The sequence below is a fragment of the Leptospira fluminis genome, from assembly GCF_004771275.1.
GTDB classification, from domain to species: domain Bacteria; phylum Spirochaetota; class Leptospiria; order Leptospirales; family Leptospiraceae; genus Leptospira_B; species Leptospira_B fluminis.
Map to the genome: position 1 here is coordinate 170565 of NZ_RQEV01000001.1, position 56362 is coordinate 226926.

Annotated in this window: 59 protein-coding genes (1 of these 59 running past the window's edge); 35 read left to right on the forward strand and 24 right to left on the reverse strand. The window is 47.8% G+C overall.

Annotated elements, in window-relative coordinates; all coding sequences use genetic code 11:
- The 5 genes from fliD to EHO61_RS00905 form a co-directional block, all read right to left on the reverse strand.
- On the reverse strand, positions 1–805 hold the beginning of the coding sequence (gene fliD, locus EHO61_RS00885) for a flagellar filament capping protein FliD (protein ID WP_135811754.1). Its footprint begins 1136 nt before the window's first position; the window shows 805 of its 1941 coding nt (coding positions 1–805); its start codon is at positions 803–805; its stop codon lies off the left edge, out of view.
- A gap of 137 nt (positions 806–942) precedes the next feature.
- Positions 943–1476: a hypothetical protein gene (locus tag EHO61_RS00890; RefSeq protein ID WP_135811755.1), complete on the reverse strand. Its 534-nt coding sequence runs from the start codon at positions 1474–1476 to the stop codon at positions 943–945.
- A gap of 179 nt (positions 1477–1655) precedes the next feature.
- Positions 1656–2300: a hypothetical protein gene (locus EHO61_RS00895; RefSeq protein WP_246031933.1), complete on the reverse strand. Its 645-nt coding sequence runs from the start codon at positions 2298–2300 to the stop codon at positions 1656–1658.
- On the reverse strand, positions 2300–4060 hold the full coding sequence (locus tag EHO61_RS00900) for an acyl-CoA dehydrogenase family protein (protein WP_135811757.1): 1761 nt from the start codon (positions 4058–4060) through the stop codon (positions 2300–2302). Before EHO61_RS00900 ends, EHO61_RS00895 begins: the two co-directional genes overlap by 1 nt.
- A gap of 177 nt (positions 4061–4237) precedes the next feature.
- Positions 4238–5035: a rhomboid family protein gene (locus EHO61_RS00905; protein ID WP_246031934.1), complete on the reverse strand. Its 798-nt coding sequence runs from the start codon at positions 5033–5035 to the stop codon at positions 4238–4240.
- Positions 5036–5323: 288 nt separating this feature from the next.
- Between EHO61_RS00905 and EHO61_RS17150 the strand changes: the two genes are divergently transcribed.
- The 6 genes from EHO61_RS17150 (at position 5324) to EHO61_RS00930 (ending at position 10919) form a co-directional block, all read left to right on the forward strand.
- On the forward strand, positions 5324–5626 hold the full coding sequence (locus EHO61_RS17150; RefSeq protein WP_167884772.1) for a hypothetical protein: 303 nt from the start codon (positions 5324–5326) through the stop codon (positions 5624–5626).
- Between the two features lie 57 nt (positions 5627–5683).
- On the forward strand, positions 5684–6124 hold the full coding sequence (locus EHO61_RS00910) for an LIC13259/LIC11441 family protein (RefSeq protein WP_135811759.1): 441 nt from the start codon (positions 5684–5686) through the stop codon (positions 6122–6124).
- Positions 6125–6280: 156 nt separating this feature from the next.
- Positions 6281–8407: a polyphosphate kinase 1 gene (ppk1, locus tag EHO61_RS00915; RefSeq protein ID WP_135811760.1), complete on the forward strand. Its 2127-nt coding sequence runs from the start codon at positions 6281–6283 to the stop codon at positions 8405–8407.
- A gap of 3 nt (positions 8408–8410) precedes the next feature.
- Positions 8411–9832: an FAD-binding oxidoreductase gene (locus EHO61_RS00920; protein WP_135811761.1), complete on the forward strand. Its 1422-nt coding sequence runs from the start codon at positions 8411–8413 to the stop codon at positions 9830–9832.
- Positions 9829–10200 (forward strand): transmembrane 220 family protein, encoded by a 372-nt coding sequence (locus tag EHO61_RS00925; RefSeq protein WP_210415280.1) that lies wholly within the window; start codon positions 9829–9831, stop codon positions 10198–10200. The genes EHO61_RS00920 and EHO61_RS00925 overlap by 4 nt, the downstream gene beginning before the upstream one ends.
- Positions 10197–10919 carry a lysophospholipid acyltransferase family protein gene (locus EHO61_RS00930; protein ID WP_135811762.1) on the forward strand — a complete coding sequence of 241 codons (723 nt, stop codon included), beginning with the start codon at positions 10197–10199 and terminating at the stop codon, positions 10917–10919. Before EHO61_RS00925 ends, EHO61_RS00930 begins: the two co-directional genes overlap by 4 nt.
- Before the next feature lie 33 nt (positions 10920–10952).
- Here EHO61_RS00930 and EHO61_RS00935 read toward each other — a convergent pair whose 3' ends face one another.
- Complete coding sequence (locus EHO61_RS00935; protein ID WP_135811763.1) at positions 10953–11609, reverse strand: hypothetical protein; 657 nt, start codon at positions 11607–11609, stop codon at positions 10953–10955.
- A 183-nt stretch (positions 11610–11792) separates the two neighbouring features.
- On the reverse strand, positions 11793–12665 hold the full coding sequence (locus tag EHO61_RS00940; protein WP_135811764.1) for an alpha/beta fold hydrolase: 873 nt from the start codon (positions 12663–12665) through the stop codon (positions 11793–11795).
- A gap of 116 nt (positions 12666–12781) precedes the next feature.
- Between EHO61_RS00940 and EHO61_RS00945 the strand changes: the two genes are divergently transcribed.
- Genes EHO61_RS00945 through EHO61_RS00960 form a run of 4 tightly spaced genes read left to right on the forward strand, consistent with a single transcriptional unit; the run spans position 12782 to position 18399 of the window.
- Positions 12782–15124, forward strand: coding sequence for an ATP-binding protein (locus tag EHO61_RS00945; RefSeq protein ID WP_135811765.1), 2343 nt, complete (start codon positions 12782–12784; stop codon positions 15122–15124).
- Positions 15125–15144: 20 nt separating this feature from the next.
- Positions 15145–16659: a hybrid sensor histidine kinase/response regulator gene (locus EHO61_RS00950; protein WP_135811766.1), complete on the forward strand. Its 1515-nt coding sequence runs from the start codon at positions 15145–15147 to the stop codon at positions 16657–16659.
- A gap of 14 nt (positions 16660–16673) precedes the next feature.
- Positions 16674–17681 (forward strand): phosphotransferase, encoded by a 1008-nt coding sequence (locus EHO61_RS00955; RefSeq protein ID WP_135811767.1) that lies wholly within the window; start codon positions 16674–16676, stop codon positions 17679–17681.
- Positions 17671–18399: a sugar phosphate nucleotidyltransferase gene (locus EHO61_RS00960; RefSeq protein WP_135811768.1), complete on the forward strand. Its 729-nt coding sequence runs from the start codon at positions 17671–17673 to the stop codon at positions 18397–18399. Before EHO61_RS00955 ends, EHO61_RS00960 begins: the two co-directional genes overlap by 11 nt.
- A 74-nt stretch (positions 18400–18473) precedes the next feature.
- On the opposite strand, the gene EHO61_RS00965 is transcribed toward EHO61_RS00960, so the two are convergent.
- Entirely contained in the window at positions 18474–18875 is a 402-nt protein-coding gene (locus tag EHO61_RS00965; RefSeq protein WP_135811769.1) for a helix-turn-helix domain-containing protein, read from the reverse strand.
- Between the two features lie 3 nt (positions 18876–18878).
- Positions 18879–19169, reverse strand: a complete 291-nt coding sequence (locus EHO61_RS00970; RefSeq protein WP_210415281.1) for a type II toxin-antitoxin system HigB family toxin — start codon at positions 19167–19169, stop codon at positions 18879–18881.
- 214 nt (positions 19170–19383) lie between these two features.
- Here EHO61_RS00970 and EHO61_RS00975 point away from each other — a divergent pair, with 214 nt between their 5' ends.
- The gene (locus EHO61_RS00975) at positions 19384–19956 is read left to right on the forward strand and encodes an RNA polymerase sigma factor (RefSeq protein ID WP_135811770.1); all 573 of its coding nucleotides are present in this window, start codon (positions 19384–19386) and stop codon (positions 19954–19956) included.
- Between the two features lie 8 nt (positions 19957–19964).
- Complete coding sequence (locus tag EHO61_RS00980; protein ID WP_135811771.1) at positions 19965–20564, forward strand: ClpP family protease; 600 nt, start codon at positions 19965–19967, stop codon at positions 20562–20564.
- 1 nt (position 20565) lies between these two features.
- Here the strand turns inward: EHO61_RS00980 and EHO61_RS00985 are convergent, their stop codons facing one another.
- The 3 genes from EHO61_RS00985 to EHO61_RS00995 form a co-directional block, all read right to left on the reverse strand.
- On the reverse strand, positions 20566–21459 hold the full coding sequence (locus tag EHO61_RS00985; protein WP_135811772.1) for a hypothetical protein: 894 nt from the start codon (positions 21457–21459) through the stop codon (positions 20566–20568).
- 234 nt (positions 21460–21693) lie between these two features.
- Positions 21694–22038, reverse strand: a complete 345-nt coding sequence (locus EHO61_RS00990) for a hypothetical protein (RefSeq protein ID WP_246031935.1) — start codon at positions 22036–22038, stop codon at positions 21694–21696.
- A gap of 45 nt (positions 22039–22083) precedes the next feature.
- Positions 22084–23424 (reverse strand): glucose-6-phosphate isomerase, encoded by a 1341-nt coding sequence (locus EHO61_RS00995; protein WP_135811773.1) that lies wholly within the window; start codon positions 23422–23424, stop codon positions 22084–22086.
- Positions 23425–23654: 230 nt separating this feature from the next.
- Here EHO61_RS00995 and galK point away from each other — a divergent pair, with 230 nt between their 5' ends.
- The 3 genes from galK (at position 23655) to EHO61_RS01010 (ending at position 25897) form a co-directional block, all read left to right on the forward strand.
- The gene (galK, locus tag EHO61_RS01000; RefSeq protein WP_246031944.1) at positions 23655–24758 is read left to right on the forward strand and encodes a galactokinase; all 1104 of its coding nucleotides are present in this window, start codon (positions 23655–23657) and stop codon (positions 24756–24758) included.
- 99 nt (positions 24759–24857) lie between these two features.
- A complete protein-coding gene (locus EHO61_RS01005; protein WP_135811775.1) occupies positions 24858–25277 on the forward strand; it encodes an STAS domain-containing protein in 420 nt (139 codons plus the stop codon).
- A gap of 2 nt (positions 25278–25279) precedes the next feature.
- Positions 25280–25897 carry a uracil-DNA glycosylase family protein gene (locus tag EHO61_RS01010; protein WP_135811776.1) on the forward strand — a complete coding sequence of 206 codons (618 nt, stop codon included), beginning with the start codon at positions 25280–25282 and terminating at the stop codon, positions 25895–25897.
- 14 nt (positions 25898–25911) lie between these two features.
- Here the strand turns inward: EHO61_RS01010 and EHO61_RS01015 are convergent, their stop codons facing one another.
- Complete coding sequence (locus EHO61_RS01015; RefSeq protein ID WP_135811777.1) at positions 25912–26175, reverse strand: helix-hairpin-helix domain-containing protein; 264 nt, start codon at positions 26173–26175, stop codon at positions 25912–25914.
- Between the two features lie 258 nt (positions 26176–26433).
- On the opposite strand from EHO61_RS01015, the gene EHO61_RS01020 reads away from it, so the two are divergent.
- Positions 26434–28380: a serine hydrolase domain-containing protein gene (locus tag EHO61_RS01020; protein ID WP_246031936.1), complete on the forward strand. Its 1947-nt coding sequence runs from the start codon at positions 26434–26436 to the stop codon at positions 28378–28380.
- Positions 28381–28382: 2 nt separating this feature from the next.
- On the opposite strand, the gene EHO61_RS01025 is transcribed toward EHO61_RS01020, so the two are convergent.
- The 3 genes from EHO61_RS01025 to EHO61_RS01035 form a co-directional block, all read right to left on the reverse strand.
- Positions 28383–30296 (reverse strand): B12-binding domain-containing radical SAM protein, encoded by a 1914-nt coding sequence (locus EHO61_RS01025; protein WP_135811779.1) that lies wholly within the window; start codon positions 30294–30296, stop codon positions 28383–28385.
- A gap of 93 nt (positions 30297–30389) precedes the next feature.
- Complete coding sequence (gene lep / locus EHO61_RS01030) at positions 30390–30785, reverse strand: LipL41-expression chaperone Lep (RefSeq protein WP_135811780.1); 396 nt, start codon at positions 30783–30785, stop codon at positions 30390–30392.
- Positions 30766–31836, reverse strand: a complete 1071-nt coding sequence (locus tag EHO61_RS01035; protein ID WP_135767578.1) for a lipoprotein LipL41 — start codon at positions 31834–31836, stop codon at positions 30766–30768. The genes lep and EHO61_RS01035 overlap by 20 nt, the downstream gene beginning before the upstream one ends.
- A gap of 254 nt (positions 31837–32090) precedes the next feature.
- Here EHO61_RS01035 and nadA point away from each other — a divergent pair, with 254 nt between their 5' ends.
- Together nadA and ispF are read left to right on the forward strand one after the other, a co-directional pair.
- Positions 32091–33062, forward strand: a complete 972-nt coding sequence (gene nadA, locus EHO61_RS01040; RefSeq protein WP_135811781.1) for a quinolinate synthase NadA — start codon at positions 32091–32093, stop codon at positions 33060–33062.
- Positions 33059–33544: a 2-C-methyl-D-erythritol 2,4-cyclodiphosphate synthase gene (gene ispF / locus EHO61_RS01045; protein ID WP_135811782.1), complete on the forward strand. Its 486-nt coding sequence runs from the start codon at positions 33059–33061 to the stop codon at positions 33542–33544. The genes nadA and ispF overlap by 4 nt, the downstream gene beginning before the upstream one ends.
- Here ispF and EHO61_RS01050 read toward each other — a convergent pair.
- Positions 33541–33918: a GNAT family protein gene (locus EHO61_RS01050; RefSeq protein ID WP_342776027.1), complete on the reverse strand. Its 378-nt coding sequence runs from the start codon at positions 33916–33918 to the stop codon at positions 33541–33543. The two genes, ispF and EHO61_RS01050, sit on opposite strands and share 4 nt — an antisense overlap.
- A gap of 206 nt (positions 33919–34124) precedes the next feature.
- On the opposite strand from EHO61_RS01050, the gene EHO61_RS01055 reads away from it, so the two are divergent.
- From EHO61_RS01055 to EHO61_RS01075, 5 genes are all read left to right on the forward strand, one after another.
- Positions 34125–34478 (forward strand): DoxX family protein, encoded by a 354-nt coding sequence (locus EHO61_RS01055; RefSeq protein ID WP_135811784.1) that lies wholly within the window; start codon positions 34125–34127, stop codon positions 34476–34478.
- Positions 34479–34795: 317 nt separating this feature from the next.
- Positions 34796–35671, forward strand: coding sequence for a tetratricopeptide repeat protein (locus tag EHO61_RS01060; protein ID WP_135811785.1), 876 nt, complete (start codon positions 34796–34798; stop codon positions 35669–35671).
- 4 nt (positions 35672–35675) lie between these two features.
- The gene (locus tag EHO61_RS01065) at positions 35676–36659 is read left to right on the forward strand and encodes a DNA-processing protein DprA (RefSeq protein ID WP_246031937.1); all 984 of its coding nucleotides are present in this window, start codon (positions 35676–35678) and stop codon (positions 36657–36659) included.
- A 12-nt stretch (positions 36660–36671) separates the two neighbouring features.
- On the forward strand, positions 36672–38174 hold the full coding sequence (locus EHO61_RS01070) for an HTTM domain-containing protein (RefSeq protein WP_135811786.1): 1503 nt from the start codon (positions 36672–36674) through the stop codon (positions 38172–38174).
- 50 nt (positions 38175–38224) lie between these two features.
- On the forward strand, positions 38225–38812 hold the full coding sequence (locus EHO61_RS01075) for a DUF2179 domain-containing protein (protein WP_135811787.1): 588 nt from the start codon (positions 38225–38227) through the stop codon (positions 38810–38812).
- Positions 38813–38839: 27 nt separating this feature from the next.
- Here the strand turns inward: EHO61_RS01075 and EHO61_RS01080 are convergent, their stop codons facing one another.
- Entirely contained in the window at positions 38840–39370 is a 531-nt protein-coding gene (locus tag EHO61_RS01080) for an SET domain-containing protein (protein WP_135811788.1), read from the reverse strand.
- Between the two features lie 171 nt (positions 39371–39541).
- Complete coding sequence (locus tag EHO61_RS01085) at positions 39542–40114, reverse strand: hypothetical protein (protein ID WP_135811789.1); 573 nt, start codon at positions 40112–40114, stop codon at positions 39542–39544.
- A gap of 292 nt (positions 40115–40406) precedes the next feature.
- Here EHO61_RS01085 and EHO61_RS01090 point away from each other — a divergent pair, with 292 nt between their 5' ends.
- A complete protein-coding gene (locus tag EHO61_RS01090) occupies positions 40407–40805 on the forward strand; it encodes a GreA/GreB family elongation factor (protein ID WP_135811790.1) in 399 nt (132 codons plus the stop codon).
- A gap of 116 nt (positions 40806–40921) precedes the next feature.
- Positions 40922–41542, forward strand: a complete 621-nt coding sequence (gene msrA, locus EHO61_RS01095; RefSeq protein ID WP_135811791.1) for a peptide-methionine (S)-S-oxide reductase MsrA — start codon at positions 40922–40924, stop codon at positions 41540–41542.
- 32 nt (positions 41543–41574) lie between these two features.
- On the opposite strand, the gene EHO61_RS01100 is transcribed toward msrA, so the two are convergent.
- The gene (locus EHO61_RS01100; RefSeq protein WP_135811792.1) at positions 41575–42633 is read right to left on the reverse strand and encodes a PAS domain-containing protein; all 1059 of its coding nucleotides are present in this window, start codon (positions 42631–42633) and stop codon (positions 41575–41577) included.
- A 255-nt stretch (positions 42634–42888) separates the two neighbouring features.
- On the opposite strand from EHO61_RS01100, the gene EHO61_RS01105 reads away from it, so the two are divergent.
- Complete coding sequence (locus EHO61_RS01105; RefSeq protein ID WP_135811793.1) at positions 42889–43518, forward strand: glutathione S-transferase family protein; 630 nt, start codon at positions 42889–42891, stop codon at positions 43516–43518.
- 79 nt (positions 43519–43597) lie between these two features.
- Complete coding sequence (locus EHO61_RS01110; protein ID WP_135811794.1) at positions 43598–44680, forward strand: PA0069 family radical SAM protein; 1083 nt, start codon at positions 43598–43600, stop codon at positions 44678–44680.
- Positions 44681–44720: 40 nt separating this feature from the next.
- Here the strand turns inward: EHO61_RS01110 and EHO61_RS01115 are convergent, their stop codons facing one another.
- The gene (locus EHO61_RS01115) at positions 44721–45920 is read right to left on the reverse strand and encodes a hypothetical protein (protein WP_135811795.1); all 1200 of its coding nucleotides are present in this window, start codon (positions 45918–45920) and stop codon (positions 44721–44723) included.
- Between the two features lie 409 nt (positions 45921–46329).
- On the opposite strand from EHO61_RS01115, the gene EHO61_RS01120 reads away from it, so the two are divergent.
- The 3 genes from EHO61_RS01120 (at position 46330) to EHO61_RS01130 (ending at position 49319) form a co-directional block, all read left to right on the forward strand.
- Entirely contained in the window at positions 46330–47160 is an 831-nt protein-coding gene (locus tag EHO61_RS01120) for a hypothetical protein (RefSeq protein ID WP_135811796.1), read from the forward strand.
- Between the two features lie 102 nt (positions 47161–47262).
- Positions 47263–48198 (forward strand): hypothetical protein, encoded by a 936-nt coding sequence (locus EHO61_RS01125; protein ID WP_246031938.1) that lies wholly within the window; start codon positions 47263–47265, stop codon positions 48196–48198.
- Positions 48199–48254: 56 nt separating this feature from the next.
- Entirely contained in the window at positions 48255–49319 is a 1065-nt protein-coding gene (locus tag EHO61_RS01130; RefSeq protein ID WP_246031939.1) for a sensor histidine kinase, read from the forward strand.
- Here the strand turns inward: EHO61_RS01130 and EHO61_RS01135 are convergent.
- Positions 49316–49963 carry a DedA family protein gene (locus tag EHO61_RS01135; protein WP_135811798.1) on the reverse strand — a complete coding sequence of 216 codons (648 nt, stop codon included), beginning with the start codon at positions 49961–49963 and terminating at the stop codon, positions 49316–49318. The two genes, EHO61_RS01130 and EHO61_RS01135, sit on opposite strands and share 4 nt — an antisense overlap.
- A gap of 265 nt (positions 49964–50228) precedes the next feature.
- On the opposite strand from EHO61_RS01135, the gene EHO61_RS01140 reads away from it, so the two are divergent.
- The 4 genes from EHO61_RS01140 to EHO61_RS17155 all read left to right on the forward strand — a co-directional run bounded on the left by EHO61_RS01140 (position 50229) and on the right by EHO61_RS17155 (position 52902).
- Positions 50229–51086 carry a prohibitin family protein gene (locus EHO61_RS01140; protein WP_135811799.1) on the forward strand — a complete coding sequence of 286 codons (858 nt, stop codon included), beginning with the start codon at positions 50229–50231 and terminating at the stop codon, positions 51084–51086.
- 34 nt (positions 51087–51120) lie between these two features.
- Entirely contained in the window at positions 51121–52218 is a 1098-nt protein-coding gene (locus EHO61_RS01145; RefSeq protein ID WP_246031940.1) for a serine hydrolase domain-containing protein, read from the forward strand.
- The gene (locus EHO61_RS01150) at positions 52215–52580 is read left to right on the forward strand and encodes a hypothetical protein (protein WP_135811801.1); all 366 of its coding nucleotides are present in this window, start codon (positions 52215–52217) and stop codon (positions 52578–52580) included. Before EHO61_RS01145 ends, EHO61_RS01150 begins: the two co-directional genes overlap by 4 nt.
- Before the next feature lie 184 nt (positions 52581–52764).
- Complete coding sequence (locus EHO61_RS17155) at positions 52765–52902, forward strand: hypothetical protein (RefSeq protein WP_167884773.1); 138 nt, start codon at positions 52765–52767, stop codon at positions 52900–52902.
- Between the two features lie 52 nt (positions 52903–52954).
- On the opposite strand, the gene EHO61_RS01155 is transcribed toward EHO61_RS17155, so the two are convergent.
- Together EHO61_RS01155 and EHO61_RS01160 are read right to left on the reverse strand one after the other, a co-directional pair.
- Positions 52955–53404 carry a hypothetical protein gene (locus EHO61_RS01155; protein ID WP_135811802.1) on the reverse strand — a complete coding sequence of 150 codons (450 nt, stop codon included), beginning with the start codon at positions 53402–53404 and terminating at the stop codon, positions 52955–52957.
- 345 nt (positions 53405–53749) lie between these two features.
- On the reverse strand, positions 53750–55507 hold the full coding sequence (locus EHO61_RS01160) for an FG-GAP-like repeat-containing protein (protein WP_246031941.1): 1758 nt from the start codon (positions 55505–55507) through the stop codon (positions 53750–53752).
- A gap of 361 nt (positions 55508–55868) precedes the next feature.
- On the opposite strand from EHO61_RS01160, the gene EHO61_RS01165 reads away from it, so the two are divergent.
- A partial coding sequence (locus EHO61_RS01165; protein ID WP_135811804.1) for a helix-turn-helix domain-containing protein occupies positions 55869–56362 on the forward strand: 494 nt, incomplete at its 3' end.

Genomic DNA, 56362 nt, shown 5'->3' on the forward strand with positions numbered 1-56362 from the left:
CTTCCTGCGATTCCGTATGAAATTGAAACGCCTGTTTGGAGGGGATTTTTAGTTTAGTAGGTTCTTTGCCGTTCGGGTCCGCAATGAGAATCGGCTTCGCATCCTTTTCCATGGAATACTTTTCGGGCTGAAACGCTTTCGCCTGCGTGGCTTCCAATACGATCGGAAACGTTTTAGGAGGATCTTGAGGATACATTTCCCCCACCAATCCTGCCGCCTTCAGGACTCCGTTAGGATCGTCGAATTTGAGAAGGTTCTCTTTTCCGGATTGGGACGCGGTCAGAGTCAGGACCGTTTTGTTCTGATCCACTTTAACTAAGGAAGGCTGGGCCAATCCTGCGGCCGCAGTCCGGATCATAAGGGAAAGTTCCCGAACCGTTCCCCCCGTAAAATCGATTTCCTTTTCGTTTTCTCCTGAAAGAATTTTAAACGAACCCGCCGGAATCTTTCGCTCAGTATCGATAGGATCGCTGGAAACCTGGTGGAAGGTGGCCAACTCCTTGATTTCGATTTTTCTTTTGGCGCTCGTAGCGGAGCGGGAAGCGTCTCCGGAGATCGTACCCTCCGGTTCGGAAACCACGGACTTCGTGGCAAAGGGAGCGGTAAAGGATGTGATTTCCCTGGTTTTATTTTGTAGTTCGGTGGTTAAGATTTTCAGATCGTTCCAGGCTTTTACCTGAGCTTTATTATAATTATTTTGCCTCTCCAAACGACGGATCGGCTTGGCTTCCAATTCCACCAGCTTCTTTACGATCTGATTCGTGTCCTGTCCGGAGCTGAGTCCAGGAATGGTAAACGCAGGCATGGTCCCCTCCCAGTATACCCATCGGCCGTTTCGGAAAAAGCATAAGTCTTAAGAAGGGGATTTTTCGGATCCGTTCTAAGTTTCGCCGTTTCTAAACTTCGTCCAAGGATAGAGACATAAGGAAGGACCTCGTCCGGTTAAAGGATCGAAATCGTATACGTGATCGTCGTTGCAGCCGGGACGATGACCTGATAACACCTATAGTTTCCCGAAGCTGTCATCACCGAGGAATTGGAATACGGTGCTTGCGAATGATATACGTCGAAATTCGACATCATGCCCAAGTTCGCAGGTTGGATAGAAACTCCTTGTTTTCCTATATTCAACTCTCCACCGGAACTCCCGGAAGGATTCGAACTGAAACTGACGGAATCCGAACTTCCTCCGCCTTGGTACAGGAAGTACAGCACCAAGGAACTTGCCATGCCGTAATATCCTCCCGAAGGACCGGAAACCGTCGCAGTTACGGGGGAACCTTTTACCAGATTGGTTTGGGAATCGCAAGGTCCTGACGAAAACGGAGATTGCCCCGCGGATAAGGCGACCGCAATCAAAGAACCTGGATCGGTTTTTTGGCTACCGGAATTGGAACAGCCCAAAGCGGGAAAAAACACGGCAAACAGAAGAAGAAAAAGAGGGAACGTTATGGTTGGAAAAATCCGAGTTTTCATACGGTTCAGCTCCTGGTCAGAAAGCCTCTCCGATTTTCCCGCCTAAGCGTGGATAGGAGAACCTTCTCAGACCGAACCTGAATCTTAGACGTTTTTAGGAAAGAAATCCGAGAAACGTCCGTTCCCCTTTTCGTATCCTTGGTTCCTACTCTCTAGGATTCCAAAATCGAATTTCCTTCTTACGGTTTTATACTTACGTTCTCGAATCGAATTTGGAACGTTCCTCCGGGACCCTTTCTCTGCAAAGAGAGAGGGATCCCCGAAAAGACGGAATATCCTTCCCAAGTCGTCCCGCGGGTCGGTTCCTCCGATGCGGATTTATGATAGGTCCAATAACGAATTTTGTATTCCGAATCGTAATACACTTTGTACATATCGCCAGGAGTAAAACCGCCTTCGGCAGGGTACTTCACTGACAATCTCCGCAACGGACCGGATCCGTCCGGTCTGGGTTGGGCGCCGTCATAAGATAGCAAAACGCCTTTGTCCCAGAGCAAATGGAACGGAAACAATAACCAGTAACTGTCGTTGATGAACTTGGCTTCCGTTTCCTGATCCGATTCCTGCAAGCGGCTTCTATCGTACTTGATTTCCTTTTCCCCTTCCGTAAATTTCACTTCCGCGGTTTTGGGAAACCAGATCCAACTCCTTCGCACCAATTCCTTTTCGGGAGTCGAAACGACGAAAGTAAATCCGATCTCCTGGACTTTTTCGAAATTAGCTCCTCCGTGCGCCGCGAAAATTTTCTTGGCTACGCTCTCGGGAGGAACCGAGCAGGTCCAAAAGAAAAAGCAGATGGATGCCAAAATCGCCGAGAATTTCATCATGCTACCCTAGCCGAGGAAACCTTGGCGTGCAGCTTAGCTTTTAGACCTTCCACGAAGGCGAGACTGTCCAACAAGTATTCCTCCACATGAGCGATCCTCTCGGACCGCAATTCGTCCGGAGTACGAAGAACGGATTTATAAAAGAGAATTCCCGAAAGCAATCGCGCCGTAGCCCAGACGGTTTCGTCGGCGATCTCCTCCCGATCTTCGGAAGAGGGAAGTTCTTTATACAAACCTAATATTTCCTTGTAGGATTCCCAAACGTTTTCCAAAGTTCCGGGTTCTTCTCCGGCGAAATGGTTCCATTCGTTCTCGATATATTCCCTTAAGAAACCGTGAGGAGCCATTCCCGTGACGATCCCGCCGATGGCGGCGTTGACCTGGATCTGGGAAGTTCCGTCGTAGATGGTCGTTATCCTGGAATCCCGATAAATCCTGGACACGTCGTAATCCTCGGTAAACCCTGCCCCTCCGTGAAGTTGCACCGCATCTCCTGCGATTTTTACGCAAGTTTCCGAACAATAGAATTTGGAAATCGGAGTCAGCAGTCCCGCCAAACGCTCCCAATATTTTAACACCACGTCCGATTTCAGATCCCGGTCTGTGGCACCTTTTTCCCTAAGATGGTCCCCCCGGAAATAATAGAGATCCATACTCCTCGCGCATTCCATCACCAGGCAACGCATCGCCATGGTTTCCCTTTCCATTCTCCGGAGAATCTTGCGCACGGCGGGAATTTCCGCGATCGGTTTGCCGAATTGTATCCTTTCGGACGCGTATTTTTGCGTTTCGGATAACGCGGCCTGGGCGATTCCGACTCCTTGTTGGGCGATTCCGACGCGTGCCCCGTTCAACATACCCATCGTATGCTTGATCAGTCCGTGCCCTTCTTCTCCGATCAGAATCCCGGGTGTATTCTCAAGGACGATTTCGCAGGTCGGCGAACAATGGAGTCCCATTTTCTTTTCGATTCCGGCTACCTGCACGTCCTTGGACTGGACGAGAAAAAAGGAAAGACCTCTCGCTCCGCTTCCGGGATTTCCGGTCCGAGCCAATAATAATAGAATCGCGGGGATTTCTCCCGTTCCGCAACCGTGGGTGATGAAACGTTTCGTTCCGTTCAATAGATATCGGTTCCCTTCCTGGCGTACAGCTTTGGTTCTTAAGCCCGGAAGATCGGAGCCGTGGTCCGGTTCGGTTAATCCCATCGCACAAGCGAATTCTCCCGCAGCCAAACGAGGGAGCCATTCCTCTTTCAGTTCTTCGCTACCGTTCTTCTCTATGATCTCCGCAAGATTCACGCATCCGATAGCAACGCAAACGGAAGCGTCCACCCTATACAGTATCTCTCCGAAAAACGCGCGCACCGTCCATGGAATCCCCAAACCGCCGTATTTACGGGAGAAACCGGTGGGCTGCAGTCCCGCGTCGCGAGCTTTGCGAACGATTTCCAACATCTTTTCCGGAAAGACTACCTTACCTTTATCGAATTTCAATCCGATCTTGTCCAGATCGGCCACATACGGTGCGATTTCCTTACCTGCGAATTCCCCGACCGAATCCAATAGAGTTTCATAATATTCTATCGTTTCTTCATAAGACGAAGGTGCCGTGGAATAGCGTTCGTCTCCCGACTTATATTTTTCCGCATCCGCAAAGCCGTTTTCGTATGCGTCGACGATTTCCTTCCAGGAGATGATATGATCGAAATGTAATCTAAGATCGGGAACGTCGTTGAAATAGTTGTTTTGGAGCATAGTAAGGTCCTTGGATAAATGAGTATGCTTCGTTTTTGGAAGCGGTCAATCCGTTTTCCGAAAACCGAAAATACCGACCTTCTCGAACGAATTTTAACGAGCGTTCGAGCAAACCGAAAAATGCTTTGAATCTCCAACTAACGAAAGGAAGGAATCTTCTTTCGATCGCAAAAGGTACTATTTTACGTGCTGGTGGTCGTGCAAATGCCTTTCGCAATACTCCTGATCCGTACAATCCACGCAATATCTGAAATCCATTTGAGGATCGTCCTTTTCGGTAATTCCGCAGATATGGCATTTATGCACCGTCGGAGAGGAATCCTTTGTCGAGGGGGACTTGATTTGGGTTCGTACGTTTCCTCTTAAGTCCTTCCAGATATCCTTTCCGTAAAATAGGAAAAGATTGGATAAACCCACCAATATGCCTAGGAGCGGAAACACGGAACCCGCCGCCATCGAATAGGAAATCCTGGTGTAGAGCATGATCCCTGCCACGAAAAACCCGAGCCATTTGATACGCACAGGAACCACGAAAAAAAGAAAGATCTGCATGTCGGGAAAGCGGTATGCGACCGCCAAAAAAAGACATTCGTAAAATAGGCTCGAGTCCACTGCCAAAGGCACATACAGGGAAAAGATCGCTCCGGCGGTAATTTGAACCGCCCCTAACCATAGATACATATTGAATTTGGGAACGCCCAAATCCTCTTCCAGAATCCTTCCCATAAAAAAGAAAACATACACGTAAAACAAAAGGCCGATCCAGGGATTTCCGAAAAAACTCGAATGCACTTTGAACACATAGAGTGCGATGCTGGCCCAGTCCCTTTCCTTTAAGGTTGCAGGAGTGATATCCCCGAATGCGGGATCAAAAAGAAGGGAATAAGCGCTGACGATTGCGGTAACGGCGGCAAAATAACCGGATAAGTTTTCGATATGGAAATTCTGGGAAAAGTTATTCAAAAAACGTTTCAAGGGAAAACGGAAGTCCTTTGGTAGAATGTTCTGGTATAAAAGAAAGGGATCTCGCGATCTTACGTTTCATCTTTTCGAACGCCTCGCACGGATAGTCAACCAATTAAACCGTAAATCAGAAGACGGGAACATTCCCGAGACGGAGGCTTCGAGCATGAGTTTGCGTACGTTTTACGCAGTAAATAAATTCCTAAATTCGAAATTTTTTGACCTCCCAGGGAACGATCCGGGGTCTAAGTTCAAATGTTCCCCAGGATCATAATAGCGACCTTTATCCTGAGCTTGGCAATGCAACCAGGCCCTGTCGCCGCGTCCACGGGAACCGACACGACTTTCCAATCCTTCAAAAACAAAAAGGAGACTTCCGAAACCTCACCTCTAGCGCATATAGAAAATATCATAAAGTTAGACCTACCGGCGATCTCGGCTTCAGAGCCGAATTTCCGTCTTTCCGAAATTTCTCTCCAAACGATTCGAAATCATTATACCCACCTTCGATCGATCAAGAAAACCTTCGAAAAGTCCGTCCTATCTCCGACGCTTTATTCCAACTTCTTTTTTCCTTTAAGTACGATTCGACTACTCAATTAGAGCGCTTTTCCCCTATTTCCCTTTCGATCATCGAAGACCCTTTAGGAGGAATCATATATGCGCAACGTATTCGCTTATTTAGCCGCAGCATCCATAGTAGCCGCTTCCGCCGTACCGGTAGTGGAGGAAAATTTTGAAGAGAAGCTTTTCGAAAGATTGAGCCGATTTCATGAGGAACTTCTTTCCAGCGAGGAAAGAAAAGGCAACGCAAGAGGTCTGGCGTCGTTGGTCCGCGAATCGAAGAGAACCTTCCCGGAAACGAGGGTATTATATGCGAAAGCTCTTACCTTCGCGGAACTCTTGGAAAAAGCGATCACGAGAAAGGACCAGGAATTTTTATACGGCGAACTTACGTTCGCGTTACAAAGCCTGGCTCCGAAATACGGTCTGCACGCTTTTTACTGCCCGTTGACCCAAAAAACCTGGATCGCAAAAACCGAGACAGTCCGCAATCCGTATCTTCCCGAAATGAGAGAATCGGGAAAGAGAGTCAACTGATTCGGACCGTTCGCGCGACCTTGCCTGGCTCGCGCCTTTCTCTTTCTAAGTCGACGCCGGTCTTTAGTCTCATTTAAGGAGCCAAAGACCGGTTGCGGAAGGCGACTTGACGCCCAAACAGGTACTTCTAAACCAAGAAGAAAGAAGGAACCCGTCGTGGCCCAAAAGATAAAATCCGCCGAACCATCCATCGACAACGGAGCCCACGGATCGAAAAATCCGATCTACCTCGGCAATCCGGACATTTTCTTCGACCGGGAATTATCCTGGATCGATTTCAATAGAAGAGTGCTAGAGGAGGCGAACGATCCGGAAAATCCCCTGTTGGAAAGGCTCAAGTTTCTCTGTATCACGGAATCGAATCTGGACGAATTCTATATGGTTCGTGTCGCGGGAATCCGGAATATTCTAGCGGAAGGAAACGACGAAAACAGTCTGAATGGATTAAGAGCTTCGGAAGTATTGATGGAGCTGTCCAAAAAGGTTCAAGTTTTCGTAAAGGACCAATACGAATCTTTCGCATTGAGCATAAAACGCCTATCGGAGAACGGAATCCACCTAGTGATGGATCCCGCAGAATTAAGCGAGTCGGAAATCGAGCAAGTACGTCAATATTACAAGGACGACGTATCTCCCATCCTGACTCCTTTATCCATAGACCCTTCCCACCCTTTTCCCCACATCTTAAACCGTTCGTTGAACTTGGCCATCGTTCTTAGTACGGACGACGAAAAGACCGGAACTAAAAAGGACTTGTTTGCCGTAGTCCAAGTTCCCTCCGTTCTTCCCCGGTTCTTCCAATTGAAAAGTCACGGAAAAGGAAGAAGGTTTTTTCCTCTGGAAGCGATCATCACGCTACATGTGAACGATCTGTTTTACGGGATGGAAGTGAAGGAAATCTATCCTTTCCGGATCATTCGGGATGCGGACATTTCGATAGATGAGGAAGCTTCGGTAAAGGATCTCCTGATAACGATGAAGAAGGAGATCCGAAATCGGATCTGGGGCGATGCCGTTCGGATGGACATTTACGAAGGCACTTCCCATTTCGTGAAGAACACTTTAAAGGAATTATTGGAGCTTCGGGACAACGAAATTTTCGACGTTCCATCTATCCTAAACCTAAGCGACACGATGTATTTTTACGGCTTGGAACATACGTCGAAATTCAAATATCCTTTCTTCCAGCAGAAAACCACCCTCAAATTCGATTCGCCGGAAAAGATTTTCGAAGCCATTCAGAAAAAGGACAGACTCTTACACCATCCGTACCAGTCCTTCGCCGCGATCGAGGAACTTCTCAGGATCTCTAGCGAGGACCCGAAAGTTCTCGGAATCAAGATGACTCTTTACCGTACCAGTGGGGATTCCCCTTTGATACAGTATCTCGGACAGGCTGCGGAGAACGGCAAACAGGTCACCGTTCTCGTGGAACTTAAGGCCCGCTTCGACGAGGAAAGAAACATAAAATGGGCGCAAAAGCTGGAAGAGAGAGGCGTTCACGTCGTCTACGGAGTCGTCGGACTGAAAATACATTGTAAAATGCTTTTGATCGTCCGCAGGGAGGAGGAACATCTGGTCCGCTACGTGCATCTCGGTACCGGAAATTACAACTCCACCACCAGCAGATATTACACGGACTTGAGCTTCTTTACCGTAAACAAACAGATCACGGAAGACGTGGCCACGATCTTCAACACGATCACTAGCTACGCAAAGATGCCTCACCTGAATAAGCTCGCGGCCTCGCCTCACAATCTTAAGGCGACCTTTTTGGAGCTGATCGAAAAGGAAACGGAAAACGCAAAGGCCGGAAAGCCTGCGAGAATCGTCTTTAAGATGAACAGCCTAGTCGATCCTCATATCATCTTGGCCATGTACAAGGCGAGTCAGGCGGGAGTGGTCATCGAACTCATCATCCGCGGGATCTGCTGTTTAAAACCGGGTTTGCCCGGGATATCCGAGAATATAACCGTAATTTCCATCGTAGGACGCTTCTTGGAACATACTAGAATTTATTACTTCCTCGCGGGGGGAGAAGAGAGTATCTTTCTAGCGTCCGCCGATTGTATGCCGCGCAACTTCGAACGACGAATAGAAGTGCTCTTTCCGATTTTGGACGCCAAAAACAAGGATCGAATCAAGAAGATTCTGGACGTACAATTGAAAGACAACGTAAAAGCCCGCTTCCTTCATTCCGACGGAGTCTATCGGAAGCGGGAACGCTCCCAGGGAGAGAAGGCGGTGGATAGCCAGATCGAACGTATGAAATTTGCGGAATAAAGAATGACTACTCTTACACAGGAAAAACGCGCCGAACTAAGGACTCTTATCGGAGAGGAAAAGGTATTTTTTCGGGACGAGAACAAAATGGATACCGCGACGTTCCTGTCCTACGGCACGGATCGGACGAAAGTATATCGACCCGACTTCGAGATTCTGGTATTTCCGAAAAACACGCAAGAAGTTTCAAAAATCGTAAAATTCGCTTATCAAAACGACCTAAAGATCGTCCCCTCGGGAGGTCGTACCGGCTATGCCGGAGGAGCCGTCGCGAAAAGCGGAGAGATCGTACTCTCTTTGGCCAAAATGGACCAGGTTCTGGATTTCGATCCTTTCTTCGGTTCCTTGAAAGTCCAAGCGGGAATGATTACGAAAAACCTCCATAAGGAAGCCGAAGAAAGAGGATTTTATTTTCCCGTGGATTTCTCCTCCACCGGATCCTCTCATATCGGGGGGAATATCGCGACGAATGCCGGAGGAGTCAGGGTCGTCCATTACGGCCTGATTCGTCAGTGGGTCCTCGGTCTTACCGTTGTCACCGGTACCGGTGACGTTCTGGAATTCAACGGGGAAATCCTGAAGAATAACACCGGTTACGACCTAAAACATCTTTTCATCGGTTCGGAAGGGACCCTCGGCATCATCACGGAGTGTGTCCTGAAACTCACCGGAAAACCTTCGGATCATAGGGTATTATTCTGCGCGGTTCCCGACTTCGCCTCCATATTGGAATTGTTCAAGGAAACCCACAGGATAGACGTCCCCGTATTGGCTTTCGAATTTCTGACCCGATACTGTTTGGATAAGGTAATAGATCACCTTCACGTTCCCGATCCGTTTCCGGAAAGTAGTCCATATTATGTTTTAATGGAATTCGAAATCACCGACGAAAGGGAAGAGGAAAAACTGTTCTCCTTTTTGGAAACGGTCATGGAAAAGGGATTCGTCACCGACGGTAGCCTTGCTTCCAATTCACGCCAAGCGGAGACTTTTTGGAAATACCGGGAGGGAATCAGCGAATCCATTTCCATAGATTTCACCGTACACAAAAACGACATTTCTCTGCCTCTCCGGAATATGAACCCTTTCCTCGCGGAGATGGAATCCTTGTTAAAGAACGAATATCCCGGTTTCGAAATCGCATTGTTCGGACATATCGGAGACGGAAATCTGCATTTGAATATAGTCAAACCCAAGGATCTTACAGATTCGGACTTTTTTTCCCAATGCAAGAACGTGGACCCTGCAATGTTCGAATTGCTCAAAAAATACCACGGTTCCATCAGCGCTGAACACGGAATCGGGCTCTTAAAAAAAGATTTCCTACATTTCTCTAGGAGCAAAGTGGAAATGGAAATCATGGGACAGATCAAAAAGACCCTCGATCCGAAAAATATACTGAACCCGGGAAAAGTACTGCCTTGAGCGGAACGTCCGTCGCATCGATCTCGAACGGAATCTTTAGAACGTTCACCGTACTGACCTGGATCGTATTCGCGGCGTTGCAATACAACGATCCGGATCCGGAAGTTTGGGTCTCGACCTATCTGTCTGTGGTCCTACTCTATGCCGCGGAATGGTTGCCTTCGCTTCGGACTGCGGAACGAAGACGTTCACTCGCGGGGGTTTCCAGAGCCTTAGGTGTCGGCTATTTCGTTTGGGCGCTTCTCGCCTTTCGAGAGGACCCCAGAGTCGACTTCGATTCCGAAATATTTAGGGAAAGCATGGGGCTTGTTCTTTCTTCGATATGGCTACTCATCCTGCCGCTATTCCAAGGTAGATCCCAAGAATGATCCTCCGATTGTCGGTCTGGATCTCCATTCTGGTCCTACGACTGACATACGGAACCGTGCGCTGGACGGAGATTCGCATCCCGGACGCAACCCGGGAATGTTTCCGAAAAAAGAGCGGACTCTTGCTGGCTCTCTGGCACAACCAAATCCCTTTTTTAATCGACTTCACCTCCTCGTATCTGGTCAAGCGGATGGGATTGAGAATCGTACCTTTGGCGTCGCGATCCAAAGACGGAGAACTAATCGCAAGAGTACTGCATCATTTCGGAATCAGATCCAAACGAGGATCCAGTAGACGGGGCGGAGCTTCCGGCTTAAAAGCGTTGGTGGGAGAGGCGATGCACGGGGGAGTCTCCCTAATCACTCCCGACGGTCCCACCGGTCCCGTTTACGAACTCAAAGCGGGTATCGTTCAACTCGCCTCCATTACCGGATATCCTATCATCGCCTATTCGGCGCAATACGACCGCTATTGGACTACGAATAGCTGGGACAGGATCAAGGTCCCGAAACCTTTTTCTCGGGCCGTGATCACTTGTAGCGAGCCCTTCCTTGTCCCGAAGTTGAAAGGGGCAGAGCAATTGGAGGAATGGAGACGTAAATTAGAGCGGTTCCTTTTGGAAAATTGCGGAGTCACCGAAGTTGAGGCCGAGGCGTTACGACAAGAAGTACTCGCCGCAAAGAAAGTGAACGAAGAAATAATGCAGGCAATGAGATAAGGATTCCGCGAATCCGACGAACTTCGAATTCGCTTAAGCGACGGGAGGAATCTCCTCTTCCTTGATTCTATAAAAACTCCAGTGCACGATGAATAATCTGGACAAGAGCAGATAAAGCGATTCTCCGTAGGTTCTTCCGGTAGTTTCAGCCATGGCTTCGAAGGCTCCGATCAATTCTCTTAATATTTCCCTATCTCCGGGATCGGCTACCAAATCCAAATCCACTTGGGAAAGATCTTCGTCCGGCGGAAAGGCCAGATCGTTTGATTCCAGGAGAATCTCCAGAAGTTTTTCCCCCTCGATTACCACTGACTCGGCGGTCTTTTCGGCGGGTTCCGGTCCGTGTAACAAGGAAAAAACTCCGTCCGCCAACTCAAGAATCAATCCGCCGAGAACCATGTCGTTTCCGGATTCGAACGTATCCGAAATCGTTTCGAACTTCTGTTTTAATAACGTGCGTACTTTGACGAAAGATTCCGCCGCGTAATCCATCTCTCCTTCGTCCATCGCCTCTTCGAATCCCTGTAGCCAATCCGGGCCGGTCGGATCGAAGCTGTCCCAATCCGCCCATAAGGATTCGCAGGCCAAAAAAACCTGGTCCGCCGTGGTGCCGACGTGTTTGTACGTCGTAACTACGACCGCCAGCTGCGCGACCGCATCGGCCCACTCGGTTCCTTTTACGTTATTCATGGGAAGATATACTAACCGAAATAAAGTTTCGGAAAAGCAAGATTCCTCCGCAGAGAAAAGAAACCTTCGCATTACCCCGAAAGGCGTAGCAAAAGCGCCTACAATTTAGGCAAAAAGAATCATAACCTTAAGCGTTTCGGAGGATAAAGGAACTTTAATAATCGATTGGACCGAACGCCTTGTTCAAATCCAGTCGTTGATCGTAGAAGCAACTTCCTGAGCTTTTTCTATATGCAAAGCGTGTTTTGCGGAAGGAATCCAAACCAAGTCGCTCCCTTTTAGATAACTATGAATCTTCTTTACCATACTCGGATACGTAATCGGATCCTCTTTACCGGATATTATTATGGATCTCAGTTTGATTTCCGAGATCCGTTTTCCTAGAAAAATTTCCGCCTCTCGATCGAGAGTGTTTCGGGTAAGAAAACGGTACGGTTCGTCGTTCCAACTGGATAAAAGGATTTTTTTGGTAAAGGAACCTAGACTGGGAGGAGATTCATGATATAGAGAAGCGAAAAGCCTCTCGATCTCTTCGGAGTTTTTCGGAAACAACAGCTCCCTCATTTCGTCCCGCTTCGGATGAGGGATTCCTCCCGGAGCGAGAAGCACCAATTTTTTGATCCGCTTTTCCCGCTTGGCATCGAGAAGAGCGATGTACATCGCGATCAGACTTCCCATAGAATGCCCGCCTAGCACCAGATCCCTCAAGTCCATCTCTCTAATGGACTCGTAGATCAAAGCCGCAAAAACGTCGACTTGATAGAGATATCGGATCGGAGGCATGCGACTCCAACCGAAACCGGGAATGTCGGGTAAAAGAATCGTGTAATCCTTGCGCAAAAGAGGAGCTAATTTGCGGAATCCGGAAGAGCTATCCAGAAGTCCGTGCACTAGCAAAAGGTTTTTTTTACCTCCCGAATCCCCTTCTCTCTTCAGATAGAAAAGCTTGTGCCCTCCTACATCCGAGTATACTTTTCGAAAGCCCAATTCGGACTCCATATACCGGATCTTGTTTCGAACGTAGTTTCGAAGAAAAAAACGATAAATGAAATCCATAATTTTACGCTATGATTTATCCTGCGTTTCTATTATCAAGGATTCCTGCGTTTTTCGAAACGACACAACTTGGATTAAAATCTGACCGATTATTTTCCGATACTTAAGCATCTATCATGCGAACCCAGGAACTCCTTCCCATTTTGGAAAACGCCTTCTTCCCCGCACAAGAAGGAATCCTGATCCTGGAACCTAAAACCTACAGTATACTTAGTGCGAATCCCAAAGCGACGGAAATTCTGGGCTATACCAGAGACGAACTACAGACACTTTCTCTTAGCAAACTCCTGTCCCGACCGGAACGAATCGGAAATCACATTTTAGGTGCCGAAGAATTAGGCATTTCTCTGCTATGGAACCTGAGAAAAAAAGACGGCTCCATGACTCTTGTTGAGTTCACGATCAACGCCCTTCTTCCCGACCCCAAAGCGCCGTTGGTCTTTCATATTTATAAAAGATCCGAAGTCCGGGAGACAGAACTGCGACTCTATTATCTGCAGAGTATTTTGAGAAGCCTACGCCTACTCAAACTCAACCTGAGATCCTTGAGATTGAGTTCCGCTTCTACGCTTTTCCAAAAAGTCTGCGATACTCTGCGGGAAAATCCTCATTACAGTTTGATCTGGGGATTTTATCGAAGAGAAGACGGAACGGACCAAGTGATCGTCCAATCCGACTCGGAGGAGGAATGGAAGGAGCGCTTGGAAAACTCCTGGTTAAAGGAGGAACTTCCCTCCCCCATGCGCAGCCTCATAGAAAGCAATGAACTTTTCGTGATACACGAGTTCGGAGCAGGCTCCTTCCCCGAATGGGAGCGAAACCTGGGAACGTCCGATTTCAGAAGATCCTTAAGTCTCGTAGTCAAGGAAGAGGATAAAATCGTCGGCGGAATAGAGATCCTTTCCAAGGAAAATATGGCCTTCGATTCCGGTGAAAATTATCTTTACTTGGAAGTCATAGAAGATCTGCTTTCTTCCCTACAGTTTATCCGGATAGAAAGACAAAGAAGGGAAACCGCAAAATTACTCCAATTCCAAGGAGCTCTGTTAAATTCCATAGAAGTCCCTTTATTGTCCACGGACGAGGAAGGTTTTATCACATATGCAAATTCGAATATAGCGAATTTATTGAATATTCCCAAGGAGGAGACCCTCGGCAAACAGATCCGAGACCTTCTCAGGCTTGACGCCGAATCTGCGGACCGGGTATTTCTCGGATCCAAGGCGGAAATATTGCTCGGGAATTCCGTCGACGGGGAAATCCCTTTCCTCTTAGTCTCTTCCTCCTTAAAGGACGATTACGGCAACCGGATAGGTACGATCGTATTACTGCTCGACGTCACCGAACAGAAGAAAAACGAGGAATTGATACGCGCCTCGGAGCTAAAACTCCGAAACTTATTCGCATCCATGAATAATGGAATCGTAATATTAAATCCGCAGGGAACGGTGATGGAAGTCGCTCCGATCCTGAAATTCTTCCTTTTCCAATTCCTGAACGTGGCTCCAGGGGACAACTTTCCGGAACTTTTCGCGGACGAGATCCGGAACGAAATCATCGAAAAACTCGAAGATTGCGTAAAGATCCAGAGACCCGTATATTACGATTTCTCGATGGCATTGTTGGGAGAGGAGGAAAATTTCTTTTCCGTGAAGTTTATCCCTCTGAAAAAATACCAGGACCTTCCCATAACGGCCATGCTGATCTTTTCGGACGTGACCCAAACCAAACTCCTGGACAGACAACTGTACGAGACGGCAAAGTTCGCGTCTATCGGCGAGATCGCCGCCGGGATCGCGCACGAAGTGAACAACCCTCTCCAATCCAGCCTTCTTTATCTGGAGGATCTATTGGAGCACGAGGATCCGGATCCCGACGAACGAAAAAAAGTATACAGAAGAATAGAGGGAGCAGCCATCAGGATCCGCGATCTGATCAAAGGACTCCTGGATCTGGGAAGAAGAGCCCCCAGAAAAAAGGAACTCGTCTCCCCCTATTTCATCCTTCTCCGAGCCTGCGAGTTGATCGAGGTCAGTTGCAGAAAAAGCGGAATCGAATTAAAACGGATTACCAGTCCGGAACTTCCGCAAATTCACGTAGCTTGGCAGGAAATCGAACAGGTATTGATAAACTGTCTCGTTAACGCGGTAAACGCCATCTCCGAGATGGAACATAAACCCGAATCCCCTTCCATACAAGTTTCCGCCCGAAAAGAAATGTATTTGAACACAGAGACGGTCGGTTTTACCATTCAAGATAACGGTCCGGGAATGAGTCCCGAAGTTGCAGAAAAGGCCTTTCTTCCCTTGTACACGACACGTAGAACGAAACAGGGAACCGGATTGGGCCTTACGATCTCTCAAAGGATCGTGGCGGATCACGGCGGGTCCATTCAGCTGGAATCGAATCGGGGGCAAGGCACCAAGGTTACGATCCGGATCCCGGTGGGAAAGACATGAAGGATCTATAGAAAGGCGACATGACCGAAAATCACCCGAATGTACTCGTAGTCGACGATGAATCGGATATCCGAACGGCTTTGGAAAGGGTCATTTCTCGGGAAGGATATAACGTATTCGTCGCCGAAGACTTCGCTTCGGCAATGCAGATCGTCCGCGAAAATCCGATAGATATAGTGATCTCCGACATCATGATGAGCGGAAAGGACGGTTTGGAAGTCGCCAAGGAAATTAAAAAATACAATTCGAATATACCTGTGATACTGATCACGGGAAATCCCCAACTCCATACCGCGGAGGAAGCGCTTAGAAATAAGGCCTTTGATTATATTTCCAAACCGGTTACCCGACAGAGCCTCCTGGCGGTTTTGGAAAACGCGAAAAAGGAAAAGCAGGAAAAGGATAGAAAGTCCCGAAAAATCCTCAAGACCGTCAGGGAAAAAACCCATCTCGCGCAGCAATTCAAGGATTTAAATTATAGAAACAGTCTGATTTTGGAAACTACAGGGGATTGCGTAATCACTTTGGACGAGTCTCTTGTGATCCGGGCGGTAAACGAAGCCGCCCTCCGACAGTTTCAGTACGGCGAGGAAGAATTGGTCGGACAACAAGTCGAACTACTGATCCGACCGACAAATCGCGACTCCTACCTCGAGCGCATCGAAAAGCTCACTCACCGAAAGTCCGAACATAAAATCGCTAGACTGCATAACGCGGAGCTCATTAACCGTAAGGGGGAACCCAGGACTTTCGACATTTCGGTGTGTAGATACGTCATGAACGGTAGGACGTATTACACTGGAATCGCAAGAGACGTGACCCAGAAGATACTAATTTCCGAAAAACTGATAGATGCAGAAAGAAGGGCGTTTTTGGCTACGATCGCTTCAAGCATAGGTCACGAGATCAATAACGCCCTTACCGCGATACAAGGTTTTATCGAAGTGGCGCGGCTTCCCGATTCCGACGAAAATCTGAAAGATAGAGCCATACAAGTCACCTGGAATCAGATTACAAAACTGAAGAATTTGACGTTCAATCTTCTCCAATTGGGAAAACCGGGCGAGATAGGAAAGGAAAAGGAGATCCTGGATCTGAACGAAGTCGTGGAATCCGTCATCGAAGTCTTCAGAAAAGCTTCCCGCCTTAAGGAATGTGAAATAATATTCCAAAAATCTAAAGAAGTAGTGCGGATATTCTCCAACTCTGATCAACTCAGCCTACTGATATCGAACATAGTGTTGAATTCCGCGGACGCCACGGCAAATAAAGGCAGAATCCAAATCTCCGTTTTGGAACGAAATCACCATCCGATGATCAAAATCCAGGACAACGGAATCGGAATGAGCCAAGAGATCTTAAGAAAGATTTTTCAACCGTATTTCACTACCAAAAAGACGGGCCAAGGCACCGGTTTAGGAATGTTCGTGGCAAAGGAAATCGCCGATCTTTTCGGAATCAGGATCGAAATCGATTCGGAACCGGATAAGGGGACTGAATTCCGCTTGGTATTTCCCGACAAACTGACGAACTAGGCCAAGTTGTCTCTATGTCACAGTCTATTGGAGAAGTCGAGCTCCGATTTTTAGTCCAGGACGGAAAGTTCCCGCTTAAAATAGAGGAGCTTACTCCGGAAGCTTCGGCCCGCAGATACTATAGGGTTTTTTATCCGGGAGATTCCAAAATCCTTTGCAAGGACGTACGGTTTCAGCACGACTTCGTAGATATAGGCAATTTTCTTCGATCCCACGGCTTCCGTGTTCCGGACGTATATAAAACCGACTTGATCCATAATTTGACCCTACTTTCCGACGAAGGCGATAAGGACCTGACTTTCGTCAAAGATGACGGAGAATACCGGGAGTATATGGTAAAATGCGTGGAACTCCTAACGGAGCTGCAGAAGCTCGAGCCGGAAGCCCCCGTCTCCGGCAGGGAATTCGATTACGAAAAACTCCGTTCCGAGAATCAGTTTACGTACACTTCCTTTCTGCAATTCGCAAAACGTTTCGGATTAAAAACGGATCTCCGCGCGGAAGTGAAAATATTCCTGGACGAGGCGGCGGCTTTTCTCGCCGAATATAAGATAAAAGTCTTCTGCCACCGGGACTTTCATGCAAGAAATCTAATGCTTTCCCCCGACGGAAGCATCACGATGATCGATTTTCAGGATGCCAGAATGGGGACTCCTTTTTACGATCTTTCCAGTCTGCTTTACGACGCATACCGTCCCATACCTTTTGCTATGCGAAGGGGATTGTTTCTTCTTTTCATGAAACTCTCGGATTCGAGATTCCCGCGATCCAAGGAATGCTTTTATCTGCAGAGTCTCCAAAGATCCTACAAAGCCCTAGGCTCGTATTTTATGTTGGTCGCCGAAAAAGGCCAGGACAAATACAGAGCCAGCATACTGTCATGCCTGGAGAATCTACTGGAAATCGCGCAAGTCGGACTTTTTCCGGACCAATTGTTTCTCTTCTTCCATTTTCTAAAAAAGGAACTTTCCGGCAACGCCGCATTCGCGGAAAAGTTGGAAGGAATCCCGGATGAACGATAAGGCGTTTTTCCCCTGCGCCGGCTTCGGCACCAGGATGAAGGAATGGACCAAGAAAATCCCCAAACCCCTACTCCCGATTGCGGGCGTTCCTCTCATCTATTATTCCCTTTATTGGGCGGAAAGATGGGGGGTCAAGGAAGGGATCGCGAATTCGCACTATTTGGCCGACGTATTGGAAAAGAATTTGAAACAATTCCGGACGTTTCCTCTCCGCATTTCCCGAGAGGAAACGAGAATCCTCGGAACGGGCGGAGGAATCCGAACCGCTCTTGAAAGATTTTGGAACCTGGACGAGGAGTTCCTGATCCTGAATCCGGATTTTATCCTTTTTCCTAAAGCTGATTTTTCCCCCTGGCCGACTCCCGCGGAAAAAGACGCCTACGATTGTATTTTATATTTATCTAAAATTCCTCCTGACGCGGATTACACGGGCCTCTCTTTAAACGACGGCAAGGTCGAGTTCTCCCCCGGGGGCTATTTTTATATAGGTCTTTCCTGGATACGGGGAAAATGCTTAGGAGAATTGAGCCCGAACGAACCTTACGATCTAGCTGATACGTTCCGAAAGCTGGCGAAACAAGGGAGACTCGGAGGCAGAATCTTTCCGGGAGAATGGATGGACCTTGGGGAAAAAGAATTCTACGAAGCGGCTCGGAACACCGATTTCGGACACAAACTAGGTCCCGGATGGAAAGAGTTCATATCGACCGAAGCTTGACCGCGTTTCGCGGGCGTCAAAGTCTAAGCGTTGAGTCGGAGCAGACGGCTCTACGAAGTCGCTGATTAATTTGGTTAGATAAAGACTGCAGGAGAAACTTTGAATTTCTTTCCTAACGCCTTAATCTGACGAATATTTAGTTCTCTTTTGCCATTCAGAATCTCGGAAACAACCCCCTGGCTGCCCAACTCCACCATGTCCTTTTGAGTAAACCCGTTCTCTTCCATGAGATATTTTAATATCTCGACAGGACTTCCACTAATAGTTTCAAAGTTGCTCTTTTCGTACTCTTCAATGAGATTTCCAACTGTTTCCATTAAAGGAGCCAATGGGTGATTTTCGTTGTTACCTATCTCATCTATTAATTTATCAAGAGCTTTTAATAATTTTTTGTATTGTTTGTCGGAATGAGGAACAGATAGCAGATCTTTAACTTCTGGCCATACATTTCTTACACGCTCTAATTCAAGAATCATATCCTATTCCTCCTTCCATTTTCCTTTATCATATTCCGAATGCGTTAAAACATGTCGAATAAAGACTTTCTTTCTATTGTAATGAATAGCGAAAATTAATCTAAAATGATTCCCGCTAATATTAAAGGCTATAAATTTGCCTACCTGATCTGCGCTTTTAAATACTTTTCTTAATTCGTTAAAATTCTTAAAACCCGTATTTTGAACTATTTTAAACCAGCTTTTGAAAGAAGATCCTGAGTTTGGATGTTTAATTACAAAATCTGAGATCTTTTTCCAGCTAATTATATGCACTTATATAAAGAATATCTCATAATGAGATGTGAAAAGCATTTTTCTTTTTTATTTCAAGATGAATTTTTAGTGATTGCGTATAACTTTCTTTATATTCGACCTAAAGGAAAAACCGCTACCCCCTATCCGACCGGATTTCAATTCGATCGGTAGCGGATGAAAAACCCGAAAAAGTGTACACCGCCGACGTCTAAAAAGGGACGCTGGAACATATATGCGCGATTTTACCGTACTAGTAACAGAGGCAGCCCGAGGGGATGAAACCGCTTTTACCGAATTGGTTTCCAGGTTCGAAAAATACGTCCGCAGCGAGGCCGGAAAACGGATCCGGGACGAAGCAAAGGCGGAAGATCTGACGCAGGAAGTCTTTCTCGAAACCTGGAAGGTGCTGCCTAATCTGAGACAGCCCGAGGCACTTCCTTTCCTACTCCGACGACTCGTAGTCAAGCACTCCGATCGCATTCTCAGGCGGAAGGATTTGATTTCGGGGGAATTCCGTCCCGAAATCGCCGTCTCTTCGAATTCGGATCCGAATGAGGACCTCTGGAGAAAGGAGGTACTGCAAGCCCTGGAGGAACTCCCCTCCGAGGAGAGAGAACTCCTAAATCTCAGATATTTCGGAGAGTTGAGTTACGAAGAGATCTCGGAAAGAACGGGAATTTCCGGAGGAAACCTGAAAAATCGTCTACGAAGAAGCAAAGAATTATTGAGAAGAAATCTGCTGACCAAATCGGATCGAAAAGAATGGCTAGAGGTCCTTCACAAACCTATGGCCATCGCCTCTTAGAAAAATCTATGGAAACACCCGTTTTGCCCGAAAACCTTCCTCTCGGAATCCGCTTGGACGAAGGCCATCTCAAGGAAAGAAAAATATTCCTTTGGGGCCAAGTAGACGACGCGACCGCCAAACATGTGGTCGACAGACTCCTCTATCTTTCTTCGGAAGACCCGAAAAAGGACATCACCTTGATCATCAATAGCCCCGGAGGAGCAAACACTTCCGGAATGGCGATTTTAGATACGATGAAAGCCGTCCCGAACGATATTCGAACTGTATGCATGGGTTTGGCGGCGAGTTTCGGCGCCTTGCTTCTTCTTTCCGGAACCAAAGGAAAAAGATCCGCTATGGCCCACAGTCAAATCATGCTTCACCAACCTCATGTGCCCGGTCGCTTGGAGGCAAAGGCAACCGATCTAGGAATCTTCGCAACCATGGTGGAACGCGAAAAGAAAGAGATCAATAGAATCATCTCGGAACAAACGGGACAAGCCTTGGAAAAAGTGGAAAGGGATACGGATCGCGACTTCTGGCTTTCGGCGGACGAGGCCGTGGAATACGGTATCTTGGACTTCGTTTTTAAAAGCTGGGTCCCTTCCGAAAAAGAGAAGGATTAGATCAGATATATCCGGAAAGGCACCAGGCGCAGATCCCGAAATGCGCGGGAATTTCCGAGACCACTCGTAACGGAACGTCCGCAGGAATCGATGGAAAGAAAATCCGGTCGTCCACAGTCCTTCCGCAATGCTTGCAGGTGGAAAGTTTCCATGGCTCTAGAGTCTCGGTAGGTGTTCCTATGAAATGATCCGGGAAGGGCCTCACCTCTTCGTCCTGACTAAGTCTCTTCGTTAAGGATTCGTATTTTTCTCCGAAAGGAAGTTCCGCTCGAAATACGTGTTCCCCGTCCGGCGTATCGAATCGTAATAAACTGGGCCGTATTCCGATTTCTTTAAATTGTACCAAGGAAAGAGCAAGGCCGATCTGTCTTCCTTCCTCGTCAAACGGGTAATCCTCGTAATAGTCGGAAACGTTCTGATAGGACTTCGCGCGGGAAAGATATTCCGTCAGATCCTCCTCCGATTCGGAAGGAACGATCGCGTTGTTAGAAATCTCCACGGCAATCCCCGTAGGATTATGGGAGAGTACTGTTCTAAGATAAAATCCTTGTTCTTTTAACAATGAGCGGGCGGACATAGGATCCGAAAAATCCCAGGATCGCCAGAACTCCTCTTCTCGTTCCAGGAGAGTATCCGACTCGCTCGAATTCCATCCTTTAGTTCTGAAATAGGAATCCAGGCAGTTTTCCTGGTGCGCCCGTTCTAGTAACGTGGACAAAAGGGAAAGCAAAGGGGAAAGAAGATCCGACTTTTGGTAGAATTCCAGACAAAACCGAAGATAGTTCTCCAGATTCGTCTTATAGGTACCGGAAAGTACGATACCGTGGAGGATGATTTTTTTTCCCGCCTCCATTGCCTGAATCAGGCGATTCCATTTGGCAAATTCGAGGTTCATTTGCATCCGGGGATAGCAGTCGCTCTCTCCAATAAAAAGTATCGGGTTTCGATAATGCCTGTCGCCTTTTTTTTCGCGACGAAACCGGATAAAAAAACCCCGACCTCGGCAAAGAGAAACCCTTTACCGAGATCGGTTACAATACGGTGCTACGTTAGTTTTGATAAGTACGCGGAGATCTTTCCCCGATTCCAATACAACGAATCACCCGTAACGAAACGAGCAGGATTTCGATTAGGCCGAAATCGGAGGGGGAATGTTCAGAAGATATTGGGCGAGAAGTTTACAGAATCGGAATGGAAATCTATCTTGGCGGGACGTTTTGGAATCGAGCAGCCCGGGATTATGTATCTTTTGAGAATCGAAACCGTCGAACGAAAGCTCCGCCTTTTCCGAATTTTCGATAAAGCTATCGCCGCTCTGATAGTATTGCGTCGCGGGTCCCGTAATGCTCGGGGTCGTCGTGGGAATTTTTTTTCCGGAATAAGGATTGGAATGGGTTAAATGCAGAAAAAAAAGCAAAGCCGGGAGCGCCAATCCGGCGAATATTAAACGAAAAGCTTTCCGTTCCTTTGCCATACTTCAAAGGCGATCAAAATCTTCCGATTGTCAAGTCCGAATCTTTCATATTCCTTTTGCTCTTAATTTTTCCCTTAGCTCCTCGAAGCCGGATTTTCCCAAAAGGGCGAACATATTTCTCTTATAGGCCTCCACCCCCGGTTGGTCGAAAGGGTTTACGCCGGATAAGCTGCCGGAAATACCGCAAGCCAGCTCGAAAAAATACATTAGATTTCCTATATATTCCGGACCGGTATCCGGAAAACAAATTTCGATGCAGGGAACGTTTCCTTCCGAATGTGCGGCCAAGGTCCCCAAAATCGCCTGACGATTCACTTCCCTCATCGGCTTTCCCGCCAAAAAATTCAAACCGTCCAAATCCTCTTCGTCCGCAGGAACCACGGGATCCGCGGATGCCTCTTCCGGACGCAGCACCGTCTCGAATAAATTCCTTTCCCCTTCCTGAAGGTATTGCCCCATAGAGTGCAGATCCGTAGTCAAGTTGACTCCGGCCGGAAAGATACCTTTTCCGTCCTTTCCCTCGCTCTCTCCGTACAATTGCTTCCACCATTCGGTAAGAGTACTTAACGAAGGTGTAAAATTCGAAAGAACCTCTATCTTCCTTCCTTCGCGATAAAATCTGTTCCTCAAAACCGCGTATCTACAGGAAAGATTCTCTTCCGGTGAAGTTTTACTTAAAAGATGGTCCGCCGCATCTCGGAACCCGGCAGCAAAAGTACGAACGTCTATCCCTGCGATCGCTATCGGAACCAGGCCGACGGGAGTCGAAACGGAATACCTTCCGCCTACATCGTCCGGAATGGAGAATGTGGAAAACCCGAGAACTTCCGACATTTTCCGCAAAGCCCCTTTCGCCGAATCAGTGGTTGCGATGACCCTTTGCGAGGCCCTGTCTCCGTATTTTTTCTTTGCGAGATTCCATAGCAGCCGGAACGCCAAGGCAGGTTCCGTCGTCGTCCCCGACTTCGATATTACGTTGATCGAAAATTCCCTGGTTTCCAGATATTTCAATAATTCGGAATGGTATCTGCCGTCCAAATGGTGACCGGCATATATGATCTCGGGGGAACCGATCTTCGGCCGGAAAAAATGCGGCTTGGTCGCGTCTATCACGGCCTTGGCTCCGAGATAGGAGCCCCCGATTCCGATCAGTACTACCGTTTCGGATTGGCTCCGGATTCGTTCCGCTTCCGATACGATTCTGTCGAGCTCCGAAGATAAAAGCCTTTGCGGGTAGCGGACCCATCCCAAAAAGTCGCTCCCCTTTCCCTTCCCCGAAATTAAATTCTCGAGCGCGCTCCCGGCGTCCTTCCACAATTCGTTTTTAGGATCCTTCCCTAAAAACTCGGAGGCAAAGCGATCTTTTAATTCCAAAGAAAAAGTCATACGTCCTACCGATCCGGGCAGAATACCGACAGGTTCCCGGATAGCAAGGAAAAGATGCGGATTCGAAATTACGAGTTTCTACTTCTAGGAATAAAAGAGGCTTGAAATTCGGGACTCCCTTACGATCCTAAGCGGCTCCGGATTCGGTCGGTCGAAGCCGGAAAGCTTTCATGCAAGGTCCAAAAACAGAAGAACTGATCCGCATTTTGAATTCCCTTCCGCAATCCCAGATGGCCGGATCGATCCGTCTTTTTTCGGCCCCTGGCAGAATCAACATTATCGGCGAACATGTGGATTATGCCGGAGGAATCGTTTTACCTGCCGCCATCGATTTCCGAATCTCCGCGGCGGTCCGTACCAACGGAACGAATCTTTTCCGGATTTATTCTTTGGATTACGATTCCTGGAAAATCTCCGAAACGCTTCAGTATGACCCGATCCAAACCTGGTCCAATTACGTTTTGGGAGTCGTATCCGAAGCGGGAAAGATAGGCTTACCCGTTCCGGGATTCGATCTTGCGTTCGGAGGGAACATTCCCCAAGGAGCCGGACTTTCCTCGTCGGCGGCATTGGAAGTGGTAACAGCCTATTCCCTTTCGGAACTTTTCGGGTGGAATCTTTCCAAGACAAAGATCGCACTCTTAGGACAATCCGCCGAAAACCGATTCGTAGGAGTCAACTGCGGAATTATGGACCAGTTCGTCATCTCCGTGGCGAAGCCGGAGAGCTGTATTTCTTTGGATACGGAGACATTGGAATACGAGTATATTTCGTTGGAATGGAAGGATTGCGAATTAGTTCTCATCGATTCCAAAGTAAAACATAGTTTGAAAGACAGCGAATACAACGATCGAAGAAAGGAAACCGAATCTGCCTTGGAAAAACTCAAGAAAATCCGACCGACATTGACTTCTCTGTACCATGCCGAGGAGGAATGGCTGGACGAGTCAAAGGAACTCACTCCCCGGGAAATGTCCAGAGCTCTGCACGTAATCGGAGAGCGCAAAAGAACGCATAACGTGATTCGTAGCTTGCAAAAAGGAGACGCCATTGAGGTGGGAAAATCCCTGTATTCCTGCCATGACTCCCTTTCTCGCCTCTTCGAGGTCTCCTGTCCGGAAACGGATTATATCGTGGATTGGATGAAAGGAAAGGGAGTCATGGGTGCCAGAATGATCGGTGGCGGATTCGGAGGTTGTGTTCTCGTATTGGATCGGATCGGACGCGGGTCTTCCCTTTTTTCCGAATGTAATGACGCTTATTCCCGGAAATTCGGCGTTTCCGCTGACATTTATCCGATTAAAATTTCGGAAGGAGTCCGCGAAGAACGCTGACGGAAGAGAAAAAACGGTCGAAAAATCCCCAGACAAAACGCAGACTGTTCGACGAGCCGGTAAATCCAAACTAAACCCGGAAAGAATCGTTCGGAAATTATGGCGGAAACTCCCTTTAATTTAGATAGCAAGGAATTCGATCATGATGCGCCCGAATTGGGGGTTTTTCTGGATCCGAATCATACCCCGCTTGGACTCCCGCAAGACGCGGTGGTAGTAAGGATAGCGGGAGAAATCAATCTGTATTCCGCACAGATCATGAAGGAGAAATTCTTTCAACTCCTGGATCGCGGTTTCCTGTATCTTTTGGTGAATATGGAGAACGTGAAATACATAGATTCTTCGGGTCTCGGAGTATTTATGGCGACGCATTCCCGTTTGGTTAAAATGGGAAAAGGTGGGATCGCGGTTTTTTCCCCTTCTTCTCAAGTGAATAAGATCCTGGAACTCACCAAACTCAAAAGTCTGATCAAGGTTGGCACCACCTCCGCCGAAGCCTGGAAATTACTCTCGCCTTGAGGATGTCCCTACCTCTAGAATTCCAAAATCATATAGAGACCCTTCTCCATTGCAGATTATGCCCGAAGATGGAGGGAAATCCTGTCCAAGGCTGCATCCCGAACGCGAAGATCATGAGTATAGGTCAGGCCCCGGGGATACACGAAGAAAGATACGGAAGGCCCTTCGCGTATACCGCCGGAAAGACTCTCTTCAAATGGTTTTCCTCCATCGGCGTCGAAGAAGAACTATATCGATCGAAAGTGAATATGGCGGCCGTCTGCCGCTGCTTTCCCGGAAAAGCGAAAAGCGGAGATCGAAAACCGGATCCTTCGGAAATCGAAAATTGTTCCGGTTTCCTGGCCTTCGAGGTCAGATTCAACAAGCCTGAATTAGTGATCCCGATCGGGAAACTCGCGATCGATCAATTGCACGATGAGAAAAAATACAAACTCGAGGACGTAATCGGAAAAAAATTCAGAAGAGAGTTTCATGGCATAGAGCTGGATTGGATCCCTCTTCCCCATCCTTCCGGTTTGAACGTTTGGAACCATACTCAGGAAGGAAAAATCCTGATCGCCAAAGCGTTGGACCTGATCCGAAAGCACCCCGCTGTCGAGCGTGAGCTCTTAAAATTCTAGGAAAGAAATTCGGTTTAATCCTTCCAATTCCACCATTTCGTCCGATTTGGATCGGGATCGGAAGTCGCCGAAACGTAAACGGCGCACCGAAAAACGTACAACATGCAGCGGTCAACCTTCGCCCCTTGCAGGACGCAAAGTTCGTCATAGAGTTTTTCGGGATTGCGGCCCGCCAGATCCTCTTTTCCGCGGACGCCTAGATTCCACAAGTCCTCCGCGATCACCTTTCCCACTCCCGGTAAAGTCCTGAATTCTTTCAGTACAGCCTTGCGCACCATGAAAACTTATGCTATAAAAATCCCCGAGAAAATCAAGTATTTGCAACCGTTTGTCCAATTCCTTTTTTTTCGGGACGTAAATCGGAAAAGAAACGTTCTGCGCCGCTTTCGGATTCGCAAGCGCGATTTCCGGCGATTTCTCTGAACAGACTTGCATAAGCGAAAAGAAAATATATCCTGGTTTGAACCTGTAAAGTTCTGTCGTCTCATCATCGAGATTCGTATAAACTGTTAGAACTAACGATTATGAATGTAAGAATGTTCCGGAAAGCGGTTTTATCCTTTTTCTTCCTCACGGTTTTATCCTGCGGAAGTTCCGTCGCCGTCAGGCCGGCCGCCGGCATCGCCGGAAACTACGATTATCTGCACGACGTCGTTATGCAAAAATTACGGGAAAGAAGTAGGCAGGAAGAAATCGTAGGCATAGGTTTCGCGATTACCGACAGCTCCGGAAAATCCATCGTAGGAGGGTTAGGAAAAGCCTCATCCGAACGGTCGGTTCAGGAAAACACCATCTTCAAGGTAGGATCCCTTTCCAAAATATTCACCGGGATCGCGGTCTTACAATTGGCGGAAAACGGAAAAGTGATCCTGGACGACCCTGCCGAGAGATATATTCCCGAATTGAAAGGCGTATCTTCCCGGTTTCCGGAAGCGAAACCGTTTACGGTCCGCCAACTTCTCACGCACCATTCCGGCTTACCTTCGGACGTATTCGAAGATTGGATGCTATCCGATCATTCTTTGGATAAATCCCCTTACAACGAACTGCCTCCCCTTTTACAGGGCATCCACCTCACACGTCCCCCGAATACCGCGTTCGCCTACAGTAATCTGGGTTTCTCCCTCTTAAGCATCATCGTGGAGAGGACAAGCGGTTATAGTTTCGAGGAATATATGAGGAGATTCGTGTTCGACCCGGCGGGAATGAAGAACACGAGTTTTTTCGACGATTTACCCGAGGCTCAAAAATCCGAAGGTTATTCCGGATGGCTGTGGAAGACGGAAACCAAGGTCCCGAAACTCAGGGATTTGGCGGCTACTTCATTATCCACGACTCCCGAGGATATGAATTCGTTTATCAAAGCCTTATTTACGAAGGCCGGTAAGGGAAATAAGTTGATGACCGGCAGAAGCCTTTCGGAATTCTACGAAAAACAAAATAGAGGCATAGAGAGAGACCTGGATTTCGAGATCGGCCTCCCGCTATGGAGATTCCTGGACACTCGTGGAAATCTCCTGTTCGCGGGACACGGAGGAGACCTTCCCCCTTTTTCCTCCTATCTACTTCTGGATCCGGAAAACCAAACCGGAGTCTTCTTGGTTTCCAATACTTTAAGTAGCGGATCGACGGGACTGGAGGAACTCGCGATCGAATTCCTATCCACACTTTCCGAAGTCAAAACCGGACGTAGGCAAAGTCTTCGCATAAAAACGAAAATAGAAAAAAATCCCGGACCGGAGCAGATCAAAGTGTGGAAGAAATGGGAAGGATATTACGCCTCTCCTTTCGGTTTACACAGACTCGAGTTCGGGAAAAAAAATCCCAAGCTCACGATGTTCTCCTCCGAGTTTTCCCTCCAACCCCTGATGAACGGGGATTTCTTGCCGAAAATCCCGACACTCTTCGGGTTGTTCGACCGGGATCGTGAAAACCTGGATAAGATTCGGATCTCTCTGCACGAATTCGCTAAGCAACCCGCCCTTGCCTTTTCCACCACTCAAATCCCGAAGGGAGGAATGTTGGGTCTTGCGGAGAAAGTGGAGCCTTATCCTCTAACCTCCGAGTGGCAGGATAGAATGGAAACCTATAAACCCGAGTGCGCCGACCCGGAAGATATATTAGAAAAACTGCAATTTTCTTACGACGAAGATACCGGATTCATAATGATGAACATGTCCTTAAGAATCCCCGGTGTCGCCAACCATTCGGTTTTTCCCGTCAGGCCCCTGGGCAAGAATACTCTGATCGTACTAGGCCACGGAAGAAACCTAGGGGATACCTTGAGTTTCGAGTTGGACGAAAAAGGAGGAGAACTTCTGACCTATTCCGGATACAGAATGAAAAAAGTGAAATTACACCACGAGACCTCGCGTGTCCACCTTCCCCCGAGCAAGACGGCGTGTACTTCCAATCGGACACTTTCGCGTTTGTTAAAAAACCTGCACCTGCACACTCTGAGTATTTCCAGGCAGCGGGAATGAGTTTATTTTTCCGAATACCCTAGGACTTCCCAACACCACTTTTTTTCCAAATTCCGATCAGCAAACAGAACTGCCTCTGGATCGGCATTTTCCGACAGGATCGCCCAGGCTCCCGCATGGAATTCCCGATCCAGAATCCTTGCACCGGGGAATTCCCCGCCCAATTCGACGGATTTTCGCACGGCTTCCTCCCATTTCATTTCCCGGAACACAGGCACATATTCCGAAACGATGCCCAACCATTCTTCGGGAAATGAAACGTTTTCCGGCAGCACCAGCACGACTCTATGCAACATGTTTTCCCCCCGGTGCGCCAAGGTCCTGGAAAGATAGGAGGCCGGGATCGCCGAAAATTCCATCAAGATTTCGTTAATTAGCTTTGGAGAAAAAGGCTCCCGAGGGCGAAGGACGACGTCCGTGACCGTGTATGGATCCTTGAGGAGCCTAATTCTCAGTTTTGAAAAGAATTCCTTTTTGCTCGATTCCAAATTCTTTCCTTCCCACCAAACGGCGATATGTCGGGAACCCGGAACGGAAAAATCCGCAATACCTTCCTCCGTCGCTCCGTCTTCCGAAAAAAGGAATACGTCCCGCATACTCGGATCGAAATCCGCAAGAAAAGGTCTAGGCGTTTCGTCCAGCCGCCTATCCAAACGGTCCTCCGAACGAAAGAGGGTGGAAGCAAGGTCCTCCGGAGAGAAATTCGGAGTGCGAATGACCCTATAAGGAGGTTTGGGAAGATAAATCAAACCTTCCCTTTCCGCATCCTTTCTCATTGCCGTTCCCGGAAGCACGGACAAAGGAAAAACCTGAACCCACTCCCCCAAACCTTTTTCGAAAAAGAAATCGATCCCTTCCAGGACATCCCCCGGACTATCGCCGGGCAGTCCGATAATCAAATCCAGCAAAAGTTCGATCCCTCGGTCCGCCAACATCTTGGCCGCTTCCGCGACCTTTTCTGGACTGCCGTAACGTTTGACCCGCTTTAGAGTTTCCTTATTGATCGATTGCATACCGAGTTCGATCCTGTCGAATCCTGCTGCTGCGAGTTTATCCGCGATTTTTTCCGTTATCCCTTCCGAACGAAGCTCGCCGAACATACTCATTTGCCGGTCGGAATTCACATCTATGATAGAGTCCAAAAATTCCTCGAAACCCGGCCTATGGTTGAAGGTAGGATCCAGAAAGACCAGCTCTCGGGCGCCCCTTTCCTTCAAGCCGCGTATCAAACGGATCGTTTCAGGAATATCTAATGTTCTAAGTACATTGCTGCTTTTCGGATAGAAACAATACGTGCATTGGGACCTACAGCCCCGAACGGTTTCCAAATATGTGGAACGGGCGGGGTCCACAGGAACGAAACCGGCTAAATAAGGAGAAGGATACGTAGTCAAAGGGAACGCGGCATTTTCCTCTTGCGAAAAAGGACCCATTCTACCGTCCCTACCTCGTACCGCCACGTTCGGAACGGCGATTATATCCTCGTGCTCCAACAAAGTCGTCAAGAGTCTGGCGAACGTACTTTCCGCTTCTCCGGAAACCGCAATGTCGTATCCCGTTTCCGAGAGTACGAACGGATTGTCCGGATTTACCTCCGGACCGCCGATCAGGATTTTCGTTTTCGGGGATCGGCTTTTCACTTCCCGAGCCAAGTGGAGACTTCTTTCAGAATTCCAAAGGTAAAGGGAAAAGCCTACGAACTCCGGTTCATTCCGGGCGATTCTATCTGCGAGACTCGTGTCTCCTTCCGAATCCGTAACGGAAGGATCCAAGACCTCGACTTCCAAGCCTTTCTTTTCCAGACCGTTTTCCCTAGCGGAGACCGCCAGACATCCTGCGGCCAAGGGAACGTTCCCCGTAGCGGCGAATGCGGTCGGAGGAGGGACCGGAAGTTGGACGAGTTTTAATTTTGCCATCTCTTCCCGTTTCCAGGTTTTAGACGGTGGAAACCCGTGACAATCCTGAAATCGCGTGTTTCCGCTCTTAAGAACCCATCGATCCGGGAATCCTTAAGCGCCTGAAACTTTTCCTGCGGGCGGAGGTTCTTCCGGGTTTCCGTATTTTTTGCAAACATTCAATTCCGAAAATTTAGCCGCATTCTGCTCGCATTGCACCTGTTTCAAGGTTTTGTGCTGTATGCAGTGATTTACGATGGCCTCGTTCATCTCCGGTTTCAAGATACTCCGAAGCATCAATGCTTGCACCTGTTTGGGCATACTTTCGTCGTCCGCAATCAGTTTTACGATATGAATTTGGGCATCCGCACACTCTTCCGGTTTCGGTTTGGTCCTAAAACATGCCGTCAGGAAGACGATTAGGATACAAAAAAGAAAAGCGGACGTAAACCGTCCGCTTTTCCCTCTTCCGAAAAAGTAGGAGATGCGATTACTTATCGCCGCTGTCATCGACGGCTGCTGCCGCTTCGACGCGTTTGCGAAGTTCTCTGATCTCGTTCTTGTTCACACCCGGGAGTTTCATAGCGTCTTCGTAATACTTGATCGCTTTTTCAAAATCTCCTGCGGAGAAGTAATAGGTTCCGATATTTGCTTTTGCAGCTCCGGATTTTCCTCCGGCTTTTTTGTCTGCTTTTTCCCAAGCTTCTTTCGCTTTTTTGAAGCTAGGAGTTTCTCCTTTAATCTCTTGGTATCCGTCGTCCAGATAACCTGCTACTTCGGGATCTTCGTCTTTAGTATAAACGCTGATTCTTTCGGTTTTTACCAGCGGAGAAAGACGTTCCTTAATATAGCCTGCTGCTTGATCCAACGCCTTACCGAAAGAATCCAGTACGGAAGGACATGCCAAGTTGCCTACTCCTGCATCTACTTTTGCAGGGTTGGAAACGACGGCTTTTTTAACCTCTCCGGTTTCTACTTTGATCAAAGTAGCGTCCAGAGGGATCAGCATATAACGAATTCCGGTTTGTTTGGTAACCGGTCCGCTACCGCTGGTGTCGATATTTTTACCAGTCGCCATAGAAGCGAGAGCACCACCGACTTTCATCGCTGCAGCGCCGTAATCCACCATCATCTCGCTACCGCATTCCGTATAAGGCTTTTGGTATCCGATATACAGAATGGCTTCCGCACCTAACATGTTTCCGATTTTTGCACGGTTTTTGGTGATACCGGTGAGGCTCAGGGTAGCTTCGTTCAATGCGTCGGCACGTTTGCTCAAATCGATGAGTCTGTAGTAGGATTCTTTATCGAATGCTTCGAAAACTTTCGCCGGCATTTGATCGATAAAGCTTGAACCCGCTCCGAAAACGGTTTCCCAAAGACTCTTTTGGGGTTTTTCCACAGCCAAACCAACGTTACGAATGGAGCCAAGGAATTTTTGTAATTGGCGTCCGTCTTTATTTTTTGGGAAAACGGGATATTCTACGTCTACGGTGTCTGCGCAGTTGGAAAGTGAGAATACCAACGCTCCAGCAAAAAGCAGAGAAGCGATTTTTTTCATTGGGTTAATACCAATCCTTTATGGATGATTTTAAGAATAACAACGTATTGATTCGGGGATTTCTTTTCCTGTCAATTTATTTTACGATTGGACGCGTTTAAAACGAATTCCCGCAGATTTCGGAGAAGGTATTATCACTTGCAAAACGGACCGGAAAACGAAAACCTAATTTCTAGAACGTTCCATTGCCGAAAGGCCGTCCGAAACGGTCAAAAAAAGAGGAAATTCTCCGAAAAAAAGACTCCGGGGGCAATATGAAAACCGCAGATGAAATTCGTAGATCTCTGGAATCTACGTACATGAGCCACGAGATCGACGAGAAACTCCCTTTGATCGAGGAAATCAACCGTCTCAAAAAGGAAAAGAATGCCGTTCTTTTAGGCCACAATTACATGACTCCCGATATTTTCCACGGAGTGTCGGATATCGTCGGTGATTCTTTGTATCTCAGCAAGGTAGCGGCGGACACGAAGGCGGAAATCATTCTTTTTAACGGAGTTCATTTCATGGCGGAGACCGCTAAGCTTATGTCTCCCGAAAAAAAGGTCCTCATTGCCGATCTGAAAGCGGGATGTTCCTTGGCGGAAAGTATCACCAGGAAGGATGTCCAAGATCTCAAAGCCAAGTATCCCGGAATTCCGGTCGTCACCTACGTGAATTGTACTGCGGACGTAAAGGCCGAGACGGATGTCTGTTGCACCTCCGCGAATGCCGTCCAAATCGTCAATTCTCTGGATTCCGACGAAGTAATCTTTCTACCCGACGAATATTTGGCGGGGAATGTCCGAAACCAAACCAAAAAGAAAATCATTTCCTTTCCCGGACGTTGCATGGTTCACGAAATGTATTCTCCCGAGGATATCCTTTCCGTTCGGAGACAATGGCCCGGAGTCACAGTAATTTCCCATCCGGAATGCAAGGAAGACGTGGTCGCAATCTCCGATTTCTCCGGTTCCACCTCTCAAATGGCCAAATTCATCAAGGACTCCGGAGCAAAGGACGTTTTTTTAGTCACGGAATGTTCTATGGGAGACAATTTACGCGCGGAATTTCCCGAGAGAAGTTTCGTTTCTTCGTGCCGCACCTGCCCACACATGAAGAAAATCACCTTGGAAAAAATTCGGGACGCTCTCCTGTACGAACGTTACGAAATAGAATTGGATCCCGAAGTGATTGAAAAGGGAAGAATGGCCGTTCAGAGAATGTTGGATATCAGCTATAAATGACGTTTCGCATCGGCCAAGGACTGGACTTTCATCGATTAGAACTGAATCCTTCCCGAGATTTGATCCTGGGAGGAACCTTACTAGAGTCCGAATACGCTCTGGTCGGACATTCCGACGCGGATATAATATTGCACGCGTTAGCCGACGCCATTTTGGGAGCCTTGGGCCTGGGAGATATAGGACAATATTTTCCGGACACGGATCCGAAGTTCAAGAATATGAATTCAAGAATCATCCTGGAAAAATCCCTGGAGCTGATGAGAACAAAAGGATTCGAACTGGTCAATACGGACTGCACCATCATAGGGGAACGTCCGAAAATCTCTCCGCATAGATTCCGTATCCAAGAGACCTTATCCGGGTTACTAGGCCTTCCGCAAGACTGCGTCTCCATCAAAGCGACCACTACGGAAAAAATGGGAGCGATCGGCAGACAAGAAGGAATCGGCACCATTTGCGTGGTACTATTGGCAAAGAATTAAGAATGCCCTTCCGTTAGGCGATTTTCCATCAGGATCGCGTCTTCTCCGGAGGAATAATAATCCTTTCTTCTTCCGATTTCCCGAAAACCTAAGGAAGCGTACAAACCCTTTGCTACGAGATTGGAAGCGCCGACTTCCAAGAACACTCTGGGATAAACGGAGCACAGATAAGAGAGCGCCCGCTTAGCCTCACCGAAACCTCTTTTTTTCGGAAAGATTCCGATCCGAAGCAATTCCGCTTCTTCTCCCAAATCCAGAAAAAGCAGATGACCGGTTTCTTCCCGAATCCAGGCAGGATGCAAAGAGATATGCTCGCTGATTCCCATCGGAGTCCAAAAGGAATCCGGAAAGCAGATCCTTTCCGACTCGGACAAAAATGTTACGTCTTTCGAGTCCGCAATTCGCCATCCTGCCGGGGGAATTATTTTTTTTCCGAATGACAAACCGTTTTCTCCTTGCAGGCGTCAAAAATAACAATATGAATTGACGGTCTCTTTGGGGAAGAAGTTTCCGAGCTCCGCCGGAATCGACTGCGAAGCGCTTCCGCCTCAAGAGCGAAGTCTCATAGGAGAATTTGATTATGAAAACCGTAGGTAAGTACCTATATGCAGTTCCGTTTTTAATTTTCGGGATTTTTCACCTGATTTACGCTCCTGGAATGGCCGGATTAGTACCTTCTTATATACCCTTTCAGGTCGTTTGGGTTTACTTAACGGGCGTTGCGATGATCGCTGCGGCAGTCAGTATCTTTATCAACAAAAAAACGAAATTGGCTACGACTCTTTTAGCCGTATTGTTAGGCTTATATATCGTATTGATCCATTTAGGTCCGGCAGCGGGAGGAAACCAACAAGAAGTAACGGCTCTCTTAAAGGACCTGGGATTGTTAGGTGGAGCCTTGGTGATTGCGGGCATTTCAAAAGACAACGAGTGATTCCGGGGAGAAAGGAAGAAAAGAGAGAGAAGAAAGAAACTTCTTTCTCTTTTCCAATTCTAGTCTTGGAATTATGATTCCGTCTGTTCGCAAACGGTGGCCCCACCCTGCTCTGGGTGGGGGCCGGTGCGGTGGTACCCATCCTGCAGCCCATATCATAAAAACTACAAACCGACAAGAGTTTTTTCGTGCTTGCAGGAGTTCCAACAAACCTCAAGTCCAAAGTCCCTTCCTCCGTCTTTTCGCAAAATTCCGTCATCCAACCTGATTTTCCATAGACCGTCCTACGGTTTTTTGGCACCGTATTTCCTATTCAAATGAAGACTTTCTCCTCCGTATCCATACTTCTTATTTTTCTCTCCGGCGCTTTTGATTCCTGCAAGAATCTCAGTAAATTTTCCTCCAAAAGTACGTACAAGCCCCCGACAGTGGAAGATTTGGAATCCTGGAAACGCAGACTCTCCATGGACGAATCCGAAATCGTGGAACTGGAAAAAAAAATCCGGGAACTCGCTTCCAAAACAAGATCTGCGGGAGCACTCAGTTGGAAGATCGCCCAAGGCTACATGAAAATCGGCGACTACGATCTCGCTTCCAAATATTATAATAAAGCGATCCAAGAGGAAGCGAACGGCAAAAAATCCGAGGTTGTAGGGGCGGACGTGCACTTTTTCGAATCGGCTCTACCCTATTTCGATAAGGCTCTTCTATTGATGCCGGTAGACCAACAACTGCTCTTCGAAACCGGCTTGGCGTACGCGAACGCCTCCAAAGACCGGGGCTGGGAGCCGAACCGAAGGCAGACGGCCATCGAAATTTTCCAAGCTCTATCCCGTCAGGATCCCCGGGATTCCAGATTTCCCTTCCAATTGGCCTTGATCTATTTCGATTCCTCCATGGCGGATTCGTCTTGGGAAGGAATTCAGGCGGGATTTCACGAGCAGGACAAGGCATTCGTCCTTTTGGATTCTATTTTAAGGAAGGAACCCAGAAACGTTCCCACAAAATTTGCAAAGGCGAATTTCCTCTACCGGCTAGGCAAAATAGGAGAAGCGAAAGAGGAATATCTACAGATCAAGTCCGCGTTGGAGGGCCTGAAAAAGGACGGGTTTATCAAGGAAAATCTGGAGGAAAACGATTCCTATAAAAACGTGCAGAACGATCTGAAAAAGTTGGAAGCGAGCGAAAAATAACGTTTTGCGGAAAAAAGATTCCGCTCTCTGTATGGATTCTCTTTCTCTCAGTTCTCCCAAATTGCAATCCCTGATCGTCCGATCAGGGATTCTCTCCCGCTTTTCTTCCGAACGCGAAGCAATTGCCGAATTGGAAAAAATTCTCCCTGCCTCTATCCGCTCCCTCGTAAAGGAGGAGGCGAAACGATATAGGAGCTCCTTCGAAAAGTTAGGCGGATTCGTTCTTAGCTACTACGATTCCGATTATCCTAAATTATTAAGAGAAATATACGATCCTCCGCCGAATCTGTTCTGCATCGGAGACCGGAACGTTCTAGGACAAAATCTCGCGGCGGTGGTCGGAACAAGATCGATTTCTCCGATCACGAGGTTGGCCTGCAAATCCGTGCCTTTGCTTTTATCCGAAATCGGATACTCCGGCCTCGTGTCAGGACTCGCCCTCGGAGCGGATGCGTTAGTAATGGATGCGGCTCTGAATGCGGGAATGTTCGTCTTAGGTGTTCTAGGAACGGGCCCCGAAAAGGAATATCCTGCGGAAAACGGAGCTTTATTCAGAAGGATGAAGAGCGCCGCAAACGCCCTCATCGTCACGGAATATCCTCCCGATTTTCCCGTACGCAAGTACGCGTTTCCGAAACGAAACAGGATCATCACGGGAATCTGCCCGACGTTATTTCTGATGGAAGCTCCTGCAAAAAGCGGCGCGATCTCGTCGGCTTCGAGTGCGCTCTCCCAAAATCGGGAAATTTATGTATTCGACCATCCCGCGCAAACCCGTAACGAAGGCGGAAAAAAACTGATCTCGGAGGGCGCAAACCTTCTTCTGTTTCCTCGACTTTCGGATAGAAGCGGAAAATTCTTCCACAAAGACGATCTTTTACCCGAGGATTTCCGGGACTTGCCCGAAACGCTGGCCCGTTTGGGGAAAGAAACATTGGACGATAACTGGATCCATTTAGGGAATGGGTATCTGACCTCGGAAGGCTAGGCCGAAAAAGGAATGAAAACCAAGTTTGGCTTTTTAGATCGGCTTCGGACCGAAATGACGGATTTTTCCCCCGCCTGGTCTCTAGGTTTGTTTCGATTCGGACTCGGAATCCTATGCACTTCGATCTCGCTCAGGTATCTCCTGAACGATTGGATCGGAAAATTTTTTTTAGAGCCGGAATTCCATTTTAAATATTTCGGTTTTTCCTGGGTGGAAGTTTTGCCTGCCTGGCTTCTCTACCCTTTATTTTGGATCTTGTCGATCGCGGGCCTGGGCATCTGCTTAGGCATCCTGTACAGGCTTTGCATTACGATCTATTTCTTAGGTTTCGTTTATTTCAACCTGATCGACTCCGCCTTTTATCTGAATCATTCCTATCTGCTCGCGCTGCTACTTTGGATTATGGTCTGGTTGCCTGCCGATCGTTGCCTATCTATAGGACATTTTCTGGAAGCGTACAGAACGGGTCGATGGTCCAACCCGAAAATACGCAACTGGAACCTCTGGCTTCTACGCTTCCAATTCGCCTGCGTATACTTCTTCGGAGGGATTGCCAAAATCGAGTCCGACTGGCTTGTCCGAGCCCAGCCTTTAAAAATCTGGCTGGCTAAGGACACGGATTTTCCGGTGATCGGAAAATTTTTCGCGACCCCGATCGCCGGATATACGTTCGGTTATACGGGATTGCTATTCGATCTAGTCGTCCCCTTTCTGTTGTTAAAACCGAAATTCAGATCTTGGACGTACGCTTTCGTCTTAATATTCCAAATTCTGATCTGGGAACTCTTTCCCGTGGGAATGTTCCCTTGGATCATGATTTGGGGATCGGCCCTCTTCCTCTCCGCCTACTGGCCTTTGAGCCTGAGGAATTTTCTAAAGCGCAGGGGAATCTTTCCTTACGGAGAATTCAGAAATCTTTTCCGGACAGTTTGGCAAAAACTTCCCGTCCGTTTTCGGTTCGATTCCGCTCAGGTCCTATTACACTTGCTGAACCGTATCGAAGGATTCGACCGGTGGGGAAAAAGATTGGGAACTCCTCTCTCGGAACCGCGTTCTTCCCGGATCGCATACCTGGGACCGTACGTCCTATGCGTTTATCTTATCGTGCAGATCCTTATGCCTCTGCGACATAGACTTTATTCCGGGAACGTACTTTGGACGGAACAAGGGTCGCGCTTTTCCTGGCAGACCATGCTGGCCCAAAAAAATGCGATCACCTCCTTTCGGGTCGCAAATGTAAGAACGGGTGAAGTCCGTTTCGTCCTTGCCGAGTCTTATCTTTCCGAAAGGCAAAAAATCCCGATGAGCACCAATCCGGATCTGATTTTACAATTCTCCCACTATCTGGGACGGATGGAGAAAGAAAAGACCGGAGACGAGGTCGCCGTCTACGCGGACATCACCGTCTCCCTGAACGGCAGAAAAAGTAAACCCTTCGTGAACCCTACCCGGGACTTAATGAAGGTCAAAGAAACCTTTTTTTCCCAGGATTGGATCCTGGCCGAAGAAAGATAAACTCGTAATTTTACTGGCGGAATCCTGCGGTTTCCCGTTCGATAACTTCTATGCCCCCTTGGATCTCAGAGTACGTTTTCCTCCCCCTTGGAATCTATCTGGCAAGGGTTACGGACGTCAGCATAGGAACGGTCCGAATCATTCTAATCTCCCGGGAACGTAAAATCCTCGCCGCCGCCCTGGGTTTTGTGGAAGTCCTTTTATGGTTGATCGTCATCACTCAGATCATCCGGAACCTGAACAATGCCCTCTGCTACGTCGCTTACGGAGCCGGTTTTGCGACAGGGACCTTCCTAGGAATGGTGGTAGAGGAAAAGCTCGCAATCGGCCATTCTCTCATACGGATCATAGTTTCGGGAAGCGGAGAAAATATCATCGAAAGTCTGACCCGCTCCGGGTTTAGAACCACCCGATTGGACGCCTTCGGCTCCCGAGGACCGGTAACCGTAATCCTTTCCTTCCTACGCAGAAAAGAGGTTCCGGAAGTTCTGGAAATCCTGGGAAAAACGGCTCCGAGGGCGTTTTACACGATCGAAAACGCCAGGAAAACCAGCGACCTCGGAATTTGGAAGGAGGAGTCCGGAGGGGAATTTTTGGCCGGCCTTCTCTGGAGAAGGCAATCCAAAATCAGAAAGTAAACGCCCGGGAGACCCGGGCGCGAAGGATCAAGCCGGAACTTTGACCAGGAGCTTCTTAATTTCTTTATGCATAAACGCCGGGAAGTTGAGGTGATACTCCGGCAAAAGAATCTTCCAATCGTCCTTGCGAATGTATTTCCGGCAATTCGGAGCTCCGCAGCGGCATTCAAAGGTCTGGTCGAAGTTCACTACGAAATTCGCGTAGTCGATGGTCAGCTCTTCCCCTTTTCGAATGTCCCGCTTTGCGATGATATTATCGTTCTGATCATACCACATATTCGGATCGCAAGAGTGGTTCATGAAGTTGGAGTTGTTAATGACGAACTGGGGGCCGGTGGGTCCGGTTACGAGTCCAAAATCTACGTCATAGCCGTATTTCATGAAGATTTCCTTCTCGGACTCGGGGAGTGCTTCCGCTTCTACGACGGATAGCACCTTCCAGCCGAACTCTTCGTCCTCGATCCACTCGCTATAGCTAAAAAGAAGGGTCCCTTTAGTTATGCGCGACGAGGCGAAAATTCCGTATTCCCCGAATTTGTTCGTGCGTCTTTCGATCATGCAAGATCAACCTGCTCTTCCCCCGGAAGGGGGCAAAATTTTAATCAGTCAAGTCCGGGATCGAAAAAAGTTCAATTAAAAATAGCAAATCCCCCCCACCTAGGAGGAGGAAAAAGAGATTTGGATCTCAAGCTCGAAGAAGGACGCCCGGGGCTCTCGCTTTGCCGAAACCTACTCGAGTCGAAGCGAAGATAGCACATCGCTCGTCCAAGCGTCGGAAGAAGAGACCTCCCCCTCCCGTTTGAGACTCCTGACCTTTCCCGGTCCGACTTCCGCGACGAAAGTGGAGGTCTCAAAGAGAGCGGTACGCCCGCTCGCCTCGGAAAGAAGGGAAGAATCCCTGCCGAATTCCAGAAAACAAGTGATGGGAAAAGAGCTTTCCCAGTCTTTCCGGGAAAATTCGAGCTGGTCGGAAAAATCCGACCCCCGTTTCCCCGAGCGAAACCTTGTGGCGTTGATGAGAACAGGAAGCGACCGGGAAGATGCCCCTCCGAATTTTCCTTTTTTGGCTTCCTTGCAAAATGCTTCGGCTTGTTCCAAGGTCTCGGCGAAGCCCAGAAGAATAGGAACGTTGGGCCGAGAAAATTTCGAGAGAAGTTTTCCCAACTTCAACCCTTCCTCCAATCCCAAACTTCCTTTAGGTAGAACCAGAACCGGCTGGATTTCTCGATCCACTAAACGGACCAACCACCTTAGGAGAAGCAGAGGTCGGTTCCGGTCCTGAGAAAAAAGGGTAAGTATCATGGTTCGGTTCCCTTCTACCTACTTCCGTCTTGCGGCATAGTGATATTTCTCCGTTTCTAGGAATTTGTTTTCATGGATAAAATCGGGACGGAATTCTGAGAAACATTCAATATTTATAATATTTTTATCTCCCCCTCTTACACTCTACCGACTAAAACCGCCTACTTTATGTCTCTTCCGGGTCCCTCCGGCGATCCATGAGGGGAAAATCCGAAAAATGCTTGAACGAAAGTCCTTCTTTCGTAGATTGCGGACTTAACTTTTTCTTCGTTCCCGGGAGGCGAAAAGGTTTATGAGCATAAAGCGGCTTCTATCCAAACCGGATCATCAAAAAATCCTTTCCACATTGGAAAGTTCCGAGCTTCCCCAAAACGTACCTCCTTCCGTGATCGAAAGTCTGCGCAAAGAACTTTCCAAAGCCAAGAAGCTGGACCCGCAGAAGGTTCCCGAGGATCTGATCACGATGAATTCCAAATTCGTATTACGGGATCTCGGGAACGCGCAGGCATTCCAATTCACCCTGGTCTATCCGGAGGATTGGGAAAGCGCCCATCCTTCCAGCGGAAAAATTTCCGTATTCTCTCCCCACGGCAGCGCGGTATTGGGAGCCAGAGTGGGAGAAGTCGTACGTTGGCTAGTGGACGGGAACGAAAAATACTTAAAAGTACAGGAGTTGCTTTTCCAGCCCTGACTTAGGACGGACAAAAGTCGATCCTCACCTCCATACACTACGCGGTCGGCGGTCGAATCGATCCCACTGTAACCGAGGAGGCTCTTCCTACGAATCAAGTACCGAGGTAGAGACTCATGAAACGTAAATCGAATCCGTTCTTCTTTTTGATCCGCTCCATCCTTCCTCTTTTGTTCCTCTTCTTCGTTTTGCCCGCACTAGCGAAAGAGAAAACGAAACTGGAAACCGCAATCTTCGCGGGAGGTTGTTTTTGGTGTATGGAAGGTCCCTTCGAAAAACTTCCGGGCGTCGTCTCCGTGGTTTCCGGTTATTGCGGAGGAAAAGAGAAAAACCCGAAATACGAGGACGTGGGACACGGTCAAACCGGGCATCGGGAATCCGTCTTGATAACCTACGATCCGGAAAAAATCAAATACGAGACGCTATTGGAAACATATTGGAGACAAATCGACCCGACGGACGACGGAGGACAATTCGCCGACAGGGGAAAACAGTACAAAACCGCAATATTCTATAAAAATAATATTCAGAAAAAAACGGCGGAAAATTCCAAACGATCCTTGGCGGCATCGGGCAAATTCCAAAAACCTATCGTGGTGGAGATTTTGGCGGCTAGCGATTTTTATTCCGCAGAGGAATACCACCAAGACTATTATAAAAAGAACCCGGATCATTACAAACAATACAGAAAAGGTTCCGGGCGGGAAGATTATTTACGGAAGACTTGGGGACAATGATCCTCTCTCGGGAATAATCCAAAAGATAAACTTCAATTTCCGGCTAAACGAAATAGATAAATCGTCAGTTTCTGCAGTTTGTCCCGTTCCGGGCCGGGAATTTCTTTTTCCAGATCTATGGTTTTTCTATAAATCGATTTAAGATGGTTTTTCAACGTTCCGGAATGGATGCCCAATTCCTCGCAGATCTGGTGTTTGTCCTTGCCGGAAGCGATGCTCGCACAGATGTCCGCTTCCTTCTTAGTAAGCTTCGTTTTTTCCCGCAGAACCCGCACCAAAGATTGGCGATCGTATCCTTCGAAACGATGCAAAACATCGGGCTGAGTCGTTCCCTTGGAAGCGATCTCCGAGGACCCTCGCAATTGGAACGGTCCTCCTACCTCCCTTTGGGATAGTACCATGAGAAAATTGGTAATTTTGCCTTCCTCATCCTGGATGGGGGAAATGATCTGATTCCATTGCAAATATCTTCCGGAGCGATTCCGGTTCGGAAAGCTTCCTTGGAATTCCTTTCCGTCGAGAATCTTTTCCCAAAACTCGTTGTAAAACTCTAGAGAAGCCGGATAAGACTGGAACACTTTGGGAGTCTTACCGATCAATTCGGATTCCGCAAACCCGGAGATTACTTCGAACTGACGGTTCGCGGCAAGGATCACGCCGTCTTTATCCGTTAAAAACATCGCATTCTTGGATTGGCGGAAAGCCCGATAGATGATATCCGTGGATCGAATGCGCTCGGAAGTCCCGCCTTTGATGAACAATAAAAAGGACAAACCCTTTTGGGAATTCGGCAGGACCGTGGCGATCTGCAGAGTAGGGATTTTTTCTCCCGATTTTTTCAGAACGTAAACTTGACCCTGCCACTCTCCGTTCCGCAGTGCGATCGGTAAAATCTCGGCTTGAACGAACGGCCTGTCTTTTTCGGAAAACAAATCGACCAGATTCTTTCCGAAAAGCAACTCTTCGGAAAGAAACTCCAGGATTTCCTTTCCCTTATGACTGATATGCAGGATCTGCCCCTCGGCATTGCAGACCAGTAGAATATCGGGTACGGTTTCGTATTTTTGATCGTATTCCCTTAAGTATTCCAATCGCTCGATCCTTCCGACACTTTGCCTTCACAAAGTTTGATTCATAAATCGCGTGAAAATTTCCAAGAAACGAAGAGAGAGCTAAACTACTACCTTCTCACTATTTTGGGACCGCGATTTTCCGCAAAATCCAACAGCTACTCGGAAATTCCGGCAGGAATTACCGTTAAAATTTGTATTCAAGTCGAGCTTGGAAGGATGCCGGAAGAATTAGAACTTGGTTGCTTCCCGAAGACCGCCTCCGATGCTTGTGGCATGAACGAACTCGTTTTAGTAATCGGAAATAAAAACCTTTCTTCCTGGTCCTTTCGTCCCTGGATCCTTTTAAAACAAGCCGGTATCCCGTTTCGGGAAGTTTCTCTCCGACTGTTTACACCCGAGTATGCATCCGTGATTGCCGAGTATTCTCCGTCAGGAAAAGTTCCCGTCCTCAAGGACGGAAACCTTACGATCTGGGACAGCCTGAGTATAGCAGAGTATGTGGCGGAGAAGAAGCCGGAACTCTGGCCCAAAAATCCGGACCGGAGAGCCAAGGCCAGATCCATAACCGCGGAAATGCACTCCGGCTTTACGGGCCTCAGAAGCAACTTAACAATGAATTTTACCGGAAGAATCTCCGACAAGCAGGTCCCTCCGGAAGCCCAAAAGGACATGGATCGGATTCGAAACCTATGGGAGGAAAATTTAAAGGAAAACGGCGGGCCCTTTCTGTTCGGAAAGGATTTCACCGTGGCGGACGCGTTCTATGCGCCGGTGGTTTCCCGCTTCATCACGTATAAGGTCCCGCTTTCCGGCCCGAGTGCGGAATACGTGCGCACGATTTCTTCCCTAGCGGCCTACAAGGAATGGGAACAAGGCGCCGCAGAAGAGGAAAAACGCGCCTGACCTTTCGGCCGGTTCCGAAAAAATAAGCTATACAAATTTATAGTTTACAAATGTTTATGTTTGTTTTATACTCTGGTTCGTGCCTCCGAAATCCGAGAAAAAACAAAGAAGAGGAACGACTTCCTCCCCGAAAGGAAGATTCACTCATGTGCATCGAGAAACTTGGGAAGAAGACGGAGAAGAAGGGACCGCCCGCACCACGGAATTTTTTTGGGAAGATTCCAAATCCCTTCTGACGTACAATGATTCTCCCGACATCCCGATCCAAGCCGGCCTCAACCCGTACCGAGGTTGCGAACACGGATGCATCTATTGCTTCGCGAGACCGAATCACGCCTATGTGGATCTTTCCCCGGGTCTCGACTTCGAATCTAAAATCTTCGTAAAAAAGAACGTGGACCGGTTACTGATCGATGCCTTGCGAAAAAGAAAGGGAAGTGCGGAGACGATCACGATGGGCACTGCCACGGATCCATACCAACCGGGGGAAAGAAAGTACAAGAATACCCGAAAGATACTGGAAGTATGCCTCAAGTTTCGCCAACCCCTAGCCATCATTACGAAATCTTCCCTTGTACTCCGGGATCTGGATCTTCTTTCCGAAATGGGACGTCTCGGAATTTTGAAAGTCTTCGTTACCGTCACTACCCTAAATTCGGAACTCTGGTCCGCCCTGGAACCGAGAGCCCCTTCTCCCAATAAAAGAATAGAGGCCGTAAAAGGTTTGTCCGAAGCCGGAGTTCCGGTCGGAGTCATGTTCGCTCCGGTGATTCCGTTCTTAAACGACAGCGAAATGGAAACCCTACTGGAAAAAGCCAAATCTTCGGGGGCGGAAAGCGCGGGAATGGTCTTTGTGCGTCTCCCGTACGAAGTCGCCCCTCTATTCGAAGAATGGTTGGGAGTTCACTTTCCCCTCAAAAAGGAAAAAATCCTGCGCACTATACGGGAAGCCAGAGGAGGAAAATTGTACGACTCGGACTTTTCCCAAAGAATGACCGGAACGGGAAATTATGCACAATTGCTACGGACCAGATTTCGTCTAGCGACTCGTAGGTTGGACCTAAACCATAGAGGAACCATCCGGGGAGATTTATTCCGCATTCCGGAAGAGTACCAGGTACTTGCAAGCAAGGACCAGGATTTACTCCCCGGATTGTTTTAACAGGATCCGATATTTCGGACCGGATCCGATCCTTACAACTTCACTGTAGTTTTTCTCGAAGTTGTTTGGTCTGTTGGTCTTTTTCCGGAGACTGCCAAGCCTTGTAGGAGAAAGTATTCGAATCGTACGTCCGAGTCGTGTATTTTTCACGGTACGGAGCTACGAGTTCTTTGTCCGGTTCCGTAGTCTTAGCCGCAAGGATCTTCCTCATTCCTTCCTGTCCTTGGCCGAACCATTCCGGATCAACGGGCAGATTCACTCTATGACCTCTCAATTGAGTTAGGGCATAAGGCCCGTCGAATCCGCTCTCCCGGATCAGTTTTCCGTAAAACAGAAACTCCACATCCTGGCGTCCTGCTCCCAATTTTCCGTCAAAGGCCGCCCAGGCAATGGGTTCTCCCGAAGCAGCATGGACGAGATTCCCCTCCAGATGATAGGTCCCGGCCCGAAATACGTTCAAGCTGGCCCGTACGGAAAGCGACCCGTCATTGGGATCGTCGGAAAAATAACCGTTCCATTCCGCCGGCTGGTTCGGAGAGGAAAAAAAGGAAGTAAGCAGTTTCCCCTCTTTCTTTTCTTTTCCGTAAATGAATTGGACTTCCAGATACATGTCTCCCCAATCCTTGATCCCGGGACGCCACTGGAAGGTAAAAAGATTGTCCTTGGCCTTCGCATCCCCGTCCGTTCCATGATCGTTTCCGTCCGGACTGACAGCCCCGAATTTGTGGCCGTCAAATTCCCTCCAAAGTTTTACATCTCTGACATCTATAGGAACCCTTTGGAATTTGTTATCAAAACATTCCAAAGTAATGTAGATAGGATCCTTCGTACCGATAGCGGCCCATTGTAAAGGTTGCAGTTTGCAGGAATATTCGTTCGGTTTTTTATCCGTGGGCTTGTCCGCCATCGGAATGGGAGCCAAAGGAATAAAGTACGGATCCAAAAGGTCCACATTGTATTTCGTCAAAGGTCGGGAATTCGGAGGGTACTCCGACCATTCCAGATAATCTTTCAGAATTTTTTCCTGGGGAATACTCTCATCCAGTTGCTGCAAAGAATCCGAATCCGAGCGGGATGATCCGGAAGAAAACTTTCCCTTGGCCATGAACTCGGCCCTTTCTCTTTTTTCTTTCTCGGTAAGGAAATACCCTTCCTCTCTCGCTTCGTTCCAGAGCAACAGAATGATCACCAGCGAGGCAACAAAGAGGCCTAGATAGATCCAGATTTTTTTGTTTTTCATGTTTTGTGGAGGGTCCTTGGATTGGCGGCTAAACTCTTTGTCCGTAAGACCGGATTCTTCACAACCGTTTTTATTTTTCTCGTCGGAGCCAGAGACTGAAGATTCATTCCGTAAGCGCTCAGTCCCCCTTTGACGGAAACATTTCGAATTCGGGTGAATAAAAATTTCCAAACCAAACAAAACGATTGTTATATAAAAATACAAACGAGTTACAATGATTTTAGCGACCGTTATACATAATTTTTTTCTAATTCATTAGAACGCTCTTTATATTTTTTTCATTCTATTTGTTATGCGAAAAAAATCTCCATTCACTTGACGCAGAGCACAACATCCTGCATAGTTGTAGGTCGGGAAATTCGAGAGGGGTTCTTCTCGGCTTTCCCTAAAAGATCGGAGAATAGTGAAGATGAAAAATTGGAAGAGTATGGGATTCGGGTTGGCCTTCGCGCTATTGTTTGCAGGTTCCCTTTCCGCACAAACGTATACGATTTTTGTGCATGGAAAATCGGACCAAAATCACAATGGCGTAGGGCCCACGGATGTGAACAACTACTGGGGCACTGCTCCTAATTCCGTATCCGGAGCGAAAATTTTCGTAGGGTACGACGGAACAACTGACCCACGTACGTATGGCACGGCAAGAGCCCAAACGAACCTGACCACCGGCTTAAACACGTATTGCACGGGATCCAATTCCTGCAAAATCGTGTGCCATAGCGCAGGCTGTTATGCTACCGAATATTGGCTAGCCAATCTAGGTGCGACTACGGCCAGCAGAGGATATAACATCACGAAAGTTACCGCACTTGCGTCCGCTTCCGGTGGATCGGAACTAGCTTCCGCTCTGAACGGAATCACGTTCGGATTCGGTGGAAACGCAATGGACAAATCCTTGGTAGTAAGCACTGCTCGGGGAGCGTACAATCACAACGTTACTGCTGGGATTACGTTCTACCAAGTGCCTGGATACAAAGGATTCTCCGGTATTCAAGGTGCGTCTTCCCTCATTCTTCCGGGCTCGGACGACGGAGCGGTTGCTTTCCATTCCTCTTGCGCTTACAATCAGTCAGGCGGTTTGAGCGTTTGCCAATCCTCGGTTACTCAGAGTGAAGGAATATGGCCGTTTAATTACAACGTCACCTACACTCAGTTCCAAGGACATACGAGAGCTCCTTCTGTGGGATCCGGCGGGTTGTATCTCGACCATTACGAATTGGAAGGCGAAGGCTGGCGTTAATTCGTCGGCAAGGGTACGCTGCGCATCCGCGCAGCGTACTTTATTCCTTCCCGCCTCGATAAATTCCTTTCTTACAAATTCCCCTGTTTTAAATTCTTTCCCATGCTTCGCAACGGTTCCCTATCCCCAAATTTCCTTTTACAAATTCTATTAGCTCTTCCTTTTCTTTTATTAGGCGCTTGCTCCCAATTCGCTTGGCGGCCGGCAAGCTTAGCGGTAGAGAGAGGCTGGTCCGAAACGGGGAAAGAACTCGTGCAGACGGAAGTGATGTACGAGGAAAGAAATTCCTGGAATCCTATGATGGGAACCAGGTTAAAAAGAAATTATAAAACGAAATTTAGGATTTACGACCTGAGTGGAACTCCGGATCCGAAAGGGGATCCTCCGATTTACAATCATGAGGCGGCTCACTGGACTCTGCCGGGATCGGTCTATTATCATTCGACGACCGGAAGGCTTTTTTGGATCCAAGGATTGGACGATCAGTACGGCGGAAATTCCAGGGTGCCTTCCGTTTGGTCTCCCCAAGGATACCATTCCTTCGATCCGAGCAGGTTCCTGACGGCGGAACAGACCGTTCTCCACTTCATACCTTCTCCGGACGGGGGAACCGCCGCCCTCTTGCTGGGCAAGACGGATCCGAATCTGGAAATCCATTCCCCGAAACTGATTTTGGCGGATACGAACGGACGATCCTCTACGGACGACAGAAATTATTTCGAGACGGCATTATCCGAATGGAAAGAGGTTCCCACCTTTCAAATACGATGGTCCCAAGACTCTTCTAAAATTTACTTAAGGCTGGGCGGAGAAGTCGTCCAAATCACCAGGAAAGACGGGAAAATTTCCAAAGCAAAAGAATTCCCGAGATGCTTTTCCCCCCCCACAAATTTCGGTCCCGTAGGAATCAGTCCGGCGGGTTCCGGAGGAGATTCCTCCAAAGAACGACAACTGGAACCGGCTCCTTTCCGAAATTACTCCGATAGGCCTATGGTAAAGCATACCGATCAGATTAGGGATTGCATTAAAACCGAATAAAGATTCGCAATCACTTGGCGTTCTATGCGAATCTTTTCTGTCTAATGGATGCATACATGGAACGACTCGAGGAAGACCTGTCGATATTAAAGGACGCCGGGGAAGCGCTGCGAAAGAATTTCGAAATGTTGCTTCTCGCGCTTAGAAATTCCAAAGTTACCGTTTATTCCCAGGATAAGGAACTCAGATACAATTGGGCCTTTCATCCTCAGGATGCGAAGGATTTGGCGGATCACTTTGTAGGAAAAAGCGAGTACGACCTGTTTCCGGATCAAACTGCCGATCAAATCGTAAAGCTTAAGGAAAACGTAATACGGACAGGAGAACCCTTCCGCGGAGAAATCGTTCTACCCCGTAGAGGAACGGAGGTTCATTTGGATTTGACCGTAGAGCCGCTCAAATCGACGGACGGGACGATCCAGGGAGTCACTACCGCGGCAATCGACATTACGGAGCAAAAACAGATCCAAAAACGATTGGAAGAAATGGTCGGCGAAAAGGAAGTGATGCTCCGGGAAATCCACCATAGGGTGAAAAACAATCTTGCGATCATTCAAAGTCTTTTCGAATTCTCCAAAATGAAATTGGCGGAAGAGGAAAACGGATCCTCCCTTCTCCCGATCTTCGAAGACTGTCAAAATAGGATCCGTTCCATGTCTTTGATTCATGAGAACCTCTACTCTGCAAGAAGTCTAGGGTCCATCTCCTTGAAGGAATATATAGGACAACTCACGGAAAACATCAAGTCCTCCATATTGATCGATCGGGACAGAATAAAGGTTATATGCAACCTGGAAGAGGTTCCTCTCGATTTGGATAGAATGATCCATCTCGGAATGGCGTTTAACGAATTATTGACCAATTGCTTTAGACATGCCTTTCCGGAAAGGTCCGGAAAAATACATATCTCCTTATTTGCGGACGGGAAGGACGCGCACCTGAAATTGGAGGACGACGGCAAGGGTTTCGACCCGGGTCATAAAAAGAAGAATTCCCTCGGACTGAATCTCGTGGAGGCGATGGCTGAGAAACTCGGAGGTTCTTTCGAAGCCTCCGGAATTCCGGGGAAAGGATCCGTATTCAGGATCTCCTTCCCATTGAAGAAACCCGAATTCTCTTAGGAAATTCTTCCTTTCCGAACTTCCCGAACGTATTCGATCACTGCCGGCATCACGGAAACGATAATGATCCCGATTACCACTAGTTTAAAATTTCTTTGTATAAAAGGAAGGTTTCCGAACAGATATCCTCCCACGCTGAAAACCACGATCCAAACCACTCCGCCGACCACATTAAAAAGGATGAATTTCGAATAGGTCATTTTACCGATGCCGGCTACGAACGGAGCGAAAGTACGGACGATCGGAATGAATCTCGCAATGATGATCGTCTTGCCACCGTAGGTTTCGTAGAATCTATGCGCCTTTTCCAAATGCTTTTTGTTTAGAAACGGGATCTTTTCCTTTTCCAGGATCTTTTCTCCCGCGATATTCCCGATGCTATAGTTGATCGTGTCTCCCAGAATCGCCGCAACGATCAAAAGCAGGATTACCGTGACGAGATCCAAGGAACCTCTGGACGCAAACGCTCCGATCGCGAACAAAAGGCTATCTCCCGGAAGAAATGGGGTAACCACTAACCCCGTTTCGCAAAAAATGATGAGGAATAATATCAAATACACCCAGGTTCCGTAGGACTGAATGAGACCGTCCAAATGTTGTTCCAGGTGCAGGAAAAAGTCTAAAAAGAATTTGATCGTTTCCAAAAACGGCCTCCGCAGTCAGGATCGGTGGGGGATCGCAGAAGTCAAATGTCTTAGCTGGGCTTTTCCCGGTTTCGATTCCCTCGATCCGAATCGGCCGCGGTTCGAACGGTTTTCTTTTTCTTCGCTCAAATTTTTCTTCCGTTGGTATGGCCGGAATAGAATCCTTTTCACACGAAAGGGCGATCAGGTATAGGAGGCGGATTTGGAACCTTCCCTCCCGAACCCGAGTCCAATAATTGTACCGAGGGTTTTTAGGAGTTCTCCCATGCAAACCAAACAATTTCTTTCCGGCTCGGGAATCAAAAAGATAGGATACCTGTTTTTATTCGTCGCTGCATTTATTTCTTACGGTTGTTTTACGAATATCCGTCCGGGGGAAGCAGGACTCCGTTGGCATCCCCTAACCTCGGGATTGCAAAAGGATCTCCTGACAAATTCGCTGTATTTTTACGCTCCTTGGAACGACATCTATCTCTATCCTACCCAGTGGACCTCTTATAAAGAAAAAGTGGACGTGCTGACTCGCGACGATCTTACGATCAACGTAGTAGCGGCGGTCATTCTCCGGCCCGTAGCCGGGGAAATCTATAACCTTCAGATAGAGATAGGACCGGATTATTACGAAAAAGTGGTGCGCCCGCAATTTCGGACCTCCGTGCGTAACGCTCTTTCGGCTTACAGCATGATCCGGATCTCCAAGGAGACTCCGAAGGTTTCCCAAGATATCCGCCAAGCCCTGGGCGAAAAACTCAGAGGAAAACATATCGAGATCGACGACGTGATCATAGACGATATCGAATACAGTCGCCCGATTCTCACTGCTATCGAAGGAAAGCTCACGAAAGAACAGGAGCAAGAGCAGATGAAATTCGAGATCAATATCGCCAAAAAAGACGCCGAGATCACGATCATTCACGCGGAAGCCAAGGCAAAGGCGACAGTGATCGAGGCGGAAGGAAAGGCGAAAGCGCAAAAGCTCATCGCTTCACAATTAACGAAACAATACCTGCAATTAAAGGCTTTTGAAAATCCGAACAGCAAGTTGATGATCGTTCCTTCGGGAAAAGACGGTCTCCCGTTGATCTTAAACACTCCTCAGGAAAATTCCAAATCGGAAGAGTAGAGAAAATCTTTTTCCGTTAAACGAAATAATGGATATGCGTATAAGATTTCTCCCGACGATATTCCTATCTTTCTTCCTCGCCGCCACTTCCGGTTGCGCGGAAAGGAAGAATCCGAATTGTAAGATACGGTTCGCAGAGACTCCGGCAACGTTCTCTCTTCTGCAGGAAGCGCTTTGCAGAAAAGGTTCCGTTCGAACGAACGCGGTCTATGCCGAGCGAAACGGAGAAAGCATTGCCGAATTTTACGCGGAGGATTTCGGACCCGACCACTTGCAACCTCTTTGGTCCGTTTCCAAATTCCTACTGAATACGGTAACCGGGATGGCCGTCCGGGATGGGAAAGTGGATCTGAATTCTCCGGTGATTCTTTATCTTCCGGAATTGAAGCCGCAGCTGCCCGCGAATCTTACGGTGAGACATTTGCTGTTTCATGCAAGCGGCGCGGAATGGAAGGAAGGATACGAATGGAATCCTTTCCGTTCGGACGTATTAGCCATGCTTTACGGACCCGGAAAAGAGGATCATGCTCTGTTTGTTTCTAAAAGGCATTTCGATCCGGGAAGATCGGTAAAATATTCCAGCGGCGACTCCAATCTGCTTTCCGCCGTACTTTCCTCCGTGTACCGCTGGGAGGGAGGTTTTCCGAAAGTCTTCTTCGAAAGAATGGAGATACGTTCCTACGCCTGGGAAACCGATGAGAAAGGAGTCCCCGTGGGATCCTCTTACGCCTATCTTTCTCCCAAAGATTTGGCCAAAATCGGCGGAGTATATTTAAAAAACGGAATGTACGGATCCCGAAGAATTTTTCCCGAAAATTGGATCGCGGAAACCTCGCGACCTTTCGTTGCGGAGAAATCGTTGGCATTTCCTCTTTCCCTTCTGCCCATCCCTTCCATGGGAGGTCATCTATACGCGAATCGGAAGCGCGGAAGTGCCGACGATCCTCTATTCGAATTTTTATCCCGAGACGCGGTCTTCGGATCCGGTCATTGGGGCCAATCCTTGGTCATCGATCCGGAGAAAAAACTGGTTCTCGTCCGATTCGGAAACGATCGCCTCGGTCGATTTTGGGCGCCGGAATTCGCTAAGAAACTCTTGCAATCTCTGGATACTGGAAGCGGTAAAAAATGAGACCGAAACTCCCTGCATTTTCATATTCCGATAGAAGGCTGCTTCCCTTCTTCGGTTGGATCCTAGTCTTAGCGACGATTTTTATCTGCGGATCCTTCTTTTTCCGATTCCTTCCTGCCGATTTAATGCGGGTCCAGACAAACTTCGCGGCGAAAGAAGGCTGTTCTTGCCTATTCGTGGTTCGCGCCGGAGAGTCGTATTGCAAGGATTACGCAGGAGTTTTTTATTCTCCCGATATCTGGAAGGCTGATTCCGAATCCTTGACCGTCGGTTTTGTCTCGATTACCGGAACATTCGAAGCCAAAGCGGAGCCGGTAAGTAAAGAGAAAGGATGTCGCTTAACCAGCGACGTAAAAGACTAATCTTAGCGCACCGAATACGTCGATAAAGCCGGAGAACCAAAGGACGGATCGTACGGCAAAAATCCCACGAGCTATCTGCACGCTTTCCGGTTTTTAATCGAGAATTTAGGCGATAAAATCGACCTAGGACCGGAATGAATCCGAAAAATCTTCGTCGGATAAAATTAGAGGGGGAGTTAGAACGATGAAGATTTCACCCAAAGCAAAAATTCCCAAACGGAATATTTTTAAAAAGATTTTCCTATCCGTTTGGAACAAATTGCCGCACGGATTCAGAATGCGTCTGATCGGCACATCTTACAACGGCGATTTGGATTTTTGAAACGGAATCGATCCAAATTTCTTTCCGAATGTAAACCCGGAAAACTCTAAACTTATAACTTCCCTTTTTTACACGCGATAAGAACTTTCTCATCCACAATTTTGGTGTCTTTTTCAAACACGCTGAACAATCGATAGTCGACCACGGATTTCATTTTTAAAGTTAGAACGTAAGTATCACGACCGCATTCTGTCAAATCTTCGATTTTATCAAAAGAATCCCGATCCGAATCTAAAACCGGGGAATATTTCTGCACAAACGGAGGATTGTCCGATCCCATTCTCGCGCCAAAATAGTATTTGTATCCGAATAACCCTTTCGGTCGCTTAAAAATCAAATAGGAAAGACTTTTACCCGAATTGACAGTTGCACCCATACTAGTTTTGACATACTCGATCTTATCCTCTAGTTTCAGACTTCGATTGAGTAGATATGTGAAATATAGTAAAAGCACGAGAAGAAGGACAGCGACAAAGGACAAGGCGAAAGATCTGATCTTCATGAAACGTTTCTAGAATTAAGAATTGCGATAACTCTCCTTTTAAGTTTTATAGAAGTCAAGAATATTCGAACAAAAATGATCGTATTAAAATCATCCGGATGATCGGGAGCGCTGTTAAAATGTCCCAACAAAAGAAGTCAATATCCGGGCGACTCCCGCCGCTGCGGGACCGGGCTACTTCGGGTTCGGGCAGACGCCCTCATCCCTTCGCAATTCTTTCCCGAAAACAAAAAAACGATTCTAACAAAGCTCGGGACAAAAGCCCTTCGTATCCCTGTCGCGAGAGAAACCAACTTGTCTCAAAACCCGGATTTCTCTTATTCTATAAAACAGAATATTTTAATATCATTTTATGGAAGTAAAATTCGATCCGAGCCCGATCTCCAAATTCGAAACCGATAATCCGATCATTTCATCTTGATCGGATTGATTTCGGGCGATGGAATTCCCAAAGCTCTGCCCGAACGGAACCGACAATATGGAAGTAGCGACTCCTCCTGCACTCAAATTTTGGTTTCCCGGTCCGGACGTTCCCGCACTTTTAAAATAATATACTTGTCCGGCACCTCCGGTCGCGCTCACTAAGACGTCGGACATTCCGTCTCCGGTAATGTCTTGGAGGGAAGTAAAAATTCCGAAATTCAAACCTGCCGACGGTCCGGTCAGAACCGAAGTCGCCGTCCCGCCCGAACTCAAATCTACATTGGAAAATCCCGCTGCGCCTGAACTTTGAAATAGATAAACATTCCCATAACCGGCCGATGAGAGATAGGATCCTATGAGCAGGTCGAAATAGCCGTCGCCGTTCGTGTCTCCTGTAGAAACGGAGACGCCAAATGAGCAATTCGTACCTCCGTTGCAAGTTGCAAGCGCTGGCCCGATAAAAGTGGCATTCGGTGTGGTGGAATAGGGGGTTACGGAGCTGCAATTTGAATTAAAAACGAAAACGATACCCTGATTCGTATTAAATGAGGATCCTCCTACCCCAAGATCGGCACAAGAATCTCCGTTAAAATCCGCCAGGGCGAATGATCCGGCTCCGAGGGAACAGCCCGTGCCGGAAGCGCAGCCCGGTGCGGGAGAAGTAGGACCGACCAGAAATTGCTGCGGAGCCCCTGGGATCGTTCCCGAATTGGAGATAAAAATATAAAGTCTCCCTTGCTGTGCACTATAGGTAGGAGCAGAAACGACAAGATCCGTATAACCGTCGGCGTTAATATCCCCTATCGCGGATTGAAAACCGAAATCATCGTTATTTCCGAAATTATAAGTGATATCGGCAATGGCTCCGGTAGATAGATCTTTCGAAGGAACGCCGGCCGTTCCCTGGCTGTAAAAAATATATCCTAGACCGCCTGACCAAGGACTGGTCAAGATCGCATCGTCGTAACCGTCATTATTGACGTCCCCGCCCATTACAAAGGAACCTAATCTGTTCCCTGTCGTATGTCCTTTTATGAAACTGTTATATGTACCTCCCGAATTTAGATTCTGACTGACAATACCGCCCTGCCCGGAACTATGAAAAATATAAACGTGACCGAATGTGGTATATCCGGGAGCTGCCTGGCTTCCGATGACTATATCCGCATAACCATCCCCATTAAAATCGCCGGCTCCAATTCTATCTCCGAAATAAGAACTGCCGACAAGACCGTCCGTCAAAATCGAATCGGGAGAACTGGAGGGAATTCCCGTGCTTCCATGTGCCAAAAAAACCAAACCGTAACCCTGTACGGAGTTAGTGAGAACATCGCTGAGAATCACATCCGGAAATCCGTCACCGTCCGTGTCATGATTCGTTCCTTTTACTACATTCAAAACTTGCGGGGCCGAACGATTCCCCACTCCGTCCATCGCTGTCACGGAAATCTTGTGTTTACTTCCTATATTCCAATGGGTTCCCGTAATTGCTTGGGCCGGAAGTTGGTACCTCCAATTCAGACCGTTGATCGCCGCATTCGTATATGGACCGCCGTCCAAGGATACGGACACGGAGACAATTCCCGGGCGAATTTGGCCTACAAGAAAACCTGTCTGGAGAATGGAATGATTCGCGATATTGGAGATCGTAACCGAAGGACTGAATGCGAAAAGAGCCAAGAACAACTGACTTATATTGGAATCCGGACAACGAGAATTGGGAATTTGGACCCAACATTCGACCATCGGAAGAAATATCGGATTCGACCAGCAATTTATATTCGGAGAACCGGCCAATATGAGAAAAAAGAATGTTAAAAGTTTTTGATAGAAATTTTGGCGAATCACGAGCTTGAACCGACTTAGAACATCAACTCCTCAGACGAAGGAAAAGAATTTCTTACAGGAGTTCAATAAAAATTTGTCTTTTAGCTGTGCTGAGATAGTATTCACCTGACAGTCATCGAAAAACCGGTGGCCCCAGTTTCTTCTGAAAGAGAAAATGATTTTACGACAAATTATTTAAACTCAGGAGAAACCGATGACCACCTGCACCAATGCAACAACAAAAGCCACTAGAAGAAAGCTAAATTTACTAGAGCTTGCAAATGAATTAGAAAATGTAAGCAAAGCCTGCAAGATCATGGGATATTCCCGTCAGCAGTTCTACGAGATTCGAAGAAACTTCCAAACCTATGGAGCTGAAGGTCTTCTGGACAGAATCCCAGGAGCCAATGGCCCACATCCTAATAGAGTCAGCGAGGAAATCGAAAAGGAAGTCCTGGAATACTCACTTCATCATCCGACTCATGGATGCCTAAAGGTCGCTCAACAACTTAGCCTCAAGGGTGTTAAAGTAAGTTCAGGTGGAGTCAGAGGAGTTTGGGCAAGGAATAAACTCGTAACAAAACACCAAAGGCTTCTGAGGCTCGAAGAACATCATCGGGATAAAATCATTCCCCTCAGCGAAAACCAGATCCGGCTACTCGAAAAATTCGATCCTGAATACAGAGAAAGGCACATACAAGCCGATTC

Coding starts and splice junctions, on each gene's coding strand:
- EHO61_RS00890 (WP_135811755.1), bottom strand. CDS start 1,476: ATGAAAACTCGGATTTTTCCAACCATAACGTTCCCTCTTTTTCTTCTT.
- EHO61_RS00895 (WP_246031933.1), bottom strand. CDS start 2,300: ATGAAATTCTCGGCGATTTTGGCATCCATCTGCTTTTTCTTTTGGACC.
- EHO61_RS00900 (WP_135811757.1), bottom strand. CDS start 4,060: ATGCTCCAAAACAACTATTTCAACGACGTTCCCGATCTTAGATTACAT.
- EHO61_RS17150 (WP_167884772.1), top strand. CDS start 5,324: ATGCAACCAGGCCCTGTCGCCGCGTCCACGGGAACCGACACGACTTTC.
- EHO61_RS00910 (WP_135811759.1), top strand. CDS start 5,684: ATGCGCAACGTATTCGCTTATTTAGCCGCAGCATCCATAGTAGCCGCT.
- EHO61_RS00920 (WP_135811761.1), top strand. CDS start 8,411: ATGACTACTCTTACACAGGAAAAACGCGCCGAACTAAGGACTCTTATC.
- EHO61_RS00930 (WP_135811762.1), top strand. CDS start 10,197: ATGATCCTCCGATTGTCGGTCTGGATCTCCATTCTGGTCCTACGACTG.
- EHO61_RS00935 (WP_135811763.1), bottom strand. CDS start 11,609: ATGAATAACGTAAAAGGAACCGAGTGGGCCGATGCGGTCGCGCAGCTG.
- EHO61_RS00940 (WP_135811764.1), bottom strand. CDS start 12,665: ATGGATTTCATTTATCGTTTTTTTCTTCGAAACTACGTTCGAAACAAG.
- EHO61_RS00945 (WP_135811765.1), top strand. CDS start 12,782: ATGCGAACCCAGGAACTCCTTCCCATTTTGGAAAACGCCTTCTTCCCC.
- EHO61_RS00950 (WP_135811766.1), top strand. CDS start 15,145: ATGACCGAAAATCACCCGAATGTACTCGTAGTCGACGATGAATCGGAT.
- EHO61_RS00955 (WP_135811767.1), top strand. CDS start 16,674: ATGTCACAGTCTATTGGAGAAGTCGAGCTCCGATTTTTAGTCCAGGAC.
- EHO61_RS00960 (WP_135811768.1), top strand. CDS start 17,671: ATGAACGATAAGGCGTTTTTCCCCTGCGCCGGCTTCGGCACCAGGATG.
- EHO61_RS00965 (WP_135811769.1), bottom strand. CDS start 18,875: ATGATTCTTGAATTAGAGCGTGTAAGAAATGTATGGCCAGAAGTTAAA.
- EHO61_RS00975 (WP_135811770.1), top strand. CDS start 19,384: ATGCGCGATTTTACCGTACTAGTAACAGAGGCAGCCCGAGGGGATGAA.
- EHO61_RS00980 (WP_135811771.1), top strand. CDS start 19,965: ATGGAAACACCCGTTTTGCCCGAAAACCTTCCTCTCGGAATCCGCTTG.
- EHO61_RS00985 (WP_135811772.1), bottom strand. CDS start 21,459: ATGAACCTCGAATTTGCCAAATGGAATCGCCTGATTCAGGCAATGGAG.
- EHO61_RS00990 (WP_246031935.1), bottom strand. CDS start 22,038: ATGGCAAAGGAACGGAAAGCTTTTCGTTTAATATTCGCCGGATTGGCG.
- EHO61_RS00995 (WP_135811773.1), bottom strand. CDS start 23,424: ATGACTTTTTCTTTGGAATTAAAAGATCGCTTTGCCTCCGAGTTTTTA.
- galK (WP_246031944.1), top strand. CDS start 23,655: ATGGCCGGATCGATCCGTCTTTTTTCGGCCCCTGGCAGAATCAACATT.
- EHO61_RS01005 (WP_135811775.1), top strand. CDS start 24,858: ATGGCGGAAACTCCCTTTAATTTAGATAGCAAGGAATTCGATCATGAT.
- EHO61_RS01010 (WP_135811776.1), top strand. CDS start 25,280: ATGTCCCTACCTCTAGAATTCCAAAATCATATAGAGACCCTTCTCCAT.
- EHO61_RS01015 (WP_135811777.1), bottom strand. CDS start 26,175: ATGGTGCGCAAGGCTGTACTGAAAGAATTCAGGACTTTACCGGGAGTG.
- EHO61_RS01020 (WP_246031936.1), top strand. CDS start 26,434: ATGTTCCGGAAAGCGGTTTTATCCTTTTTCTTCCTCACGGTTTTATCC.
- EHO61_RS01025 (WP_135811779.1), bottom strand. CDS start 30,296: ATGGCAAAATTAAAACTCGTCCAACTTCCGGTCCCTCCTCCGACCGCA.
- lep (WP_135811780.1), bottom strand. CDS start 30,785: ATGACAGCGGCGATAAGTAATCGCATCTCCTACTTTTTCGGAAGAGGG.
- EHO61_RS01035 (WP_135767578.1), bottom strand. CDS start 31,836: ATGAAAAAAATCGCTTCTCTGCTTTTTGCTGGAGCGTTGGTATTCTCA.
- nadA (WP_135811781.1), top strand. CDS start 32,091: ATGAAAACCGCAGATGAAATTCGTAGATCTCTGGAATCTACGTACATG.
- ispF (WP_135811782.1), top strand. CDS start 33,059: ATGACGTTTCGCATCGGCCAAGGACTGGACTTTCATCGATTAGAACTG.
- EHO61_RS01055 (WP_135811784.1), top strand. CDS start 34,125: ATGAAAACCGTAGGTAAGTACCTATATGCAGTTCCGTTTTTAATTTTC.
- EHO61_RS01060 (WP_135811785.1), top strand. CDS start 34,796: ATGAAGACTTTCTCCTCCGTATCCATACTTCTTATTTTTCTCTCCGGC.
- EHO61_RS01070 (WP_135811786.1), top strand. CDS start 36,672: ATGAAAACCAAGTTTGGCTTTTTAGATCGGCTTCGGACCGAAATGACG.
- EHO61_RS01075 (WP_135811787.1), top strand. CDS start 38,225: ATGCCCCCTTGGATCTCAGAGTACGTTTTCCTCCCCCTTGGAATCTAT.
- EHO61_RS01080 (WP_135811788.1), bottom strand. CDS start 39,370: ATGATCGAAAGACGCACGAACAAATTCGGGGAATACGGAATTTTCGCC.
- EHO61_RS01085 (WP_135811789.1), bottom strand. CDS start 40,114: ATGATACTTACCCTTTTTTCTCAGGACCGGAACCGACCTCTGCTTCTC.
- EHO61_RS01090 (WP_135811790.1), top strand. CDS start 40,407: ATGAGCATAAAGCGGCTTCTATCCAAACCGGATCATCAAAAAATCCTT.
- msrA (WP_135811791.1), top strand. CDS start 40,922: ATGAAACGTAAATCGAATCCGTTCTTCTTTTTGATCCGCTCCATCCTT.
- EHO61_RS01105 (WP_135811793.1), top strand. CDS start 42,889: ATGAACGAACTCGTTTTAGTAATCGGAAATAAAAACCTTTCTTCCTGG.
- EHO61_RS01115 (WP_135811795.1), bottom strand. CDS start 45,920: ATGAAAAACAAAAAAATCTGGATCTATCTAGGCCTCTTTGTTGCCTCG.
- EHO61_RS01120 (WP_135811796.1), top strand. CDS start 46,330: ATGAAAAATTGGAAGAGTATGGGATTCGGGTTGGCCTTCGCGCTATTG.
- EHO61_RS01125 (WP_246031938.1), top strand. CDS start 47,263: ATGCTTCGCAACGGTTCCCTATCCCCAAATTTCCTTTTACAAATTCTA.
- EHO61_RS01130 (WP_246031939.1), top strand. CDS start 48,255: ATGGAACGACTCGAGGAAGACCTGTCGATATTAAAGGACGCCGGGGAA.
- EHO61_RS01140 (WP_135811799.1), top strand. CDS start 50,229: ATGCAAACCAAACAATTTCTTTCCGGCTCGGGAATCAAAAAGATAGGA.
- EHO61_RS01145 (WP_246031940.1), top strand. CDS start 51,121: ATGCGTATAAGATTTCTCCCGACGATATTCCTATCTTTCTTCCTCGCC.
- EHO61_RS01150 (WP_135811801.1), top strand. CDS start 52,215: ATGAGACCGAAACTCCCTGCATTTTCATATTCCGATAGAAGGCTGCTT.
- EHO61_RS17155 (WP_167884773.1), top strand. CDS start 52,765: ATGAAGATTTCACCCAAAGCAAAAATTCCCAAACGGAATATTTTTAAA.
- EHO61_RS01155 (WP_135811802.1), bottom strand. CDS start 53,404: ATGAAGATCAGATCTTTCGCCTTGTCCTTTGTCGCTGTCCTTCTTCTC.